Genomic DNA, 56,051 nt, shown 5'->3' on the forward strand with positions numbered 1-56,051 from the left:
TCCCGCGCATGGCCTCCGCCGCGATCGACGAGCGCGCGAGCCCGAACGAGAGCGAGGCGGAGCCGCCGCTTGCGGAAAAGCCGAAGCCGAAGCCGGTGCGCTGCGCGAGGGAGGATTGGGCCGAGCCCTCGTTGCCGGGGAGGAGGAGGAGATCGCGCCCCGCCGAGAGGGTCGCGAGCCCGCCCGCGCCGACGACCGAGCCCGCGAGGGTGAGGTCGCCCGGCGCGAGCACGGTGACGTCGCCGCCGGCGATCAGGGTGGAGGGGGCGTTGGTGCGGGTCGCCGTCTCGTCGCGGTTCAGCGACGAGCGGTAGAAATCGAGGCGCCCGCCGCCGAGGAAGAGGCCGAAGCCCGAGGAGCGGCGCTCGGAGAGGCTCGCGCTCGTGTCGGTGCCCGCGAGGATGGTGACGGAGGCGTCCGCGCGGCCGCCCGCGCCGGCACCCGCGGCGAGCAGGAGATCGCGCCCGGCCGCGACGTCGCTCGCCACGACGAGCACGTCCCCGCCCGAGAGCAGAGTCACGTCCCCACCCGCGCCGATCGCGGCGCCGCGATGGGTCGCGGCGGCGAACATGTCGAGGCTCGAGGAGGAGCGCAGGAAGCCGCGCGAGCTGCGCGTGAAGGTGCTCTCGATCGTGTCGACGACCGAGGAGAGGGTGATCCCGTCGCGCGCGGTGACGGCGACGTCGCCCTCGGCCGTGAGGCTCGAGCCGACGAGCGCGAAGGCGCCGCCCGCGACGATGGTGAGATCCCCGCCCGAGCCGACGCGGGTGGCGCTGTGCTCGAGGGTCACCGTCCGCTGGCTCCAGCGCCGCTCGCGGATCAGGATGTCGTTGAAGGCGGCCTGCGCCTCGAGGCGCACGTCCCCGCCGGCGATCAGGGTGACGCCGGTCTCGCCGAAGAGGACGCCGCCGCGCGAGACGAGGTCTCCTTGCGTGCGCACGAGGAGATCGCCGGCGAGCACGTTGCCGCCCGCCTGCGCGGCCGAGATCGTGTGGGGGCCGAAACGGGCGGTCGCGAGACGCTGCTCGTTGAGGAAGGAGCCGGCGTCGATGACGAGGCTTTCGCGCGCGACGAGGCTGCCCGCGTTGCGGACGCGATCGCCCGTGATCATCAGGTCTGTCGCGGAGAGGACGGAGCCCGCCGGATCGTAGGCGTAGCGGGCGAGATCGGCCGGCGGCAGGATGAGCTGGGGGACGAGGACGCGCTGCCCGTCGAGCGTGCGCTCGACGTACCAGAGCATCGGCGCCTCGACGCGCGCACGCTCGGCGGCGGTGAGCTCGCGGCCGAGGCTGATCTCCGGATTGGCGCGCAGGAAGGCGACGGTGCCCTCGTAGAGCGCCTCCTGCTGGGTGATCGGATCGCGCCATTCGGGGTTCAGGAGGACGCGGCCGGTCTGCTCGGCGAGCGCGCGGGCGATGAGGCGGCGCTCGGAGATCGGATCGGCGAGGAAGACGAGATCGCTCTCGACCGCGCCCACCTGGCGCAGGATCCAGGTCGGCTCGCGGGTGGGCAGCGGCAGGCCGCTCGCGTCGAAGCGCGGCGCCTCGGGCACGGGCGAGGTGACGAGGTAGCGCGCGCCGCCGGGCACGAGGGCGACGGGCGCGGCATTCACGACGAAGCCGGGGGTCGCGACCGCGAAACGCGAGAGGTCGATCACCGGATCGGGAAGCGCGGGCGGGGCGGTGTAGACGTTGGGATCGACGATGCCGACGCTCACCGACGGCGCGGAGAGGCCGACGGAGAAGCCCGCCATCGTGCCTTCGTTCGAGAGGCTCTCGCTCGCGGCGATTACGAGCGCGCCGCCGGCCTGGATGGTGGCGGGGGTGACGGACCAGGTGCCGGCGGGCTCCGTTCCGCGAAAGCCCGTGTCGGCGCCGGTGAGCTTGTAGAGGTTGTACTGGCTCTGGAGGTTGCGGACGCGATTCGTCAGCACGCCGACGGAAATCGCCATGTCTCCTGCGGCGAAGATCGTGGAGACGTGGTTGTCGAGGCTCCAGGCCGTGATCGTGAGATCGCTGCCGGCATGGATCAGGCTCGCCGGGGAGGTCTCGACCTGGTTGAAATAGTCGAGCTGCCAGAGATTGCCGCCTTGCACGAATTCCGTGCGCGAGAATTGGAGCACCACGCCGCCGGTGCGGCCGAGCGCGACCGCGCCGCCCGCCGCGATGTCGATGCGCCCGAGCGCCTCGATCGCGGAGGAGGCGAGGCGGAGGTCGCCGGCGGCCTCGATCCGCGCGTCCGAGAGGGTGAAGAGGAGGGCGCCGCCGACGGTGCCGCCGAGGTCGATCGAGCCGCCGGTCGAGGCGAGCGCGAGATCGCCGCCCGCCGCGATCGTGCCGAGGACGGAGATCTCGCCGCCGAAGGCGAGGGTGAGATCGCCCGCCGCCATGATCCGCTGGCCGGCGGAGACGACGAGGCCCTGCTCGCGCAGAGCGAGTGCGAGGCTGCCTCCGAAGGCGAAGCGGCCTTCCGCGACGCCGTGCTCGCCGAACAGGTCGAGATTGCTCGCGCGCGCGCGGATGCGGGTGGCATCGCGCGCCTGCATCACCGAGAAGGCGCCGGCGTCGACCCGGTCCTGCGCCGCGATGTCGAGGATGCGGCCGCTCAGATGCGCGTGGGCGGCGGACGATCCGGCATTGAGGACCGCGCCGGCGCCGATCGAGAGCTCGCCGGTCGCGAGGATCGTGCCGGAATTGACGAGGGAGCCCCCGAGGGAGAGGCCGACGTCGCCGCCGGAGAGGAGGCCGCCCGCATTCGTCAGCGCAGAGGCCGCGAGAACGACGCGCCCCGGCGCGGAGAGCGTCCCCAACAGCGTCACGGGTCCGCTCGCGAGCAGGCCGATGTCGCCCGTCTGCGCGGCGACGCGCAGGCTGCCGGCGATCGCGAGCGCCCCGCCGATCTCGCCGAGCACGAGATCGCGCGCCTCGAGCGCTCCGGCGATCGTCGCGTCGCCGCGGGTCGCGAGGTCGACGAACGCGCCCGAGGCGCGCGCGCCCGCATGGAGCACGAGGCTGCCCGCGGCGATCGCGAGGCCGGCCTCGCCGACGACGCGGCCATGCGTGGCGAAGGCGCCCGCGACGGCGATGTCGGCGGAGGCGCCGGACAATTCCGCCGCCGCGCTCGTGCCGGAATAGCTCGCGCCGGCGAGGACGAGATCGCCGCCCGCGCGGATCGCGCCCGCCGATTGGATCGCGCCCGCGGCGTTCAGGTGCAGATCGGTGCGGGCGAGAAGGCTGCCGGCGACCTGCGCATTCCCGCGCAGAGCGAGGTCGACGCGCTCGCCGAAGAGGATGCCATCCGCGCCGATGACGAGGGCGCGCGCGTCGATCTCCGCACGCCCCTGCGCGGCGAGGAGGCCGCCGACGACGAGGTCGGCGCCCACGACGAGGTCGAGATCGCCGATCGCGGCGAAGCTCCCGCCGACGGAGAGGCCGCCATCGATCCGGGCCGCGAGCCCGCCCCCGGCGACGAGCGCGCCGGCGCCGCTCAGATCGCCGCCGACTCGCAGCGCGACGTCGTCGCCCGCATCGATCGCGCCGTCGTTGACGAGGTTGCCGGCGAGCGTCAGATCGAGATCGCCGAGCGTGCGCAGGACCGCGCCCGCGCGGTTGCGCGCCGATGCGGCGAGGATCGCGAGCGCGTCCTCCGCGAGGATCGCGCCCGCATTGTCGAGGCCGCCGCCGAGGAGCATCTCGACGGAGGCGCCGGCGAGGCGCGCGGCCGGCGAGCCGGCGGCGTAGGAGGCGCCGGTCAGCGTCAGCGCTCCGCCGCTCGCGAGGGTGCCGTCGTTGCCGACGAGGCCTCCCGCGACGATCGCGAGCGTCTCGGGGGCGAGGATCGCGCCGAGATTGGTGAGGCCGCCGTCGACGCGCACCGTGATCGCGTCGCCGAGGATGCGGCCTGGCGCGGCGTTGAGGAGCGCGTCCGCGGATAGCGCGAGGCGCGCGCGCCCCTGCAGGACGCCGGCATTGGCGGCCTGTCCCGACAGCGCGATCTCGAGATCGGGCGCATCGATCGCCCCGTCCTCCGAGACCACGAGATCGCGCGCGGCGATGCGCGCGAGGAGGCGGGCCTGGATCAGGCCGGCATTGACGAGATCGCCCGAGAGGGAGAGCGCGATCGTGTCGTCGAGATATGCGCCGGTGACGCCGTTCAGGAAGGAGCGGCCGATCGCGAGCGAGAGGCGCGGGTGCTCGAGCACGGTCTCGTTGAGAAAATCGCGCCGCGCGCCGATGTCGAGCCGCCCCGGAGCGCCGAATGCGGTGCCCAAACCCAAGGCGACGTCGCGCCCGGAGATCGAGACGTCGCTCTGCGCGGCGAGGCGCGTGCGGTCGAGGCGCACGTCGCCGCGGGCGGCGATGCCGATCCGCGTCGCGCCCGCCGTGAGGCTGCGCGACTCGACGTCTCCGCCCTCGATCCCGAGCGCGCCGCCCGCCCGGATCTCGCCCGACACGCGCGCGGCCTGCCCGCCGAGGAGGCCGATCGCGCCGCCCGAGGCGATGCCGGCGGCGCTGTCGAGCGTGCCGCGCGCCTCGACCGCGATCGCCTGGCCCGCGGCGACGCGGCCGTCGAGCGTCACGTCGGTGCCCTGGACGGCGAGGAGGCGGCCGGCTTCGTGGGTGCCGGCGAGGACGACGTCGCCGCGCGCGTCGACGAGGGTGTCGAGATCCGCGCGCGTGCCGCCGAGCGCGACGTCGCCGAAGGAGGAGACGACGATCGAGTCCGCCTGCGCGGCGAGATCGCCCGCGAGCACGATGCCGAGATCGACGTCGCGCGACAGGATCGAGATCGAGCCCGCGCGGATGGTGCCCGAGGCGGTGCCGGCGATCGCGAGCCCCGCGAGCGCGTCCGCGCCGACGAGCGGGGTGGCGCGATCGCTGCCCGGATCGTAGGTGATCGCGCCCGCGCGCAGCCGCACCCGGTCGCTCGCGACGATCCCGCCGTCGAGCCCGATGCGGCGGCCGACGAGATCGACGTCGGCGATGGGCTGCATTCCGGCAGGCGCCGAGAGGCCGGTCCCCGAGATCTCGATCGTGCCGCGCCGCACCTCGAAATCGACGGTGCCGCGCACGTAATCCGGCACGGGCGTGCCGGTCGAGAGGGTGACCCGCCCCGCATTGACGAAGGTGCAGCCCACGCAGCCGACGCCGTTCGGATTGGCGACGATCACGTCCGCGCGCGTGCCGAACACCTCGGTCGGGCCGCCGAGCCGGCTCGGATCGGTGCCGGTGACCTCGTTGAGGATGGTGCGCGCCGGCTGGCGGCCGACGAGGTTGGGATTGGCGCCGATGCGTCCGCCGAGGATCGAGTCGCCGCCGAGCCCCGAATTGTTGAGGATGACGCCGCTCGTGTCGACGTCGAAGCGCTCGAACTTGTTGTGCGAGAGCCCGCCGAAGGAGGGGGCGGTAATGTCGACGACGGGAGCGCCGCGCGGCGAGATCCCGATCCCCGGCCTGAACTCGATCGGCGCCGTCGGATCGACGATCACCTGCGCGCGCGCGACCCCCACGAGGAGCGGCTGCAGAGCGAGCGTCAGCGCCGCCGCGAGGGCGGTCGTGCTCGCGAGCCGGGAGCGGGAGAGGCCCGAGAGGGTGCTCGTCTGCGGGCGATCGGCGCGGGGGGTCGACATCGGCGCTCTCTCTCTTTCGTCAATCGCGGGCGACGAAGTCGCGGGCGAGCGCCTGCGCGCGGGCCAGCTCCGTCCGGTCGAGCTGCGCGGTGACGCGCGCCAACGCCTCGGGTGCGGCGGGATGGCGGCGAACGGAGGCGAGGTTGTAGTGGACATGGGCCTGGACGAGGTCGCGATCGCGCCCCTCGCCGGCTTCGTAGGCGGCGCCGAGCTCGAAGAGCGCGATCGGGTTGCCGCGGGCGGCGGCGCGCTCGAAATGAGCGAGCGCTTCTTCCACGCCGCCGCCCTCGATCTCGCCCGCGCGATAGGCGAAGGCGAGCGCGTTGAGCGCGCCGATATGCTCCGCCTGCGCCGCCTCGCGGTAGAGCGCGAGCGCGCCCTCCCGATCGGTCTCGCCGCCGACGCCCTCGGCGAGGAGGCCCGCGCAATTGAACTGCGCGTCGGCCTCGCCCGCTTCCGCCGCGCGGCAGATCAGATCGCGCGCGGCGGCATGGTCCTGCAGCACGCCCTCGCCGCGGAAATGCATCAGGCCGAGCCGGTTGAGCGCGCGCGCGCTGCCGCGATCGGCGGCGGCGAGATAAAGAACCCGCGCCGCCTCGAAATCTGCCGCGACGCCGATGCCGAGCTCGGCCATGCGCCCGAGATAGAAGCCGCCGTCCGGCTCGGTCCCGGAGAAGGCCTCCTCGAAATGGCCGATCGCCTCCTCGAAGCGATCGGCCTCGAGCGCCTCGAGGCCCCGGGCGAGGGGGCTCGCGAGGCCAGGGGATGCGGCGGAGAGGAGGGTCGCGAGGGCGAAGGCGGCGGCGAGGGGAAAACGCATCGGAGCACCGTGTTCAGAAGATCTTGAAGGAGGCGGTGAGGGAGAGCTCGCCCCGCGCGCGGCGCGGCGCGGGATGGCCGTGCAGGGGATGGGCGACGACGACGTCGAAGCGGGCTCGTCCGTGCGCGAAGCGCAGGCCGTAGCCGGCGGAGACGCGATCGACGCCGCGTCCCGCCGCGAGATCGCGGCCCGAGCCGATGTCGGCGAAGAGGTAGGGCTCGAGGCCGCCGAGCATGTCGGCGAGGAAGGCGAGGCGCTCCCGGCTCTCGCCGAGGAGCGCGTCGACGGGCAGGCTCGCGGAGAGCTCGTTGCGCAGGACCGCGCCGCGATCGACCCGCGCCGGAAGGTCCGAGAAGCCGCGCACCGTCGAGGCGGAGGAGAGCGAGAGCTGGTCGTCGGCGTAGAGCGGCGTCCCGGCCCATTGCGCGGAGAGGTCGGTGCGCAGCCGGACATGGTCGGAGAGCCGCACGAACAGCCCCGCGTTCGCGTCGAGCTTGAAGAATTGCGCCCGCGGCAGCGTCGGCCCCGGCCGCGGCGGATCGCGGGTCGCCGAGAGCCAGGTCAGGCCCCGGCTCGCGCCGATGCCGAAGGAGGCGCGCGCGGCGGGACCGAGCGCCTGCACGTGGCTCAGGCCGAGCCGCGCCACGGTGAAACGCTGGGGCGTCAGGGCGACGTCGTTGACGAAGCGGTCGTTCGCCCGCCAGGCGAGGCTGCCCTCGGCGCGCGTCTGGAAGCCGTCTCCGCGCAGCACGAGCGCGCTCGCGCGGCCGGTGACGGTGCCGCTTTGCGTGAACAGGCCGGCGAAGGGGGTGATCGCCTGGAAGCTCTCGGAATAGGCGCCGTCGACGGAGACGGACAGGCGTCGATAGGGCAGGGTGAGGCCCGCCGAGACCTCGTTCGAGTTCACGCCGCTCGCGAGCGCCGCGCGCCAGGAATCGCCGATGCCGACGAGGTCGTCCTTGGCGAGATCGAAGCGCACCCGCTCCGCGACGGTCCGCGCGCCGCCGGTGAGGGCCGCGGCGTTGCGCTCGTAGCCGACGAACAGGCGGAACGTGTCGACGGGCGCGTTCTCGATGCGCACGATCGACGTTGCCGGTTCCGCGCCCGGCTCGAGGCGCGCTGCGGCGCGGGCGGAGGGCGTCGCGTTGAGCGCGTCGAGACCCTCCTGGATGCGGGCGATGTCGAGGACGTCGCCCGGGCCCGTCTCGAAGGCGAGGCCGGGCTTCAGACCGGGAAAGGCGCTCGCGGGAAGGAGGCTGGACCGATCGGCCGGCGCATCGATCGCGTCGAGGAGGCCGAGGAGATTCTGCAGGAAGGACCACGGACCGTCCGACGCCCCGATCCGCTCGCCGACCGCCGCCAGTCGCTCCGACAGAGGCAGCGCCGCCTCGCCGCGATCCTCCGCGTAGACGATCGCGTCGATGCGCCCGGCGACCACCGCGACGACGAGAGTCCGGGTCGCGACGATGTCCTGCTCGGGCAGATAGCCCTGCGTCGTGACGAGTCCGATCTCGGCATGCGCCTCGTTTACCTCCCCGACGATGGCGCGCGCGAGCGGCGTTCCGAGGCAAGCGCCGGCGATCGGCTCGAGGCGGGCGAGGAGCGCCTCGCGCGGGGCGAGGATCTCGCCCTCGATGCGGATCGTGTCGACCGGAAAGCAGGGCTCGCTCTGCGCGCCCTCGACGGGACGCGCGTCGGCGCGGGTCGCGATCACGATCGGCTCCGAGGCCGTCTGCGCGAGGGCGCTCCCGGAGCCCGCGAGGCCGGCGAGGGAGGCGGCGAGGAGGAGGGGAGGGAGCCGCGCGCTCATGGCAGCCAGCTCTCGAAGATCCCGATGCGGACCGCGCTCGCGCCGCCGAGCGGAACGGCGGGGCGCAAGGTGCGGATGCCGCCGGGCGCGCGGGTCTCGACGTCGGCCGAGAGGGATCCGCCGTCGACGATCGCCGGCGCGGCGCTCGTCAGGACGAGGCTCCCACCCGAGGCGAGCGCGGTGCCGCCGAAGGGCTCGAGCCCGGCGATCGTGCGCGGGCCGGAGAAGAGCGTCCTCAGCCCGCCGGGCTGCACCGCGAAGCGCGGCAGGAAGTGCGCGCGCGCGACGAGCTCGGCCGCCGCGATCTCCAGATTGCCGAGCGCGAGGAGCGCTCCGCCGTCGACGAGGACGCTCCGCGCCGAGAGAGCGAGACCGCGCGAGGAATTGATCGTGCCGCCGAGCGTGCCGACGCCCGACCACCCGCGGCTCCAGCAGACGATCCGGCAGCGCTCGACGAGCTGCGCCGTCCCGATCGGCGTCGCGCGGCTCTCGATCCGGTCGGCCGCGATCAGGAGGGCGCCGTCGAGCGCGTTGATCTCGCCCGTGTTGACGAGCCGGCCGGCGCGGATCTCCACCGCCGCCCCGGTGACGAAGGCCTGCTCCCCGGGAAACAGCGGGCTCGCGAAGCTCCAGCTCGTTATCGTCGTGCGGCTGCGTCCGAACAGGAAGGACCACCAATGGCGCCGCCCCGGCACGTGCACGATCGCGGGCGCTCCGCCTCCGGGCGCGGGCGTGAAGAAGGTCTCGTTCGCGACGGTGCCGCCGGCCATGAGGTCGACCGTCGCGTTCGACAGGAGGCGGCCGTTGCCGTTGCGGATGTCGCCGCCGGCACGCGCCACGAGATCGCCCTCCGAGGCGAAGACGATCGCGAGGCGATCGGCCGCCTCGCTCAGGAGCTCGATCGAGCCCGCGGCGTCGAGCGTCACGCCGCCGCGCGACGCCGGGTCGGCGCTCGTGCGTCGCACGCCGGTGATCCGGCCTTCGATGGCGATGTCGCCGCCCTGCGCGATCAGTGTCACGCCGCCCGACAGGCTCTCGACCACGCCCTGCCGCTGCGGCGCGTTGAGGATCGCGATCGAGCGGGCGGCGATGGCCGCGCCGGCCTCGCCCCGCAGCGTGCCGCCCGGAACGGCGACGCGCCCGCTCGCATCGATCCGGATCTCGCCGATCGAGGCGCGCCCGTCGCCGGCGAAGGAGACGCCCGCGCCCGCCGCCGAGACCGCGACCGAGACGCGGCTCGCGGTCAGCGATCCGCGCGGCGTGACGTCGACGAGCACCGCGTCGGACGCCCCGCCGAGATCGGTGCGCGTCGCGTACTGCCCCGTCGTGGATCCGGGGATCACGCTCGAATCGAGACGCAATTCGGAGGCGCCGGCGAGAAGCGCGATCGAGGCGAAGGGGCTCGCATTCTCGTTGACGACGGCGCCGTCGACGCGCAGCCGCCCCGCGGCGAGCTGGAGGGTCGTCATCGTGCCCGCGAGCCCGCCGGGGCCGATCTCGATCGCCCCCGTCCCGGTCCCGACGACGACGTCGGTGCGCCCGCCGACGTCCTCGAGCCGCGCCGTCCCTGCCGAGAGGACGACGGCGCCCGTATTCACGAAACGCCCGCCGTCGACGGTGATGCCGTTGGGGTTGGCGAGGATCACGTGGGCGCGGGGGCCGAGCACCTCGAGCGTGCCGAGAATGGTCGAATGCGCGGTCGAGGTCACCTCGTTGAGGATCGTGAGCGCGCCGACGCCCGTATTGTTCAGCCCCACCCCGCTCTCGGGCACCCCGAACGCCTGAAACGTGTTGCGGCTGATCCCGCTCGCTCCGACGGGCGCGATGTCGACGCGGATGCGCCCGTCCGCCTCGACCGCAGCGCTCGTCGCCGTGCCGCCGTCCGGCACGACGTCCGCCGCCGCAGGGGCGGAGGCAAGGGCGAGGAGCGCGGCGATCGCGGCCGCCTTCGTCGCGTGCGCCATCACGAGCGCTCCCGCAGGGCGTCGAGAGCGCGCGTGAAGCCGCGCAGCGAGACGGTCACGTCCACCGGCCGTTCCTGCGCCGTCCAGACGCGGAAGCGTGCGTCGAGACCGCGGCGGAAGGCCGTGAGCACCTCGCCCTCGATGGGGAAGCCGGCATGGCAGCCTGAGGGGTCGCAGGTCTCGTAGAGGATCTGGAACGGGCGCCCGCCGTCCACCCGCAGCTCGATGCCCGGCGCGAGATAGCCGCGCAGCGGAACCGAGACGATGCCGACGAGCGGGCCGCCCTCCCGCGCGGGAAGCGCCGTGATCGCGAAGAGGGTGTCGCCGGTCTCCGGCGCCGCAAGGCGCTGGCCGATGCGACAGACGTCTTCGGACGGACAGATCAATTCCCAGTCGGTGAAACGTTCGAGGACGATATCGGTGCGCTCGTTCGCTTCGCTGCTCGAACCCAGCGCTGCGCATACAATCGAGCCAGCGATGACGCTACGAAGTATACCCCTAAAAGTTGAAGCAAACGTCATCGAATCATTCTGGGTTCGCTTTTTCCCTAACCCCGCTCTACCAGAGGAGGGAAGCGATAACAAGCGACAATCGCACTTGGTTGTAATGCGCCTCGGCGGGGACGCTCATCGCCAGTCGGCGGCCTTCGTCGCGAGAACGACGACGGCGCAGGCCATAAGCGCCGCCGCAGCAGGCGCTGCGTTCCCCGGCGCCATCGCCAGCGCCATCCCGGCGACGGCACCGCCGCCCGCTTGCGAACAGCCGGCGAGAGCGGCGACGCCCATCGTCCGCCCCGGACTGCCGGAGATCGTGAAGGCGACGGAGAAGGGGATCCAGGCCCCTCGATTCCCGGGTGTTCTCACGATGTCCGCAGGCCGGCCGCGGCCGCGCCGGGAGCGGTGGCGGAAAAGCGGTCTTTTCGGCTGATCTGCTGCGAACCGATCAATAGCGAAAACCACGGTTGACAAAACGAACATCCTCGCAAATCCTAGAAAAAACACGAATGGGATGGAACGTCGTGCGGAGCGAGGATCGCGAGACCGAAGGTCGCGTCGTCGACCTCTTCGTCGTCGGAGGCGGCGTGAACGGCTGCGGCATCGCCCGCGACGCCGCGGGCCGCGGGCTCCGCGTCGCCCTCGCGGAGATGGGCGATCTGGGCGCGGCGACGTCGTCGGCCTCCACGAAGCTCTTCCACGGCGGCCTGCGCTATCTCGAATATTTCGAGTTCAGGCTCGTGCGCGAGGCGCTGATCGAGCGCGAGACGCTGCTCTCCGCGATGCCGCACATCGCCTGGCCGCTGCGCTTCGTCCTGCCGCATCATTCCGGCTTGCGCCCGGCCTGGCTCCTGCGGCTCGGCCTGTTCCTCTACGATCATCTGGGCGGGCGCGAGATCCTGCCCGGCACACGCAGCCTCGACCTGCGGCGCGACCCCGCCGGCGCGCCGCTCGCCCCCGCCTTCGTCCGCGCCTTCGAATATTCCGATTGCTGGGTCGAGGATTCCCGCCTCGTCGTGCTCAACGCGCTCGACGCGCAGACCCGCGGCGCCCGCATCCTGGTGCGCACCCGCGTCGAGCGCGCCGAGCGCGAGGGCGGGCTGTGGACGATCCGGCTCGTCGCGGAGGGCGGATCGCGCACCACGATGCGCGCCCGCGCCCTCGTGAATGCCGGCGGGCCTTATGTCGGCGAGATCATCGAGAGCGTCGTCGCGACGCCGACCCGCGAGCGCGTGCGCCTGGTGCGCGGCTCGCACATCGTCACGAAGAAGCTCTTCGACCACGATCGCGCCTACATCTTCCAGGGCGCGGACGGGCGGATCGTCTTCGCGATCCCCTACGAGGGCGACTTCACCCTCGTCGGCACGACCGACGTCGATCACGAGGGCGGGCCGGGCGCGGTCTCCTGCACGCCGGAGGAGGTGGATTATCTCTGCCGCTTCGTCTCGGATTATCTCGCCGCGCCGGTGAGCCCGGCCGACGTCGTCTGGACCTTCTCGGGCGTGCGGCCGCTCTACGACGACGGCGCGAAATCGGCGACGGCGGCGACGCGCGACTACGTGCTCTCGCTCGAGGCGAGCGAGGGCGTGCCGCTCCTCAACGTCTTCGGCGGCAAGATCACCACCTATCGTCGGCTCGCCGAGGCGGCGCTGGCGAAGCTCGCGCCCTTCTTCCCCGCCGCGACAGGCCCCTGGACGGCGGGCGTGGCGCTGCCGGGAGGCGATTTCCCGGTCGACGGCTTCGAGAGCCTCGTCGCCGATCTCGCGCGCGCCTACCCCTTCCTCGACGCGCGTCAGGCACGACGCCTCGCGCGCGCCTATGGGACGCGGGCGCGAGACCTGCTCGGCGAGGCGCGCGGCCCGGCCGATCTCGGCCGCGATTTCGGCGCGGGTCTCACCGCGCGGGAGATCGACTGGCTCGTCGAGACCGAATTCGCGCGCACCGGCGCCGACGTCCTGTGGCGGCGCGGCAAGCTCGGCCTGCGGCTGACGCGCGAGGCGGCCGAGGCGGTCGAAGCGGAAGTCGCCGCCTGCCTGGCGCGGCGCCGCGACGGCGAGGCCGCGCAGGGCGCGGCCGCGGAATGATACGGAGACAGACGCGCATGACACTCGTCCTCGACCACGTGATCAAGACAGTCGGCGCCGACGCCCACGTCCACGAGACGAGCCTGACGCTGGAGCGGGGCACGATGAACGTGCTTCTCGGGCCGACCCTCTCCGGCAAGACGACCCTCATGCGCCTGATGGCCGGTCTCGACCGGCCCACCTCCGGGCGCGTGCTCTGGAACGGGCAGGACGTGACCGGCACGCGCGTCCAGGACCGCGACGTCGCCATGGTCTACCAGCAATTCGTCAATTACCCGACGCTCAGCGTCTACGAGAACATCGCCTCGCCCTTGAAGGTGAAGGGCCGCCCGCGCGCGGAGATCGAGGCGGCGGTGGCGCGGGCGGCGCGGCTGATGAAGCTCGAGACCCTGCTCGATCGCCGCCCGCTCGAGCTCTCGGGAGGCCAGCAGCAGCGCTGCGCGCTGGCCCGCGCGCTCGTCAAGGGCGCGGGGCTCGTGCTCCTCGACGAGCCGCTCGCCAATCTCGACTACAAGCTGCGCGAGGAGCTGCGCGCGGAGATCCCGCGCATCTTCGAGGAATCGGGCGCGATCTTCGTCTACGCGACGACCGAGCCCGAGGAGGCGCTGCTTCTCGGCGGCAACACCGCGACCCTCTGGGAGGGCCGCATCACCCAGTTCGGCCGCACGCCCGACGTCTATCGCCGGCCCGCCGACGCGATCACGGCGCGGGTCTTCTCCGATCCGCCGATGAACTTCATCGCGATCGCCAAGGCGGGCGACCGGCTGATGTTCGGGGAGGGCCAGTCCTGCGCGGCGCTCGGGGCGCTCGCTCGGCTCGCGGACGGGCGCTATCTCGCGGGCTTTCGCGCGAACCACCTCGCGCTGGAGCCCAAGGGCGAGAAGGGGCTCGTCTTCTCCGCGACGCTCGCAGAGACCGAGATCACGGGCTCGGAGACCTTCGTCCACATCGATCACGGCGGCGAACGCTGGGTCGGGCTCGTCCACGGCGTGCGCGACTTGCCGCCCGGCCGCCCGGTGAGCGTCCACGTCGATCCCGCCCATGTCTACGTGTTCGGCGAGGACGGCGCGCTCGCCGCGCCGGCGCCCTACGCGCTCGCTGCCTGAGGAGAACGAGGATGGCCCGCATCACCCTCTCCGGTCTCGCCCATGCCTACGGCGCCCGCCCGCGCAGCGAGGCCGATTACGCGCTCAAGCGCCTCGACCACGTCTGGCAGGACGGCGCCGCCTACGCGCTGCTCGGCCCCTCCGGCTGCGGGAAGACGACGCTCCTCAACATCATCTCGGGGCTGATCCGCCCCTCCGAGGGGCGGATCCTGTTCGACGACCGCGACGTCACCGACGCGCCCACCGCCGCGCGCAACATCGCGCAGGTGTTCCAGTTTCCCGTCGTCTACGACACGATGAGCGTGCGCGAGAACCTCGCCTTCCCCCTCGTCAATCGCGGCGCCGACCCCGCTTACGTGCGCGCCCGCGTCGAGGAGATCGCCGCCATGATCGGCATGGCCGACGTGCTCGATCGCCCGGCGCGGCGGCTCACGGCGGACGCCAAGCAGAAGATCTCGCTCGGGCGCGGCATGGTGCGCGAGGACGTCGCCGCGATCCTGTTCGACGAGCCGCTGACCGTCATCGATCCTCACATAAAATGGCAGCTGCGCACGCAATTGCGGGCGCTGCACCGCAAGTTCGGCCACACGATGATCTACGTGACGCACGATCAGACCGAGGCGCTCACCTTCGCCGACCGGGTCGTCGTCATGTACGAGGGCCGCGTCGTGCAGATCGGCACGCCCGCCGAATTGTTCGAGCGGCCGGCGCACACCTTCGTCGGCTATTTCATCGGCTCGCCCGGCATGAACGTGCTGCCCGCCCGCGTCGAGGGCGACCGCGCCTATGTCGAGGGCGTCGAGATCCGCCTGCGCGAGGGCTATCGCCCGCTGTCCGGCAAGGTCGAGCTCGGCGTGCGGCCGGAATTCGTGCGCCTCGCGCGCGGCGAGGCGGGGCTGCCGGTGAAGGTGCGCCGGGTCGAGGACGTCGGGCGCCACAAGATCGTGCGCGCCGAGTTCTTCGGCCGCCCGATCAACGCAGTCCTGCCCGAAGGCACCCCCGTCTCCGAGGACATGAGCCGTGTCGTCCTCGATCCGGCACGGGTCGGAATCTACGAGAACGATCAACTCGTACAGGGGGAGGCCGCGTGATGGACAAGACCTACGACAACAGGGCCTGGTTCCTCGTCCTCCCCGTCCTGATCCTGGTCGCGTTCTCGGCCGTGATCCCGCTGATGACGGTGGTGAACTACTCGGTCCAGGACACGTTCGGCAACAACGTCTTCTTCTGGGTCGGGCTCGAATGGTTCGAGGAGGTGCTGGCCTCCCAGCGCGTCCACGCGGCCTTCTACCGGCAGATCCTGTTCTCGACGATCATCCTCGCGATTCAGATCCCGCTCGGCGTCTTCATCGCGCTCAACATGCCGCGGCGCGGCATCTGGGTGTCGGTCTGCCTCGTGCTGATGGCGCTGCCGCTCCTGATCCCGTGGAACGTGGTCGGCACGATCTGGCAGGTCTTCGCGCGCGTCGACATCGGCCTCCTCGGCCGCACCGTCACCGCCATGGGGATCGACTACAACTACACGCAGAACCCGCTGCACGCCTGGATCACCATCGTCGCGATGGACGTCTGGCACTGGACCTCGCTCGTCGCGCTCCTCGCCTATGCGGGTCTGCGCTCGATCCCGCAGGCCTATTACCAGGCCGCCGCGATCGACCAGGCGAGCCGCTGGAAGGTGTTCCGCTATATCGAGCTGCCGAAGATGAAGGGCGTGCTCCTGATCGCGATCCTGCTGCGCTTCATGGACAGCTTCATGATCTACACCGAGCCCTTCGTGCTCACCGGCGGCGGACCGGGCAACGCGACGACGTTCCTGTCGATCGACCTCGTGAAGACGGCCATCGGCCAGTTCGACCTCGGTCCGGCGGCGGCTTTCTCGCTGATCTACTTCCTCGTGATCCTGCTGATCTCGTGGGTCTTCTATACGGTCATGACCAGCCTCGACAAGAAGGAGGGCGTGTGATGGCGCAGACCGCAGCCCCCGCTCCGGCGATCGGGCAGGACGCCCGCAGCCGTCCCGCCCTCCTGCCGTGGGTCGACACCTCGGCCGTGGTGATGACGCTGTATCTCGTCTTCCTCCTCCTGCCGATCTACTGGCTCGTCAACATGAGCCTCAAGACGAATGCCGAGATCCTCTCGTCGTTCTCGCTCTGGCCGCAGAACCCGACCTTGCGGAACTACCGGGTCATCCTCACCGACGCGTCCTGGTACATGGGCTACGTCAATTCGATGATCTACGTCGTGATGAACACCGTGATCTCGCTCGCGGTGGCGCTGCCGGCGGCCTACGCCTTCAGCCGCTACCGCTTCCTGGGCGACAAGCACCTGTTCTTCTGGCTCCTGACGAACCGGATGGCGCCCCCGGCGGTGTTCGCGCTGCCCTTCTTCCAGCTTTATTCGGCGGTGGGGCTGTTCGACACGCATATCGCGGTCGCGCTCGCGCATTGCCTCTTCAACGTGCCCCTCGCGGTCTGGATTCTCGAGGGCTTCATGCGCGGGGTGCCGAAGGAGATCGACGAGACGGCCTATATCGACGGCTATTCCTTCCCGCATTTCTTCGTGAAGATCTTCATGCCCTTGATCGCGAGCGGCATCGGGGTGGCGGCGTTCTTCTGCTTCATGTTCTCGTGGGTGGAGCTGCTCTTGTCGCGCACGCTCACCTCCGTCGACGCCAAGCCCATCGCATCCACGATGACCCGCACGGTCTCCGCCTCGGGGCTCGATTGGGGGGTGCTCGCGGCGGCGGGCGTGCTGACGATCATCCCGGGCATCTTGGTCATCTGGTTCGTACGCAACTACATCGCCAAGGGCTTCGCCCTCGGGCGGGTTTGAGGGAGGGCGCCATGACCTGGATGGCCTGGACCGCACCCACCGCGATCTTCTTTTCCGTGATCGCGCTCCTCCTCGTCGCGATGACGGCGCTCGCGATCCTGCGCCCGGAGACGCCGCGCGTCGGCGTCCTGCGCATCGAGACGACGCGCGGCGACCGCCTGTTCATCAGCTTGCTCGGCTCGGCCTTCATCAACCTGGCCTGGCTCGGCATCCTCGGCCCGCCTCTCTGGGGCGCGCTGATCGTCAGCCTGATCTATGCGGGGCTCGTCTTCCGCTACGTCTGATCGGGCAAGCGCGGGCGGCGGCGCCGACCGTCCACGCGCGTTCGAGGGAAACTCGGCGCTTCGACCTCGAGGGAGGACACCCGATGAAGAGACGCATCTACACGACGACGACAGCCTTGGCGCTGGCGCTCGCGCTCGCGAGCCCGGCCGCCGCCGACATGGAGGCCGCCCGCGCCTTCCTCGACGCGGAGATCGGCGATCTGTCGAGCCTCACGCGCGAGGAGCAGGAAGCGGAGATGCAATGGTTCATCGACGCGGCAGCGCCCTTCCGCGGCATGGACATCCGCGTCGTGTCCGAGACGATCACCACGCACGAATACGAATCGCGCGTGCTCGCCCCGGCCTTCACCGCCATCACCGGCATCCGCGTCACGCACGATCTCATCGGCGAGGGCGACGTGATCGAGCGCCTGCAGACGCAGATGCAGACCGGCGAGAACATCTACGACATGTACGTCAACGATTCCGACCTGATCGGAACGCATTGGCGCTATCAGCAGGTGCGCAACCTCACCGATTGGATGGCCGGCGAGGGCGCTTCCGTCACGAACCCGAACCTCGACCTCGACGACTTCATCGGCATCAGCTTCACGACCGGACCGGACGGCAAGGTCTACCAGCTGCCGATCCAGCAATTCGCGAACCTCTACTGGTTCCGCTACGACTGGTTCACCGATCCGGAGATCATGGCGGCCTTCGAGGCGGAATACGGCTACCCGCTCGGCGTGCCGGTCAATTGGTCGGCCTACGAGGACATCGCGCGATTCTTCACCGGCCGCGAGATCGACGGGCGGCGCGTCTTCGGCCACATGGATTACGGCCGCCGCGATCCCTCGCTCGGCTGGCGCTTCACCGACGCCTGGCTCTCGATGGCGGGCGCCGGCGACAAGGGCCTGCCGAACGGCCTGCCGGTCGACGAATGGGGCATCCGCGTAGACGAGAATTCGCGGCCCGTCGGCTCCTGCGTCGCCCGCGGCGGCGCCACGAACGGGCCGGCGGCGGTCTATTCCGTCGAGCGCTACGTCGACTGGCTGCGCAATTACGCGCCCCCGGCGGCTGCGGGCATGACCTTCTCCGAGGCGGGCCCCGTCCCGGCGCAGGGCGAGATCGCGCAGCAGATCTTCTGGTACACCGCCTTCACCGCCGACATGGTGGCCGAGGGCCTGCCCGTCGTGAACGAGGACGGCACGCCGAAATGGCGCATGGCGCCCTCGCCGCGCGGCGCCTATTGGGAGGAGGGGATGAAGCTCGGCTATCAGGACGCCGGCTCCGTCACCCTGATGCAGTCGACCCCCGTCGACCGCGCCCAGGCCGCCTGGCTCTACGGGCAGTTCATCTCCTCGAAGACGGTCGACGTGAAGAAGTCCCATGTCGGGCTCACCTTCGTGCGGGAATCGACCATCCAGCACGAGAGCTTCACCGAGCGGGCGCCGATGCTCGGCGGCCTGATCGAGTTCTATCGCTCGCCCGCGCGCGTGCAATGGACCCCGACGGGCACCAACGTGCCGGATTATCCGCGCCTCGCGCAGCTCTGGTGGCAGGCGATCGGCGACGCCTCGGCCGGCGCGGTCAGCGCCCAGCAGGCGATGGACAATCTCTGCCGCGAGCAGGAGCAGGTCCTCGCCCGGCTCGAGCGCGCCGGCATCCTCGGCGATCTCGGCCCGCGCCTCAACGAGGAGCGCGATCCGGAATATTGGCTCTCCCAGCCCGGCGCGCCCAAGCCCGCTCTCGAGAACGAGAAGCCGCAGCCGATCACGATCGGCTACGACGAGCTGATCGCGAGCTGGCAGTCGAACTGACGTCGCTCCCCCACGGCGCGCCCCGTTCCCTCCGGCGGGGCGCGCCTCCTCTCCCCACCTTCCCGGGCCGATGTCCGCGCGGCCCGGGCCTTTTTTCCGGAGCATCCGCCTTGTCCCACGTCCTCGCCATCGATCAGGGCACGACGTCGACGCGCTCGATCGTGTTCGACGCGCGGCTGCGCAGCGTCGGGACCGCGCAGGAGGAGTTCCCGCAGCATTTCCCCGGCTCGGGCCTCGTCGAGCACGATCCGGACGATCTCTGGTCGACCGCCGCCGGCACCGCCCGCGAGGCGATCGAGCGCGCAGGCATCCGCCCCTCCGCGATCGCGGCGATCGGCATCACCAACCAGCGCGAGACGATGCTCGTCTGGGACCGGCAGACCGGTCGGCCGATCCACAACGCCATCGTCTGGCAGGACCGACGCACGGCGCCGATCTGCGCGCGCCTTTCGGCGGAAGGCCACGAGGATCTGGTGCGCGCCCGCACCGGCCTCCTGATCGACCCCTATTTCTCCGCGACGAAGCTCGCCTGGCTCCTCGACCATGTCGAGGGCGCCCGCGCGGCCGCGCGCGACGGTCGGCTCGCTTTCGGCACGGTCGACAGCTACCTGATCTACAAGCTCACCGGCGGGCGCGTGCATGCGACCGACGCGACGAACGCCGCGCGCACCATGCTCTACGACATCCGCCGCGGCGCCTGGGACGAGGATCTGTGCGCGCTCCTCGACGTGCCCATGGCGATGCTGCCGCAGGTGCGCGACTGCGCCGCCGATTTCGGCACGACCCGCCCCGATCTGTTCGGCCGCGAGATCCCGATCCTCGGCGTCGCGGGCGATCAGCACGCGGCCATGGTCGGGCAGGCCTGCTTCCGGCCGGGCATGGTCAAGGCGACCTACGGGACGGGCTGCTTCGCCCTCCTGAATACCGGGGACGCGCCGGTCGAGAGCCGCAACCGGCTCCTCGCCACCATCGCCTACCAGCTCGACGGGCGCCCAACCTACGCGCTCGAGGGCTCGATCTTCGTCGCGGGCGCCGTCGTGCAATGGCTGCGCGACGGGCTGCGCATGATCCGCTCGGCCCGCGAGACGCAGCCGCTCGCCGAGGCGGCGGACCCCGCGCAGAACGTCTATCTCGTCCCCGCCTTCACCGGGCTCGGCGCCCCCCATTGGGACCCCGACGCGCGCGGCGCGCTGTTCGGCCTCACGCGCGCGACCGGCCCGGAGGAACTCGCCCGCGCGGCGCTCGAGAGCGTCGGCTACCAGACCCGCGATCTCGTCGAGGCGATGGCGGCCGATCTCGGGCAGGCGAGCGAGGCGGTTCTGCGCGTCGACGGCGGCATGGTCGAGAGCGATTTCGCCATGCAGTTCCTCGCCGACATCCTCGGCGCGCCGGTCGATCGGGCGGCGATCCGCGAGACGACGGCGCTCGGCGCCGCCTTCCTCGCCGGCATGAAGGCGGGGCTCTATCCCGATCCCGAGACTTTCGCCGAGACCTGGTCGGCCGAGCGGCGCTTCGAGCCGCTGATGGGCGAGAACGCGCGCGAGGCCCGCTATGCCGGCTGGCGCGACGCCGTGCGACGGACGCAGACCCGATGAGCGCGCCCGCCGAGGTCCTCGCGCCCTTCGAGTTCGGCCCCTCGGGTCGCATCCTGTTCGGCCGCGGGCGGGCGCGGGAGGCGGCCGGGCTCGCGACCGGCCTCGGCCGGCGCATCGTCCTCGTCCACGGCGCGCGAGGCGAGCGCGCGGCCTGGCTCACCGCCGATCTCGAGGCCGCCGGCGCCGCGCTCCTCGCGATCGCGTGCCCGAGCGAGCCGACGCTCGCGATGCTCGAAGAGGCGCTCGCCGCCGCGCGGGCGCATCGCGTGGAGGTCGTGGTGGCGCTCGGGGGCGGGGCGGCGATCGATCTCGCCAAGGCGCTCGCGGCGCTCGCGCCGGGGGAGGGGGCCCCGCTCGACCATCTGGAGGTCGTCGGGCGCGGCCTGCCGCTCGGTGCCGCGCCTCTCCCGATGCTCGCTCTTCCCACCACCGCCGGCACCGGCGCTGAAGTGACCCGCAACGCGGTGATCGGCGTGCCGCAAGAGGGCCGCAAGGTCTCGCTGCGCGATCCGCGCATGGTGCCCGCGATCGCGATCGTCGATCCGGCGCTGACCGACGGCGCCCCGCGCGCGGTGACCCTCGCCTCGGGGCTCGACGCCCTGAGCCAGCTCGTCGAGCCCTTCCTGAGCCTGCGCGCGAGCCCCGTCACCGACGCGCTCGTCCGCTCCGCGCTGCCGGGCGGGCTCGCCGCCCTCGTGCGGCTGACCGGCGAGGACGGTGCGACGGAGGATCCGGGCGCGCGCGACGCGATGGCCTATGCGAGCCTGTGCGGCGGCTTGGCCCTCGCTCATGCGGGGCTCGGCGGCGTGCATGCTTTGGCCGGCGTGATCGGCGGCATGACGCGCGCGCCGCACGGCGCCGTCTGCGGCGCGCTCCTCGTCCCCGTGCTCGAGCGGTTGCGCGCGGCGGCAACCGCCGGCTCGGCGCTCGAGGCCCGCCTGGGCGAGATCGACGCGATGGCCGCGCGAGCGCTCGGCGTCGCGCCGGACGCGGCGCTCGGCGCGCTCGAGGCCTTCGTCGCCCGCGCCGGCCTGCCGCGCCTCGCCGCGCTCGGCGTCGCCCCGGCCCTCCACGAGGAGATCGCCCGTCTCGCCACGAGCTCCTCCTCCGCCCGCACCAGCCCTGTCGCCTTCGAGGCGCGGGATTATGGGGAGATCCTGCGGCGCGGGGGGTGAGGGTCACCTCATCCGCGCGCCACCGGCACGCACGCGATCGCCGCCCTCCGGTCTCCCGCCCTTGCCACGGCCCTGCTCGCATCCGACATTGGGCGGCGACCGGAGCCGCCGATGGACGCCTTTCTCCCGCAAGCGATCGCCTTCCTCGTCGCCGCGATCGTGGCGCCGCCTCTGTTCAAGCGCCTCGGCTTCGGCACGGCGGTGGGCTATCTCGCCGCCGGCCTCGCGATCGGGCCCTCGGGGCTCGGCGTCTTCGACGATGCCGAGGCGGTCATGGGGCTCTCGCAGCTCGGCATCGTGCTCCTCCTGTTCGTGATCGGGCTCGACACGCGGCTCTCGCGGCTCGTGGCGCTGCGCCGGGACATCCTGGGCCTCGGGCTCGGGCAGATGCTCGCCGCGGGCGCCGCGATCGGGCTCCTCGCCCATCTCGCGCTCGGCCTCGCGCCGGTCGCCGCGGGCCTCGTCGGCTTCGCCTTCGCCCTGTCGGGGACGGCGGTGGCGCTGCAGCTCCTCGAGGAGCGCGGCGAGCGCGCCTGCCCCTACGGCCAGCGCAGCTTCGCGGCGCTCCTCACCCAGGACGTGGCGACGGTGCCCGTGCTCGCGCTCGCCCCGATCCTGATCGGCGGGGCGGCGGCGAGCGCAGGCGCGACCGGCTCGCCGGGGCTCGACGCGCTCCTCGCCATCGGCGTCGTCGCCGGCATCGTCCTCGTCGGGCGCTACGGGCTCGACCCGCTGTTCCGGATCGTCGCGGCGACCGGCGCGCGCGAGGTGATGAGCGCGGCCGCCCTCCTCGTCGTCATCGGCGCCGCGCTCGCCGCGCGCGCGGCCGGCCTGTCGATGGCGCTCGGCGCGTTCCTCGCGGGCATGATGCTCGCCGGGTCCTCCTATCGCCACCAGATCGAGGCCGATGTCGAGCCCTTCCGCGGGCTCCTCCTGGCGCTCTTCTTCATGAGCGTCGGCATGCTCGTCGACGTGTCGGCGGTCCTGCGGGAGGCGGGCTTCGTCGCCGGTCTCCTCGGCGCCTACCTCCTCGTGAAGGCCCTCGCGACCGCCCTCGTCGCCCGGCTCGCGGGCTCCTCGCCGCGCGAATCGGTCCGCATCGCGCTCGTTCTCCTCGCGGCGGGCGAGTTCGCCTTCGTGCTCGCGCCCCTGATGGGCGAGCTCGGCCTCGTCTCGCAGGGCGAGGTCTCGCTGATGGTGGCGATCGCGGCGCTGTCCATGATCGCCGCGCCGCCGCTCGCGGCTCTCGGCGAGCGGCTCGTCGCGCGCCGCGGCAGTCCGGAGGCGCTCGAGGAGGATTTCGAGGGCGCGCGCGGCTCGGTCCTCCTCGTCGGCTTCGGCCGCTTCGGTCAGATCGCGGCGCAGATGCTGCTCGCCGAGGGCGTCGAGACCACGCTGATCGACAAGGCGCCCGAGCGCGTGAAGACCGCCGCGCGCTTCGGCTTCAAGGTCTATTACGGCGACGGCACCCGTCTCGACGTGATGCGCGCGGCCGGCATCGCGGAGGCGCGCGTCGTGTTCGTGTGCATCCGCGATCCGGACGTGTCGCTCGCGATCTGCCGCATGCTGCGCCAGACGCATCCGCTCCTGACGATCTACGCCCGCGCCTACGACCGCACCCACGCCATCGCGCTCGACGAGATCGGCGTCACGCTGATGGTGCGCGACACCTTCGAGAGCGCGATCCGCGCCGGTCGCGAGGTGCTCGAGACGCTCGGCATCGACCCCGCCCGCGCGGCCTCCGTCGAGGACGACGTGCGCCGCCGCGACGCCGTGCGCCTCGCGCTCCAGAAGCTCGAGGGCATCGAGGCCGGCCTCGACATCCTCCACCAGAAGACCATGCAGCCGGAGCCGCTGATGCCGCCGCGCCGCGAGGGGCGCGTGTTGAACGAGGGCGGCGGCGACTAGGCCGCGCTGCGCGCCTGCGCCGCGGCGCGCACGAGGATGCGCTGCGTCTGCGCCGGCAGCCCGGCTGCATGCTTGCGGCCGACGAGAACGCCCCAGAGGCGCGCGAGCGGGCCGGTGATCGCGATCTCGACGACGAGCCGCGTGCCGCCCTCCGGGCGCGGGGCCAGACGGTGGGTCGTCTCCATGCGGGCGAGCGGCATTCGGCAGATGTCGGAATAGGTGTGCGGCGCGTCGAAGGCGCCGATGGTGAAGGCGAGGCGCGGCCCGCCCTTCGGCTTCAGCACGAAGGCGACCCCAGGCCCCGGCGTGCCCGAAATCTCCAGGGCCTTGATGTTGTGGTCGACCTCCGGCCAACGCGCCACGTCGGCGATCACCGGCCAGATGGCGTCGACGGAAAGATCCGTATCGTGGGTGAAGCGGTGTTGCCACATGGCGGGGACGCTCCTATCATCTCGACGATCGAATATCTCGATGATCGAGATATAAGCGGAGCCGTCGGGGCGGGACATGCGACAGGACGACACGGCCGAGCTCGAAGCGCTCCTCGGCGCCGTGCGCGCGCTCTACGGCGCGATCGAGCGGTTCGACGGGCGCGTCGCCGCCGCGCTCGGCATCGATCGCACGGCCCTGCGCGCGGTGAATGCGATGGAGGCGGGCGCGGTGAGCCCGACGCGGCTCGGCGGCGAGCTCGGCCTCGCGAGCGGCTCGGTGACCGCGTTGCTCGATCGGCTGGAGCGGGCCGGCCATGTCGAGCGCGTGGCCGCGGCCGACGATCGCCGCCGCCGCGATGCGCGCCTGACCGCCTCCGCCAGGAGAGCCGCCGACGCCGCCTACGGGCGCCTCGGCGCCGCCATCGGACAGGCCTTCGCCGACGCCCCGCCCGAGGAGATCGCCGCCGCCCGCGATGCCGTGGCCCGGCTCGCGCACGCCTTCGACGCCGCGGCTCGGTGAGCGTGCGTCAGCGCGCGGGCGCGCGACGCCGCAACGGTGGCGCGCTCCGCGCGGACGCCTCCAGCGTCGCGCAGGCATCGCCGCCGAGCGTGTTCGGCATCGCGGGCTTCGGCCCCGTGCCGCCTTTCGCGATCCAGGCCTCGATCGCGGCGAGATAGGCGTCCAGCGCCTCGATCTCGGCGCGCTTCTCGGCGAGTTCGCGCCGCTTCTGCGCGACGATCCCGGCGCTCGTCGCGAGCGTGACCGCGCCGCGATCGTAGAGGGCCAGAAAGCCGGCGATCTCGCGCAGCGAGAAGCCGAGCGACTGGGCGAGGCGGATGAGCCGCACGCGCTCGACATGCTCCTCGCCGAAGAGGCGATAGCCGTTGCCGGAGGGGTGCTCTTCCGCCCGCAGCAGCCCCTTGCGCTCGTAGAAACGGATCGCGGTGCGCGGGACGCCCGTCGCCTGCTCGAAATCGCGGATCGTCATCGCCATCGCGGAAAAAGCCTCTTGACCGTGCACCTTGGTGCACAGTCTAGCGTGCGCGCCTCCATCGCGACAAGGAGGTTCGCATCGTGACGACATCGAAGCAGAACAAGGGTCTCATCCTCGTGACGGGATGCTCGACCGGCATCGGGCGCGCGACCGCTCTGCGTCTCGCGCACGAGGGCTACCGCGTGTTCGCGGGCGTGCGGCGGCAGGCGGACGGGCGGGGGCTCGAGGAGGAGGTGCTGTCGACGGACGCCTCCGGAACGCTCGCGCCGATCCTGCTCGACGTGACGCGCGACGCCGACGTCGAGGCCGCCGTCGCGCGCGTGCGCGAGGTCTCGGCCGGGGAGGGGCTCGTCGCCCTCGTCAACAATGCCGGGCGAAACCTCGTCGCGCCCTTCGAGCACACGGACCCGGCCGACGCGGCCCATCTGATGGCGGTCAATCTGATGGGCCCGCTCGCGCTCGCACGCGCGCTCCTGCCCGATCTCGCGCGCGCGGCATCGCGTCGGCGCACGGCGAAGATCGTCAATGTGGGCTCGGTCGGCAGCCATTTCGGCCTGCCCTGGGAGGCCTGGTACCACGCCTCCAAATTCGCGCTCCTCGGCATCGGCGAGGGCTTGCGCGCGGAGCTCTACGCGCAGAACGTGCGCGTCACCACGATCTGCCCCGGCGGCATCCGCACGCCCTTCATCGGCGCGACGGGCGCCCAGGCGCAGGCCGCGATCGCCGCGCTCCCGCCCGAGCGGCGCGAGACCTATGCCGCCGGCCTCGCCGCCTTCGCGCGCACCGCGGGCGCGGTCGACCGCCTCGGCAGCCCGCCCGAGCGCGTGGCGACGGCGATCCTGCGCGTCGTCGAGCGGCGAGACCCGCCCGCGCGGGTGCTCGTCGGCCCCGACGCGCATCTCCTCCACGGCCTCAAGCGCTGGCTGCCGGAGGCCGTCCACGGCGCGCTCGTGCGCGCGCTTCTCGCGCCCCGCGCGCGGCCCGCCGACGTGGCAGGCGGCGTGCCGAATGATGCGCGACCCCTCACTCCTCCCTGACGAGCCGCCCCGTATAGACGACGTCCCCCGTCGGCGTGCCCGTCGGCGAGCCGCCCTCGGGCTCGACGCTCACCGCGAGCAGCGCGCCGGGGGAGAGCGCGAAGGGGAGGGGGCGCGCGCCGTCCGCGACGAGGCCGAGCGAGCGCGGCGCGGCGCCCTCGGCGACGTACCAGAGTTCCAGCGTGCGCTCTGGCGGGGCCTCGGCCGCGAGGTCGATGATGCGCACGAGGCCTGCCGCGAGGTCGATGCGCACGACGAGCGCCGGCAGCGCCTCCCCGCGATCGACGATCGCGAGATAGCTCTCGCCGGCAGGCGTCGACGGCGGCGCCACCGGCTCCCGGGGAGCGGCGACGAAGACGACGAGCAGCGCCGCGAGCGCGCTCGCGAGGATCGCGTTCGCGCGCCAGCGCCCACGCGAGCGACGCATGGCGAGAAGCGCCGCGGCGGGAACGAGGTCCGCGCGGGCGGCTCCCTCTCCCGATCGGCCCGCGGCATCGGCGCCGATCGCGGCGGCGATGCGCGACCACACGCGAGCCGGCGGCGCCTGCGGGGGGATCGCGTCGGCGAGCGGGCGAAGGCGCTCCTCCCAGGCGCGGACCGCACGCCGCGCGTCGGCGTCCTCGTCGAGGCGTCGGGCGAAGGCGCGCCGCTCGTCCTCCGGCAAGGTGCCGAGCACGTATTCGCCCGCCAGGGCTTCGAGGTCGTCCGGCTCGTCGCTCATCGGGCATCACCGAGGCAGGAGCGCAGGCTCTGGAGCCCGCGATGGAGCTGCACCTTCACGGTGCCCACCTTGCGATCGTAACGCCGTGCGAGGTCCTCGCGCGAGAAGCCCCCGCAATAGGCCGCGACGATCATCGCGCGCAGGTCGGCGGGAAGGAGGCCGAGGCAGCGCGCGAGCGCGGCGCGGTCGGCGAGCCTCTCGGCTGCGTCGGTGGGGTCGGGGATCGCGGCGAAGGGGTCGCCGCCCTCCTCGTCGGGCGCGAGCGTGACCTCGCGCCGGCGCCGCGCGACGTCGATCGCGCGGTTGCGGGCGAGCGTGACGAGCCACGTCATCGGCCGCCCGAGATCGGGATCGAAGCGCTCCGCACGGCGCCAGACGAGGACGAAGACGTCCTGCAGGACCTCCTCGGCGAGCGCGTGGTCGCGCAGGATCGCGCGCACGATCCCGAACAGGCGATCGGCGGTGCGCTCGTAGAGGCGTGCGCAGGCGCTCGAATCCTCGCGCGCGATCGCGGCGAGGAGATCGGCGAGATCCTCCTCATCCCCCTCCGGCCCCACGCGCGGCGCGGCGCGTTCGATCGACACCTGGAGCCCTCCCGTTCCGACTTGCGCGAGGGAAGCTAGGGCGTGGCCGGAAAAAACCACCCGCTGCCGCCGTGGAAAAAAATCGCCTCCGTCGTAACCCGCCGGCCCCCCCGCACGTACCTCGCCTTCGCCGGCCGCGATCGATCCGCTCGCCGAGGCCGGCGACGCCACGAACAGGAGATCTCGAGATGACCCGCATGATCCTTCCCGCGACGCTTCTCGCCGCCACCGCCCTCGGCACGCCCGCGAGCGCGCTGACGCTCGCGGCCCTCGTCGACGACGCGACGATCGCCATCGTCGACATCGAGCGCCTCGCAACCGTGCGCGAGGTCGCGGTGAGCGGGCTCGACGGGGCCCTTCTCGGCATCGACGTCCGCTCGAGCGACGGTCTGCTCTACGGCGTCGTCGCCGACGGGACGATCGTGACGATCGACCCCGAGACCGGGGCCGCCTCGGAGGTTTCCCGGCTGGACACGATGCTGCCCGAGGGCGTCGCGGCGATCGTCGACTTCAACCCTGCCGCCGACCGCCTGCGCCTGATGGGCTCGGACGGCACGAGCCTGCGCGTGAACGTCGACACCGGCGAGGTGGTGGTGGACGGAAGCCACGCCTTCGCCGCGGGCGACGCGTTCGCCGAGGCGACGCCGCGGATCGTCACGGGCGCCTATACGAACGCGATCGGCCGTCCGTCCTCGACGATGCTCTTCAACATCGACGAAGGGGCCGGGGCCCTCGTCCTGCAGGACCCGCCCAACGACGGCGTCCTCAACACGGTCGGCGCGCTCGGCCTCGACGCGACGGGCTTCGCGATGGACATCCACACGCCGCAGGAGGGCGAGAACGTCGCCTATCTCATGGCGGACGCGCGTCTCGCGACGGTCGATCTGGGGACCGGCGAGGCGACCGAGATCGGCCGGGTCGAGGGTCTCGACGGGGATGTGCGCGACATCGCGATCCTGCCGGCGATGTGAGGCGACGCCGGAAGCCACGGAATCAGGCAATACGCCCCTTGGTTGTCATCCCGGACGCCGAAGGCGATCCGGGACCCATGAACACGACGGCGGTTTCGCAGCCTGTAGGCTGCGTTGCGCCACATGATCGACGCTGCCCGGTCGCGCAACGAGCGCGCATGCGCGCTCGACCAATCGTCGAGTCTCTGGGTCCCGGGTCCGCTTCGCGGCCCGGGATGACAGCCCCTGGTTCGCCCGCGCATTGCTCACCGCGCGCGCAGGCCCTCGATCAGCGTATCCGCCACGCTTCCCGTGAGCGCGGCGAGCGCGGGCGCGTCGGAGGGGCCGGTGCGGCCGTCGATCGCCAGCGTCGCGAGGCCGTGGACGAGCGCCCAGGCGGCGAGCGCGTGGGTGCCGGCGGGGTCGGCGCGCAGGCGGCGGGCCGCGACGCCCTCGGCGATCGTCGCGCGCAGGATATCGAAGGCGGCCGCGCTCGCGTCGCGCAGGGCAGCGTCCGGATGGTTCGCGAGCTCGGCGCCGAACATCAGCCGCGAGCGGGCGGGCGCGTGCCCGGCGAAGGCGACGTAGCCTTGCGCGATCGCGCGCAGGCGCGCGACCGGGTCGGCGCCGGCCTCGTCGCGCGCGGCTTCGAGCGCGGCGCGCAAATCCTCAAAGGCACGCGTCGCGACGGCGGCGAGAAGCGCGCGGCGATCGGCGAAATGGTTGTAGGGCGCGTTGTGGCTCACCCCCGCCGCACGCGCGACCTCGCGCAGGCCGAAGGACGCGCTGCCGGTCTCCGCCATCAGCCGCTCGGCGGCGGCGAGGAGGGCGGCGCGCAGATCGCCGTGGTGATAGGGGCGGCTCTTCGGGGCGTGCGTGGTCATGCGCGATGGATCGCACGAACATGTTGACAGCGTCAACACATGATGCAATGTTGACATCGTCAACTTCTCAGGAGGCCCTCATGTCCCCCACGACGCTCCGCACCGCGATCCGCTGGACCCACATCGTCGTCGGCTCCTTCCTCGCCGCTTACGTCTGCTCGCCGCTCCACCTCGACCCGACGGCGACGCTGATCGCGCGCGCCTCGCTGGTGCCGCTCGTCGCGCTGTCGGGTCTCGCGCTGTGGCAGCAGGGCCGCCTGCAGCGCCTGTTCCGCCGCCCGCGCCTCGCCCGCGCCTGACCGGAGGCCGCCATGTATCACGCCATCGTCCGCCGCCGCGTCGCCGCGACCTTCGCGAGCCTCGACCGGGGCGATTACGAGCCCGCGCTCGCCGGCATGGCCGAGCGCTTCGAGCATCGCTTTCTGGGCGAGCATCCGCTCGGCGGCACGCGGCATACGAAGGAGGGCATGCGTCGCTGGTTCGAGCGCCTGTTCCGATTGAACCGCACGCTACGCTTCGAGGTGCACCGCATCGCCGTCGCCGGCTGGCCGGGCGATACCACGGCGACGGTCGAGTGGACCGATCGCGCCACGCTCGCGGACGGCTCCGACTACGTGAACAGCGGCGTGCACGTCGTGCGCATGCGCTGGTTCTCGGTCGTCTCGATCCACGCCTATCTCGATACCGCGATCTGGCAGGACGCCTGCGCCAGGCTCGCGGCGGGCGGCATCGCCGAGGCCGCGGCCGCGCCGATCGAGGATTGAACACGGACTGACCCGTCACTCGATCGAGGCGGGAGCCTTCGCGGTGGCGCCGACCTTCGAGGCGGCGATCACGGCCTGGGTGCGGCTCTCGACGCCGAGCTTCTGCAGGATGGCCGAGACGTGGGCCTTCACGGTGGCCTCCGACACGCTCAGCTCGTAGGCGATCTGCTTGTTGAGGAGCCCCTCGGAGAGCATCATCAGCACGCGCACCTGCTGGGGGGTGAGCGTCGCGAGGCGGCGCGAGATCTCGACCGCCTCGTCGTCCTCGCGGGCATGCAGGTCGACGTCCGGCGGCGTCCAGGCGTCGCCGGCGAGCACCGCGCGGATCGCCTCGCCGATGGCGCCGATGTCGAGGGATTTCGGCACGAAGCCCGAGGCGCCGAAGCCGATCGCGCGGCGGATCACCACCGGATCCTCGTTGGCCGAGACGATGACGACCGGGATGTCGGGATGTTGCGCGCGCAGGTAGATGAGGCCGGAATAGCCCTGGACGCCCGGCATCGTCAGGTCGAGGAGGACGAGGTCGACGCTCGGCTCCCGGGCGAGGACGGCGACGAGCTCGTCGAGGCCGCCGGCCTCCACCACGGTCGCATCCTCCAGGAACCCGCCGAGCGCCTGTCGCAGCGCGCCCCGGAACAGGGGGTGATCGTCGGCGATGACGATCGTGGTTCGAGGGTCCTTGTTCACGCTGTCCTCCCCAGGCTTTGACAGCCATATTGCGGGGATGCGCGCGGCAGCGCAACATCCATGCGCGTATTGCGATGGATGTCCCCACGCGAGACGCGTTTCTCGCGCGGGGAAGTGGGCACTCAACCGGCGAGACGGGCCTCGAGCCGCACGCGGAGGCTCCGGCGCCCGGCGCGGCCGACCACAAGCGCCTCGATCGGGAGCCCCGCCGCGAGGAGGGGCGCGATGAGCCGCGCGTCGCGCCCGGCCAAATACCCGAGGGTGCGGCCCTCGCCGTCGCGCGCGGCGAGGCTGTCGCGCGAGAAGCGGCGCTCGGGGGCGGGGGCGAGCGCGAGGCGCGTGCCGGAGGGCGGCGGGCTCGGTACGATCTCGCCACCGGAAATCGTGCTCTCGGCGAGCGCGACGAGGCGCGCGTCCCCTCCCGCGTCCCGCCCGAGCGCGCCGGCCCGCGCCGCCCCGGCGCCCGCGGCGAGCGCGAACCCGGAGCCGAGCGCCGCGAGCGCGGCGCGCCTGTCGATCGCCGTCTTCATGGCCGACCTCACATCTGCTCTTCCTGGGCGCCGGAGCCCGGCGGCGGCGGGGCGAGCTCGGGCTCCTCGCCGAGCGGCTCCATGTGGCGGGCGGAGAACTCGCCCCGGCCGTCCATCGTCGGCCCCTGCGACCAGCGCCCTTCGGGCGGCGCGCTGCCGTCGGCCTGGAAGCCGAGGAGGACGTGGCTGAAGTCCTGGTTCTCCTGGTCGAGCGGGAAGGAATTGGGGATCGGCATTGCCGCCTGCAGCCCGCCCATGTCCTCGATCGCGGCGAGCCATTGCTGCTGGTGCATGTTGTCGCGCGCGATCAGGAAGGCGAGCATCTCGCGCATGCCGGGATCCTGCGTCATGCCGTAGAGGCGCGTCGCGAGCGCGCGTCCGGTCGCTTCCGCCGTGACGTTGGCGAGCATGTCGGCGGCGAGGTTGCCGCTCGCATAGACGTGCGAGGCGTCGAAGGGCACGCCCTCCGCATCCGCCGGCAGCGCCGCGAGCCCGGTCGAGAGGATGTGGCGCAGGTTCATGCCGTTCATCACGTGGCCGGCGACGGGGTCCTGCGCGGCCTCCTCCTGCATCGAGAGCGGCGCGCCCTCGAGATTGAGCGCAACCGCGGTCGCGAGCATCTCGATATGGCCGAGCTCCTCGGCGGCGGTGTTCATGAGGAGATCGCGATGGCGACCGTCGCCGCCGCGCGCGCCGAAGGCTTGGAACATGTATTGGAGCGCGACGCGCACCTCGCCTTCGACGCCGCCGATGGCCTGCTGCAGCGCGCGGGCGAAAACGGGATTGGGACTTTCGACCCGGACGGGGAATTGAAGGCGGTTGTCCACATAGAACATCGAGGCTCTCCCATGAGCTTATGCCAGCGTTCGCGATCGACGCGCAGCCTCGCAAAGCGCGGACGGGACAATCGTTCCGACAGCCGAGATTCGTGAAGAAAACCGGTTCCGCAGCTTGACCGAGAACCGGAAACGCGCTCAAACTGCAAAAAAATGGTCCAAAGAGGGGACCTGATGACCGACGCCGTTATCCTGGAGACGCAGGACCTGACGAAAGAGTTCAAGGGATTTACGGCGGTTTCCGCCGTCAATCTCAAGGTTCGTCGTGGTTCGATACACGCCTTGATCGGCCCGAACGGGGCCGGAAAGACGACGTGCTTCAATCTCATCACGAAGTTTCTCGACCCGACGCGCGGCAAGATCATCTACAACGGTCAGGACATCACTCGCACCAAGCCTGCGGACATCGCACGCATGGGCATGGTGCGCAGCTTCCAGATCTCCGCGACCTTTCCTCATCTGACGCTGCTCGAGAACGTGCGCGTCGGCCTCCAGCGCGCGCTGGGGACCTCGTTCCACTTCTGGCGCTCGGAGGAGAGCCTGTCGTCGCTCAATGCCCGCGCGATGGAGCTGCTCGAGGACGTCGGTCTCGCGCCCTATGCCCGTCTGACGGCGGGCGAGCTGCCCTACGGCCGCAAGCGCGCGCTCGAGATCGCCACCACCCTCGCGCTCGACCCGGAGCTCCTCCTCCTCGACGAGCCGACCTCCGGCATGGGCCGCGAGGACATCGGCCGAGTCGCGGCGCTCATCCGCCGCGTGGCGCAGAACCGGACGGTGCTGATGGTCGAGCACAATCTCTCCGTCGTCTCCGATCTGTCGGACCGGATCACCGTGCTCGCGCGCGGCGAGATCCTGGCCGAGGGGCCCTATTCGGAGGTGTCGGAGAACCCGGCCGTGGTCGAGGCCTATATGGGCAGCGGCCTGGGCAAGGACGCGGGGGCGCATCATGGCTGAGCCGCTCCTGAAGGTCGACGATCTCCACGCCTGGTACGGCGAGAGCCACATCCTGCACGGGATGTCGTTCGAGATCGGGGAGGGCGAGGTCGTCACGCTGCTCGGCCGCAACGGCGCCGGCAAGACGACGACCATGCGCGCGCTCATGGGCATCGTGAAGAGCCGCTCGGGCTCGATCCGCTACGACGGCGTCGAGACGATCGGCATGCGCTCCGACAAGATCGCCCGGCTCGGCATCGGCTACGTGCCGGAGGAGCGCGGCATCTTCGCGAGCCTCAACGTGCGCGAGAATCTCGAATTGCCGCCCGTCGTGCGCCCCGGCGGCATGAGCGTGGAGGAGGTCTACGGCCTCTTCCCGCGGCTCCTCGAGCGCAAGAGCAGCCAGGGCACCAAGCTCTCGGGCGGCGAGCAGCAGATGCTCGCGATCGCCCGCATCCTGCGCACGGGCGCCAAGCTCCTGCTCCTCGACGAGCCGACGGAGGGGCTCGCACCGGTGATCGTCCAGCAGATCGGCGAGATCATCCGCAGCCTCAAGCAGAAGGGCTTCACCATCCTGCTCGTCGAGCAGAACTTCCACTTCGCCGCCACCGTCGCCGACAGGCACTACATCGTCGAGCACGGCCATGTCGCGGAGATGATCAGAAACGAGGACGTCGGCTCGAGCCTCGACAAGCTGCAAGAATATCTCGGCGTCTGAGCCGCGCCGCAACGGAGGAGGAGAACCATGTCGACGAAAACGCTGTTCATGGGATTGGCGGCCGCGGCTTTCATGGCGAGCTCGAGCGTGAGCGCGCAGACGCTCGTGCGGATCGGCGTCCTGAACGACCAGTCCGGCCTCTATTCGGATCTCACCGGCCAGGGCTCCGTCTGGGCCGCGCGCAAGGCGGTGGAGGATTTCGACGCGGCCGCCCACGGGCTCACCGTCGAGATCGTCTCGGCCGACCACCAGAACCGCCCCGACGTCGGCTCGACCGTCGCGCGTCAATGGTACGACCGCGACGGCGTGCACATGATCGTCGACGTGCCGACCTCGTCGGTGGCGCTCGCCGTCAACGAGCTCACGCGCGAGCGCAACAAGGTGTTCATCTCGTCCGGCGCGGCGACGTCGGACCTGACCGGCGCGGCCTGCTCGCCGAACACCGTCCACTGGACCTACGACACCTGGTCGCTCGCCAACGGCACCGGCCGCGCGATCGTGGAGACGGGCGGCGAGAGCTGGTTCTTCATCACGGCGGACTATGCCTTCGGCCACGCGCTCGAGCGCGACACGATGGCGGTCGTCCAGGAATCGGGCGGCGACGTGCGCGGCTCCGTGCGCCATCCCTTCCCGGGCTCGGACTTCTCCTCCTTCCTCCTGCAGGCGCAGGCGTCGGGCGCCCAGATCATCGGGCTCGCCAATGCCGGCGGCGACACCGTCAACTCGGTCAAGCAGGCGGCGGAATTCGGCATCGTCCAGGGCGGCCAGAACCTCGCCGCGCTCCTGATGTTCATCACCGACGTCCACGCGCTCGGCCTGAACGACGCCCAGGGCCTCCTGTTCACGGAAGCCTGGTACTGGGACATGACGGACGAGAACCGCGCCTTCGCGGAGGAATTCGCCGCCGCCAACCGCGGCAACAAGCCGACCATGGTCCAGGCGGGCGTCTATTCGGGCGTCCTCCATTATCTCAAGGCGGTCGCCGAGGTCGGCTCGCCGGAGGACGGCGCGGCGGTCGTCGAGAAGATGAAGGAGATGCCCACCGAGGATCCGCTCTTCGGCGAGGGCGAGATCCGCGCGGACGGGCGCAAGATCCACGACATGTATCTCTTCGAGGTCAAGGCGCCGGGCGACTCGACCGGTCCGTGGGACTATTACAACCTGCGCGCCACGATCCCCGCCGATCAGGCCTTCCGTCCCCTCGAGGAGGGCGGCTGCGCGCTCGTGAACTGAGCCTACCGGCCGAACCAGCGTCCCCGCGGGCCGGCCTCCGGCCCGCGGGGATCCGCCCGCCGAAATCCCCGAGCCCGGCAAGTCGCCGGGCCCGGCAAATCCCCAAGCCCGGCTAGTCCCCAAGCCCGACAGGACGAGAGACCGTGTTCGAGCTCCTCGGCATACCGCCCCAACTCTTCTTCGCGCAGCTGATGCTCGGGCTGATCAACGGCGCCTTCTACGCCGTGCTCAGTCTGGGCCTGGCGGTCATCTTCGGGCTCCTGAACGTGATCAACTTCACGCACGGGGCGCAGTACATGATGGGCGCCTTCGTCGCCTACATCCTGCTCACCGTGGCGGGCGTTCCCTACTGGGGCGCGCTCGTGATCGCGCCGATCCTGGTGGGCGCGCTCGGCATCGCCATCGAGCGCACCATGCTGCGGCGGCTCTACCATCTCGACCACCTCTACGGGCTCCTCCTCACCTTCGGCCTCGCGCTGATCATCGAGGGCCTGTTCCGCACCCAATACGGCGTCTCCGGGCAGCCCTATCCGAACCCGCTGCCGGGCGGGCAGAATCTCGGCTTCATGTTCCTGCCGAACTACCGCGCCTGGGTCGTCGTCGCCTCGCTCGTCGTCTGCTTCGGCACCTGGTACATGATCGAGCGCACCAAGCTCGGCTCGTACTTGCGCGCGGCGACGGAGCGGCCGGATCTCGTCCAGGCCTTCGGCATCAACGTGCCCCTGATGATCACGCTGACCTATGGCTTCGGCGTCGCGCTCGCCGCCTTCGCGGGCGTGCTGGCCGCGCCCATCTACCAGGTCTCGCCGATGATGGGCGCCAACCTGATCATCGTCGTCTTCGCGGTCGTGGTGATCGGCGGCATGGGCTCGATCATGGGCGCGATCGTGACGGGCTACACGCTCGGGATCATCGAGGGCCTCACGCGCGTGTTCTACCCGGAGGCCTCCAACACCGTGATCTTCGTCATCATGGCGATCGTCCTTCTCATCAAACCCGCCGGCCTCTTCGGCACCGCGAAGTGACAGGGAAGCGCGCCATGGCCACCGAGACGATCACCAAATCCGCCGTCGAGCGCGAGAAGCGCGCCGTTCTCGCCGCGCCGGTCGCCGAGCCGCTCTCGCCCGCGACGAAGGCGCTGATCGCGGGGCTCCTCGTCTTCGCGCTCGTCGCGCCCTTCGTGCTCTACCCGATCTACCTGATCAAGGTGCTCTGCTTCGCGCTGTTCGCCTGCGCGTTCAACCTCCTGATCGGCTATGTCGGGCTCCTCTCCTTCGGCCACGCGATGTTCTTCGGCGGGGCCTCCTATTTCACCGGCCACATCGTCAAGGTGTGGGGCTGGTCGACGGAATTGTCGATCCTCGCCGGCACGCTCGCGGCGGGGCTGATGGGGCTCGTCGCCGGCTCGATCGCGATCCGTCGACAAGGCATCTATTTCGCGATGGTGACGCTCGCGCTCGCGCAGATGTTCTACTTCTTCTGCCTGCAGGCGCCCTTCACCGGCGGCGAGGACGGTATCCAGGCGATCCCGCGCCGGCCGCTCTTCGGCATCATCGACCTGCGCAACGACGTGAACCTCTATTACGTCGTCCTGGCGATCTTCCTGTTCGGCTTTCTCGTGGTCTACCGCGCGATCCACTCCCCCTTCGGTCAGGTGCTGAAATCGATCCGCGAGAACGAGCCCCGCGCCGTCTCGCTCGGCTACAAGACCGACCAGTACAAGCTCCTCGCCTTCACCCTCTCGGCCACGCTCGCCGGGCTCGCCGGCGCGACGAAGGCGATCGCCTTCCAGATCGCCTCGCTCACCGACGTCGCCTGGCAGATGTCGGGCGAGGTCGTGCTGATGACGCTCGTCGGCGGCATAGGCACCGTGTTCGGCCCCGTCGTCGGCGCCGCCGTGATCGTGACGATGCAGAACTACCTCGCCGGCTTCGGCGAATGGGTGCTCGTCATCCAGGGCGCGATCTTCGTCGTGGTCGTGCTGCTCTTCCGGCGCGGCATCGTCGGCGAGGCGATGGCCTATGCCGAACGCCGCCGCCGCCGCGAGGAGGAGAAGAAGGCGGGGGATTGAGGCGAGGCTTCGACATCCCCGTAAGGACCATCGGTTCTCTCCGTGTCATCCCCGGCCGGAGCACGCGCAGCGTGCGCAGGGAAAGGGGACCCAGCACAGGAAGAGGCTTGCGGAGCAAGCGCTCGCGCCGCCGACCAGGCGGCTGGTCGCCGCAAGCAAGTGCTTGCTTCGCAAGCGATTTTCGTGCTGGGTCCCCTTCCCCTCCGGTCGCAAGCGACCTCCGGCCGGGGATGACACCGGTGAAGCCGCCCCGCGGGAAGACGCGACGCGGCACCAGCGGGGATCTTTGTCGCGATCGGCAAGACCGATTCGGTGACGGCCCGAGGGACGCTCACGCCCCGTTGGCGCTCGGCGACGGGACCAGGACCGGCACGAAGCGCGCGCCGCGGCGGGTCTGGCGGACCATCAGCGGCCGGTGGAGCTGCTTGACGGCCTCGACCACGTGCACCCCCGCGAAGGGCAGCGAGAGCCGCGTGCCGATCCGCTCGAGCGCGCCGGCCGCGGAGAGCGTCGCCCGCTTCGGCACCGGCGGTACGTAGAGCGTCTCGGTCCAGGTCTCGGGCGTGAACAGCGTGCGCCGCATCAGCGCCTTCAGCTGCCCCCGCGAATAGGGCTGGCCGTGGCCGAAGGGCGTCGTGTCCATGCGCGCCCAGAGCCCCGAGCGGTTCGGCACCACGACCGCGAGCCGCCCGCCCGGCGCCAGCACCCGCCACGTCTCGTAGAAGAGCTCGGCCGGGTCCTCGCTCGTCTCGAGCGCGTGCGCGATGAGCACGCGGTCGAGGCAGGCGTCGGGCAGCGGCAGCATCAGCGAGTCGGCGAGCGAGGAGCACACGCGCGCGTCCTCCGGCCAGGCGACGACGCCCTGCCGCGCCGGCATGAAGGCGATGACGCGCTCGGCCGTGAAGCGGGCCGCCTCGAGATAGGGCGTCGCGTAGCCGAGCCCCATCACCCGCGCGCCCGCCGGCGGCGCGAGGAAGCCCGCGAGCGCGCGGCTCACGTAACGTTGCGCGATTTCACCGAGAGGGCTCGCATAGAAGGCCCGCAAGGCGACGACGTCGAGCGACATGGACTTTGGTCGTCCTCCCCGCGCGTAGCATTGGCCAAACCCGCGCCTCGGCGCAAGACCGGGACCGCACGCGCAGATGTGCCGCCCTGTCGCCCTCCGCCCATCGCGCGATCCGCCGATCGTGCGAGCGGACATCGCCGCCGTCGGGGAAAGCCACGCGCAAGGTCGCGCTGGTGAACTGCCCGCGACGAACCACTCAGGAGACGTGGCCATGAGCCTCTACGGCGTGATGCGCACGGGCGTGTCGGGAATGTCGGCCCAGTCGAGCAAGCTCGCGACGGTCGCCGACAACATCGCGAATGCCAACACCAACGGCTACAAGCGCTCCTTCACGGAGTTCTCGTCGCTGATCCTCGGCAACAATTCCGGGCAGTACACGTCCGGCGGCGTGGTCACCAACGTGCGGCACGCGATCTCGCAGCAGGGCGCCCTGACCTTCACCCAATCGGCCACCGATCTCGCGGTGCAGGGCAACGGCTTCTTCGTGGTCTCGGACGCCGGCGGCACCCCCTTCCTGACCCGTGCGGGCGCCTTCGTGCCGAACGGCGCGGGCGATCTCGTCAACGCCGCGGGCTTCCGGCTGATGGGCGTGCCGATCGACGGCGGCTCGGGCATCGTGGTCAACTCGCTGCAGGGGCTCCAGCCCATCAACGTCGCCCAGACGGCGCTCGAGGCGACGCCCTCGCGCACCGGCGTCTTCGCGGCGAACGTGAACTCGAACGCGGACGTGATCGCCCCGGGCGCGCTGCCCGCCGACAACGTCGCGGGCTCGACCTACACCTCCACGTCCTCCCTCGTCGCCTTCGACAATCTCGGCAACACCGTCATCCTCGACGTCTATTTCGCCAAGACCGGGCCGAACACCTGGCAGGCGAGCGTCTTCAACCGCGCCGACGCGGCCCCGGGCGGCGGCTTCCCCTATGCCGGCGGCCCGCTCGACACGGTCACGCTCGGCTTCGACCCGACGACCGGCGCCGCGACCGGCGCGCCCGGCTTCAACATCGCCATCCCGAACGGCCAGCCCCTCGCGCTCGACCTCTCGCGCATGACGCAGGTCGCGGCGGATTACACGGTGATGGCGGCGGCGGTCGACGGCAACGCCCCTTCGGCGATCCGCGACGTCGAGATCGGCGGGGACGGCATCGTCTGGGCGATCTTCGAGAACGGCGAGCGCCGCGCCACCTGGCGGGTGCCGCTCGCGAACGTGGCGAGCCCGGACAATCTGCGTCCGGAGGCCGGCAACGTCTTCTCGATCGGCCTCGAATCCGGCGAGGTCCGCCTCGGCATGCCCGGCGAGGGCGGCCTCGGCGGGATCGTCTCCGGGGCGCTCGAGCAGTCGAACGTCGACCTCGCCTCGGAGCTGACCTCCATGATCGAGTCCCAGCGCAGCTACACGGCGAATTCCAAGGTCTTCCAGACCGGCGCCGAGCTGCTCGACGTGCTCGTCAACCTGAAGCGCTGAGCGCGTAGGACGCGCCCGAGCCGGCGCGCTCCGGCCAACGAGGACAACAGAAGATGTCGCTCTCCCTCGCCCTCAACTCCGCCACGTCCGGGCTCGCGACCAACGCGCAGCAGACCGCGATCGTCGCGCGCAACATCACCGGCGCGAGCGAGGCCGGCTTCAACCGCAAGACCGCGCTCGTGGCGACGTCGGGGCTCGGGACGAGCTTCGTCGCCTCGATCGGGCGCGCGGCGGACCGGGCCCTGTTCACCCGCATGATCGAGGCGACGTCCGACGCCGCCGCGCGCACCGCCTATCTCGACGGGCTCCAGCGGCTCGCCGCGACGATCGGCGATCCGCAGGACGATTATTCCGTCGCCGGCGCGCTCGGCGCCTTCTCGAACGCGCTCCAGATGCAGGCCGAGACGCCGAGCGACCCGATTCTCGCCGCTGCCAGCCTCTCGCGCGCCAAGGATCTGGCCGAGCGCATCGGCAATGCCGCGCAGACCGTGCAGGGCGCCCGCGCCATCGCGGATGCCGAGATGGCGACCTCGGTCGACACGATCAACGACCTCCTCGCCCGCTTCGAGACGGTCAACCGCGCGATCGTGGTCGGCACGACCACGGGCGCGGACATCACCGACCACCTCGACACCCGCGAGCGCATCCTCACCGCTCTGTCGCGCGAGATCGGCATCACCACGCTGACGCGCGGCGACAACGACATGGTGATCTATACCGACAGCGGCGTGACGCTCTTCGAGCGCAGCGCCCGCGCCGTCACCTTCGAGCGCACCTTCGCCTACCAGGCGGGGCTGCCCGGCAAGAACGTCTTCGCCGACGGCGTGCCGATCGTCGGGCCGGACGCGACGATGCGCGTCAAGAGCGGCGCGCTCGCGGGGCATGCGGCCCTGCGCGACGTCGCCGCGCCGACCTATCAGCGCCAGATCGACGAGATCGCGCGCGGCCTGATCATGGCATTCGCCGAGAGCGACGTCTCCGGCGGCGGCGGCCCCGATCTCGCCGGCCTGTTCGGCTGGCCGGGCGGGCCGGCGCTTCCCGGGGCGCTGCCGATCGACGGGCTCGCGAGCACGATCCGCGTCAACCCGCTCGCCGATCCGGAGACCGGCGGCGCGCTCGCGCTCATCCGCGACGGCGGCTTCAACGGGGCCGCCTACGTGGCCAACGGCACGGGCGCCGCCTCCTTCTCCGACCGGCTGCGCGGCATGCTCGCCGCGCTCGAAGCGCCCCAGGCATTCGATCCGGGGGCTGGCGTCAACCCGTCGGCGAGCCTCTCGCGCTTCGCGGCGAGCTCCGTCTCCTGGCTCGAGGCCGCCCGCCAGCACGCGGATCGCGAGGCGACCTACCACACGACCTTCCTCGAGCGCACCGCCGAGGCCTTGTCGAACAAGACGGGCGTCAATCTCGACGAAGAGCTCGCCCTGATGCTCGAACTCGAGCGCAGTTACGGCGCGTCCGCGCGCATCATCAAGGCGGTCGACACGATGCTCGCCGCCCTTCTCGACGCGGTGAGGTGACCCCCATGAAGACGACCGCCGTCTCCACCCAGGCGATCGCGAACGCCACGAGGCTCTCGCTCGTCAAGCTGCAATCCGAGCTCGCGCGCGGATCGCAGGAATTGTCCTCCGGCCGCCATGCGGACGTGGGGCTCGCCATCGGCGCGCGCACGGGGCGCAGCGTCGAATTGCGCGGCGATCTCTCCCGCATCGCCACCATGCTGGACACGAACGGCCTCGTCGCGAGCCGGCTCGACACCGTCCAGGCCGCGCTGACCAGCGCGCGCGGCACCGCCGAGGAGTTCTTCGGCATGCTGATCGCGCTGCGCGACAATCCGAACGCGCTCGAGATCGCCGGCCAGCAGGCGGAGGTCAATCTGCGCGGGCTGATCGGCACGCTGAATTCCAACCTCGCCGGCCAATACCTGTTCGCCGGCATCAACACCGACGAGCCGCCGCTCGCCAATTATTTCGGCACGCCCTCTCCGGCGCGGGACGCGGTGCGCAACTCCTTCGAGACGCATTTCGGCTTCCCGCCGAACGATCCCGCCGCCGCCGCGCTGAGCCGCGCCGACATCGACGACTTCGTCGCCACGACCTTCGGCGCGCTCTTCGACGATCCCTCCTGGGGCACGCTGTTCTCGCAGGCCTCCGACCAGACGATCGTCAGCCGGATCTCGACGAACGAGACCATCTCCTCCTCGGTGAGCGCCAACGAGCGCGGCGTCCGCGATCTGTTCATGGCCTACACGCTCCTCGCCGATATCGGCCAGGGCAGCGCGCTCACCGGCGGGGCCATGCAGGCCGTGCTCGAGCGCGCGCTCGACGGGGTCGGGAGCGCGATCCCGCAATTCACCACCATCCAGGCCCGCTTGGGCGTGGTGCAGAACCGCGTCGCGGACGCCTCCGAGCGGATGGCGATCCAGCGCGACATCCTCACGAAGCAGGTGACCGGCCTCGAGAACGTCGATCCGTTCGAGACCGCGACGCGCGTCAACGCGCTGATGAGCCAGATCGAGATCTCCTACAGCGTCACGGCACGGGTCCGGTCTCTGAGCCTGATCCGCTACCTCTGACAAGACGAGGCGAGCATGTACCAATTCTCCTATGCCGAAGTCGTCCAGGACACCTTCAGCGACACGCGTGCGCGCGAGCGCGAGGCGGTCGAGCACGGGATCTCGCTCCTGCGCCGTGCGCAGGCGGCGGGCGTCGCCTCCCGCGAGACGATCGAGGCGCTGCACTACGTGCGCCAGCTCTGGGCGATCCTGATCGAGGATCTCGCCCAGGGCGAGAACGACCTGCCCGTCAAGCTGCGCGCGGACCTCATCTCGATCGGGCTGTGGGTCCTGCGCGAGGCCGAGGCGCTGCGGCTGCGCCGCACCGAGGATTTCCAGGACATCATCGACATCAACGTCATGATCGCGGAGGGCCTGCGATGAGCCGCTCGACCCTTCGCCTGACGCTGCGCGCCGGCGAGCGCATCTTCGTCAACGGCGCCGTGCTGCGCGCCGAGCGCAAGACCACGCTCGAACTCCTCAACGACGCGACCTTCCTCCTCGAGCACCACGTGATGCAGCCCGAGGAGACGACGAGCCCGCTGCGGCAGCTCTACTTCGTCATCCAGACGATGTTCGTCGATCCCGCCGCCGCGGGCCAGGCCGCGCTCCTCTACGAGCGCTATCTGGCGGGGGCGCGGCGCGCCTTCACCAGCGCGGCGATCCTCGAGGGCCTCGCCGCCCTCGAGAGCCAGATGCAGGCCGATCGGCGCCTCGACGCGCTCAAGACCCTGCGCGCCCTCTTTCCCGCCGAGGACGCGATCCTCGGAGCGACCCCCGTTCCAGCGATCCGCGCGGCCTGACCGCGCGGAGAGCCTCAGGAGATATCGAGCATGGACGTCGCCGCCGCCTCCCCCAACACCGCGCCAGGCGCCCCGCGCGAGAGCGCGCGCGCGAGCCAGGGCAGCATGGACTACGATTCGTTCCTGCGCCTCCTCATCGCCCAGATGAAGAACCAGGACCCGTTGAACCCGATGGACCCGAGCGACCACGTCGCCCAGCTCGCGACCTTCTCGATGGTCGAGCAGGCGATGATCACCAATCGCAAGCTCGACGGGCTCCTCTCGGCGACCTCGCTCGCCAACGCCTCCGACCTCATCGGCCGCACCGCGACATCGGCCGACGGGCTCGCGTCGGGCAAGATCACCGGCGTGCGCCTCACCGACCAGGGCCCGGTCGCGACGCTCGAGGGCGGCGCGAGCCTGCCCATCGGCCCCGGCGTGAGGCTCTCCTGATGAACGCGGTCGACGCGCTGGACATGGTCCAGGAGGCGATCTGGACGGTGATGATCGCCTCCGGCCCCTCGATCGGCATCGCGATGATCGTCGGCGTCGCGATCGCCCTCTTCCAGGCCCTGACCCAGGTCCAGGAGATGACGCTCACCTTCATCCCGAAGATCGTCGCGATCCTCGTGATGATCCTCGTCACCGCCCCCTTCATCGGCGCGCAGCTCTTCACCTTCACCGAGCAGGTCTACGGGCGCATCGAGCGGGGGTTCTGAGCGCCACCGCGTCTCGTCGGGGCGAGACGCGCTCCGGCGTCAGGACGCGCGGCCGCCGACGAGGCGCGGCGCGCTCGCGAGGATCGGCGTCGCGTCGTCGTTCGGATCGACGGCGATCGACGCGATCACCGCCTTCGCCGCGGCGGCGGCATGGCGCGCGTTGATCTCGAGCGCGCTCGTGAAGAAGTTGGCGCCCGCGGTCAGCTCTCCGAGGATCGACAGGTTGCGCACGACCGATCCGTCGGCGGCGATCGCCGCACCCGAGCCCGTCGCCACGTCGAGACCGCCATGGCGGTGCGGACGCACCAGGCCGCGGGCGATGAGGCTCTGCACCAGCCACGAGGCGAGGCGCCGGGGGTCGCGCGAGGAGCCGTAGGCGCAGACGACCGCGTCGAACCGCTCCACCCGCGCGTCCGGCCCCTCGCCGATCGCCACGTCGAAGCCGCCGTCGTCGCGCGCGGCGACGTGGCTGGCGCCCGAGCGGAAGCCGAGGCGTCCCTCGCGTCCCGCATCGAGCATGCGACGCGCGTTCTCCACGGGGATCGAGACGCGATAGGCCATCCAGGCAGCCTGGAAGCGATCGAGGAACAGGAGCCTCTCCGCCTCGGGAAGCGCGCGCCAGAGGAGATCGACGATCCCGTTCGTCGCATAGAGCACCGCCTGCCACGGCCGCGGCGCCTGCGCCTGCGCGATTTCGGATTCGAGGAAGGCGAGGGGATCGGACGGGGGACGCGGCGGGATGGGCGTGCCCGCCTGCAGGCGTCCGCCTCCGGCGCGGGCGATCTCCTCCTCGACCCAGCCGACCAGGGTCGCGAGCGAGAGTCCGCCATGGCGCAGGACGTGCGCCTCGACGTGAGCGCGCGTGAGGAGCGTCGGCGCGTAGCGCCCCTGGGTGCCGCGGACGCTCGGCAGATAGCCCGAGCGCGAGACCATCGCGATCGGCCCGCGATGCCCGGCGGCGAACAGCCCCATGATCGCGTCGATCGCGCTCAGCCGCGCGCCGATCACGGCGACCCGCGCGTCCCTCGCGATCTCGTGGACCATGCGGCGGATCGGATAGGGCGATGCGTGGAAGCCGGGGCGCTTCGCGAGGGCCTCGTGCTCGTCGACCTGCAGATTCCCGCAGGAGAGGACCACGTGGTCCGCGCGGATCGTCAGAGCGGTGTCCGTGCCGACGACGAACCGACCATCCGCGGTGCGCTCGATGTCGATCGCCTCGGCGCCGACGGAGACGAGAGATCCCCCGATCCGCAAGAGCTCCCCGCCGAGCGCGCTGAGCATGCATTCGAGATAGAGGCCGAACAGCGGCCGCGGGACGAAGGTCTCCGGCTCGACGACGAGATCGGGGAATTCGTGGCGCCAGACGGCGCCGTTCTCCCGCAGCCAGGTGAAGAAATGGCCGGGGCGGTCGGGGAACGGCGTGATGAATCCGGCCCGCGTGTTGAGGAGGTTGGAGGCCACGTCGTCGTCGTAGGCGAGCCCGCGACCACGTAAACGCCGATTATCGATCGTGTAGACGACCAGTCGCGGGCAGCCCGGAGCCGTTTTCGCCTCGCGAACGAGAGAGTCGATCAGAGATACCGCCGTAGCGCCTCCGCCGACGACCGCAATGACTGTCTCTTTCATGGTGTTCCTCCTTTGTGTGGAGGAGTTTTATCCTTGCGACAAAAGATGCACAACCATTTAATGTTTATAGATGCTATTAGAGATCGGCAAGAGAGCAATTCGGTGCATGGACGAAAAGGCCGACCGGCGAGCCGGTCGGCCGTCGAGCCCGCCCTGCGGGGCCGTGCGCTCGCAACGCTCAGGCGAAGAGGTCCGGGTCCATCGGAGCGATGTCGTCGCCGATGACGATCGCCGCGTCGAGATGGGCGACGACGTCGCGGCGGAGGTCTATGCCGGGCGCGATCTCGACGAGCCGCAGGCAGCCGCCCACGAGCTCGAGCACCGCGCGCTCGGTGACGAAGGTGACCCGCCGACCGTCGCGCATGGCGAGGGGGCCGTTGAAGCTGATCGTGTCGAGCCGCTTGAGGAACTTGCGCGTCGCGCCCTCGCGGCGGATGACGAGCCGACCGCCGCCGGCCTCGATCTCCAGCCCCTCGGCGGTGAAGGTCCCGCAGAAGACGACGCGCTTGGCGGCCCCCGAGATGTTGGCGAACCCGCCGATCCCCGGCGTCCGTCCCCGAAAGCGCGAGACGTTGACGTTGCCATGGCTGTCGGCTTCCGCGAAGCCGAGGAAGGCCACGTCGATCCCTCCGCCGTCGTAGAGATCGAACAGCGCGGCCTGATCGATCTTGGCGAGCGGATGGGCGGAGGCGCCGAACGAGAGACCCGTCGCCGGGACGCCGCCGAACTGGCCGGATTCGACGGTCAGCGTGAAATCGGCGATGCCGAGTTCGGCGGCGGCGCGCCCGACCTCGGCGGGAATCCCGATCCCCAGATTGACGATCGCCCCCGGATGACGGGCGAGTTCGCGCGCGGCGCGGCGGGCGATGATGCGCCGCGCGGGCGCCGAGGGCGGCTCGTCGTCGAAGGCCGACGGCTCTCCGGATTCGACGTAGGCCGCATTGTAGGCCTCTGCCCAGGTCTGCCAATGATCCTCCGGCTCGGCAACGACGACGTAGTCGACGAGGCATCCCGGGACCGAAACGCCGTGCGGGGGGATGGGATCGTCGACGATCTCGGCCACCTGCGCGATGACGATGCCGCCGCTGTTGTGGGCGGCCTGCGCCTGGGCGAGGCCGTCCTGGAAGGAGACCTCCCGGTCCATGGCGATGTTGCCCGCCCGATCGCAGCGCGAGCCGCGGATGATCGCCACCTCCACCTTGCGGGTGGGAAAGAAGAGATGCTGGCGTCCGGCGACGGGAAACTTCTGGACGAGACCGGGGCGTGCCCGGGCGTTCATGCGCCCGCCTGCCTGATCGGGATCGACGAAGGTGTCGATGCCGACCCGAGAGAGGATGCCGGGAAGGCCCGCGGCCGTCGCGCGGAAGAGGTGGCTCATCACGCCTTGGGGCCAATTGTGGGCCTCGATCGCCTCCTCCTGCGCCATGCGGCCGAGCTTGGGGGCGAACCCCCAGAAGCCGCCGATGGCGCAGGAGACGAGGCCGTCCTGGGCCAGATGGTTGAGGCCGCGCTCCCCGCGATCCCCGGGCCCGGCGGCGAAGAACAGGGTGAGCCCTCGCGGGTGCCCCGTCTCGCGATAGCGCCGGCCGATCGCGGAGAGGATTGCTTCGGGATTGCCGCAGCAGCCGAAGCCGCCGGGGACGACGGTCGATCCGTCCGGAACGAGCGCCGCTGCTTCTCGAGCGGTGACGATGTGCATGGACGGATCTCCCCTCGTCGGTGCGTCAGTGGCTCGTCGCCTGCCCGAGGGCGGCTGCCGCGGCGGCCGCGCGCGCGAGCTGCACGGGCTGCTCCCAGACGACGAGGAAGATGCACCCGGTCTCGGACGACAGGGCATGGCTGGAGCCCGGCTCGCAGACCTCCAGCGTGCCCGCGGGATGGCGCCCGGCATCGTTGATCAGCTCGCCCTGGAGGACGAAGATGAGCTCGTAGCCGGGATGGATGTGCCGCTCGACCTTGGCGCCGGGCCGGTAGCGCACGAGGGCCGCGGAGGGGCCGACCGGGCCGGTGTCGGTCGTGTCGTAGAGACGGAAGATCTCGACGCCTTCGCGACCGGGCTGCCGATAGCTCTCGAAGGGGAGGGCGTCGAGATTGCCGAGGCCGTCGAGGAGGCCGGTGAGGATCTGGGGACCACGCATGGGATGTCTCCTGTTCGAACGATTGGCTGTGGATGGTCGGGATCTGTCGCGCGCGGGAGAAGGATGGAGCGCCGCGCTCGCTCCCTCGAGGCCGCCCGGGCGGGCGGCCTCTCGCGGATGCCCTCACTTCGCCGGCTTCACCGAGAGCCAGACGCCGCCTGCCGCCAGGACGAAGCCGGCGAGCGCGAGGGTGGTGGGGATCTCGCCGAGCGTCGCCGAGGCCATGACCTGGGTGACCGGTGGGATCAGGAAGAACAGGCTCGCGACCTTGGTCGCCTCGCCGCGGCGGATCATGGCGTAGAGCACGAGGAGCGCGCCGATCGAGTTGACGAGGGCGAGCCAGATCACCGAGCCGACGAAGGCGGGCGTCCAGTCGATCGCCATCGTCTCGGTCGCGTAGGCCGCGCCGAGCATGACGGTCGCGCCCACCACCATCTGGACGAAGCCGGTGGTGCGCAGATCGAAGCCGCCGCAGAAGCGCTTCTGGTAGAGCGTGCCTGCGCTGATGCCGACGAGCGCGGCCGCCGTGAAGCCGTAGCCGAGCAGCGCGCCGTAGCCTTCGCCGAGCCGCTCCGAGAGGACGAGCACGACGCCGCCGAGCCCCAGACCGAGGCCGATCCATTGGCGCCAGGTCACCTTCTCACCCAGGAGCGGCCCTGCGAGAAGCCCGACCACGACCGGCATGAGGCCGACGATCAGCGCCGATTGCCCGGCGGGAACGCCGTGGCGCATGCCGGCATAAAGCCCGCCGAATTGCAGCGCCTGCATGAAGATGCCGACGATCGCCATGTGGACGACCTGCATGACGCTTCCCGGCATCGGGGTGCGGGTCACGACGAGCACGCCCAGCATGATCAGGGCCGCCAGCGCGAAGCGCAGGAAGGTCATCGTGAAGGGCTCGGCATAGAGGATGCCGATCGCGCCGCCGATATAGCCGGAGCTCCACAAGACGATGAAGATCATCGGCAAGGGTGCGCCCTGCATCGTGAGCGGCGGTGACAGGGTACGAGCTTTCATTGGGTGTCTCCTTGAAATGTCGTGAGCGGAGACTGTCCCAACCGAGCCGACGATCAAAGAATATTAGCTGAATGGCTCGCTTGCATGGCGCTTATCGAAGCGCCGATGAAGTATCGCGCGGCATTCGCCTTGACGCCGGGATGGCAGCGATTTACCATTGCATCACTTGCGCGAGGCCGCGCGCAAGGCGTCATGGAGGACGACGCATGCGCCGGGTCAACATCGACACGCAGCTCCTGAGGAGCCTCGTCGCCATCGCCGACAGCGGCACCTTCGGCAAGGCCGCCGACAGCCTCGCCATGACGCAGCCGGCGATGAGCCAGCAGATGCGCCGTCTGGAGGATCTGGTCGGCCGTCCGTTGTTCCAGCGCGACGGCCGCAAGCTGCTCTTCACGGCCCATGGCGACATGCTGCTCGGCTATGCCCGGAGGATCCTCGAGCTCAACGACGACGTGCATCGCCGGCTCGCGGGCGACGACGATCGCGAGGTCGTGCATCTCGGCATGCCCGAGCACTTCTCCGAATCGCTCCTGCCGCTCGTGATCGCCGCCGTCCACGAGCGCTTCCCCGCGATCCAGCTCGTCGTCAAGGTCGGGCGCAGCCGCACCCTGTCGGAGATGATCGCGGACGGGCGGCTCGACCTCGCCGTCACCATCGCCGCCCACGAGCCCGGCTCGGGCCCGCCGCCGCTCTACGTGGCGCCGCTCGCGTGGTTCGGGGCGGAGGCGGCCGTCGCGGGGCGCGCCGCGTCCGAGATCCCCCTCGTCCTGTTCCGGCCGCCCTGCGGCATGCGCAGCCTCGCCATCGCGGCGCTGGAGCGCGCCGAGCGGCCCTGGCGCTGCGTGCACGAGAGCGAGGAGCTCGCCGCCCTGCGCGCCGCCGTCCAAGCCGGGCTCGGGGTGACGGCCCTGCCGATGCTCCAATCCTATGGCGGCATCCGCCCGGTCGCGTCCGACATCGTGCTGCCGGCTTTGCCGGAGGTCGCCGTCGCCGTCGAGCGCCGCCCCGGCTGGGCCCCCCGCACCGCACCGGGTCTCGAGGATCTCGTCGTCGATTTGTGGAACGCGTTTCGATCGGGCACGGTCGACGCGGAAGCCCCGTCCGCACCCCCGCCGCCCTCCCTTACGCAGAGCGCGGCGCTGCCGGCGCCGGCGTGAGGGCGATCGCGCGCGTCGCCGACCCGCATCCGAGCGGCGTCGCCCGGTCTCGACGGCATGCGCGCACGGTCAAGCGCTGAAACGCGCCTTCAGAGCCTCGAGATCGGCGACGAGCTGATCGCGCATCCGCATCGTGTAGATTCGCGCGATTTTGCCGTCGTTCTGACGCTCGACGATCTTCCTCAGATCGGACAAGCGCGCCTTCCAGGTCATGCCGTCGGTCACGAACAGCAGCATCTGATCGTGCCGCTTGGCCTCGATGATCGCGTCGAGATCGCCGATGATGTCGCTCATCTTCGAGCCGGTAGCGCCATACCCCTTGGTCTCGATGATGATGTGCGGGCGGATTCGGTCCGGGACGGCGAAGTCGCATTTCGCTCTTCGACCGCGAACGCCGTCGAAGGCACAGCGGACTTCGAATCCGTCCGGCCCGAAGACTTCGACGAGAATGGCCTCGACGAAATCTTCCAACCCGCGGCCGCGCCGCTGCCCTTGGATCGCCGAACCGCGGCCGGAACGGAGTCTCTCGACGAGGATGTCGCTCCAGATCGGCTGGTATCCGACCGCCTCGGTCATCGCGACATCGAGCGCCAGCCGCTGGAGAGCATCGAGAAAGGCGTCGCGTTCGCGTTCGAAGCGCTTAACGCCGACGCCTCCACCACCGAGCTCGCGCCGAAGCTCCGCCTCCATCGCGTCTTTGGAGAGGCCGAGAAAAAGGCGGGCGCAGAGAATCCCCTCGTCGAAGCCATCTTCCAGCAGATCGGCGATGTCGCTGCGACCGTAGCTCGCTTTCTTCGGTAGCGCGGTCAGCCGCGCGATGACTGCAGCGGCGACGTCGTCCATCCAATCGACGGCCAGCGGGCTGAGACTCTCTACGATCGCATCGAGACTCTGATCTTCGTTCTTCATCCCCGCCCGACCAGCAGATATTCCGTCACGGCTGCGCGACTCACGGATGCGTGCGTGCCGAAATGATATCTGTGCGAACGCTCGTAGATGTCAACGCGCTTTTTGTATCGGGCGAGGAGGGCGCCCAGCGTTTCGAGGTCGGGGTATCCATTCGAGGAATAGGAGAGAACGATGGTGCTATTCGAGAAGCGGGCGAACATTCTGTCGAACGCATCGACCGCGGTGCGCCTGTAGCTAAAAGGTGTGAAACGCTTGGCGATCTTCTTGACCTTTGTGTCCTCCATGAGTTCGAGACCGCGCCAGTAGCAAGCGAGCCCTTCTAGGAAGTGATAGCGCTTGATGTAGCAATTGTCGTCGGACCGAGGAACGTATGGGGGGTCGAGGTAGACGAGATCGAATCCATCCGCCTCCACTTCGAATACGTCGGAACGAAAGGCGCGGTTCTCACGGCCATTGTCGAAGACGGTCTCGTTGAAGACCTGGACCTGCTCGCCGAAATGCTCCTCCAGCGACAGCCTGAGATCCCGCCGGCCGTCGTCGTAGCGCGACAGATCGCCCGACACGGTGAACACACCCCGCGGCTGGCGTTTCAAGCAGGCGCGGAAAAGCGCAGCATAGCCGATCGCCTGCGCGCCGGGATCGGCGACGCGGGTGAGGCCGGCGGAGGCGCGGTCGAGAAACGCTCGGTCCTCCGCCGTGAAGAAGATGCCGTCGAAGGTCCGCGCAACGAAGTCCGGATCGTCCCGACGCGGCCGGGTTATCTCGGAGAGGGTCCGTCGGTCGAGGCGGCTCTGCGCGTTTTCCACCGTGGCGCGCGCGATCAGACTCGTGAAGGCGAGGAAATCCGTCGCCGTGACCCGCCGGCCCATCGCCTTCATGAGGTAGGCGACGCAGCCCGTCCCGGAGAAGGGATCGAGCGCGCTCTCGAAATCGAGCTTCTGCAAGACTTCGTGGATCCAGGGAAGCAGCCTGCGCTTCGAACCCATGTAACGCAGCTCGGGATAGGCGAGGGCATGAGGCGGCGCGGCGCTGCTCGCGACCGCTTCTCCCACCGACCACTCTTCGTCCGAGACGCGCATCCCGCCCCCTCCGCTCCGCCGCCCCTTCATAGCGGCCACCGCCGCGAATGTGAACAAATCAGGAATTCTTTTCCCCGGGTTTTTCTCGCAGGCTGCGGTTGCCCCCCCTCGCCACCGCCCCACCACCCTCGCGCAAGGTCCCGCCCCCATCCTGCGTGATGGATGAAACCTCACGGGGGGCGGGGACACATGGCGAAGGCGGTCGCGCAGGGGACGGGGGGCGTCGTGCAGGGCGGGGCGGGAGCGATCCCGGCGAGCCGCGGGCTGCGCGACATCGGGTTCGCGGGCGGCATCGTCCTCATCCTGACGATCCTGTTCCTGCCCATCCCCGCCTTCATGATCGACATGGGGCTCGCGCTCTCGATCGCTCTCTCCATCCTGATCCTGATGGTGGCGCTCTGGATCAAGAAGCCGCTCGAATTCTCGTCCTTCCCGACCATCCTCCTCATCGCCACCATGCTGCGGCTCGCGCTCAACATCGCGACGACGCGCATGATCCTGTCCGAGGGCAACCAGGGCGGGGCGGCGGCGGGCTACATCATCGACGGCTTCTCGCGCCTCGTGATGTCGGGCGACTTCGTCATCGGCCTGATCATCTTCATCATCCTCGTCACGGTGAACTTCGTCGTGATCACCAAGGGCGCGACCCGCATCGCGGAAGTCGGCGCGCGCTTCACGCTCGACGCCATCCCCGGCAAGCAGATGGCGATCGACGCCGATCTCTCCGCGGGCCTGATCGACGAGAAGGAGGCGCAACGCCGCCGCCGCGAGCTCGAGGAGGAGAGCTCCTTCTTCGGCGCCATGGACGGCGCCTCGAAATTCGTGCGCGGCGACGCGATCGCGGGCATCATCATCACGGCGGTGAACCTCGTCGGCGGCATCATCATCGGCACGACGCGCCACGGCATGGCGCTCGCCGACGCCTCCGACGCCTTCGTGAAGCTGTCGGTCGGCGACGGGCTCGTGACGCAGATCCCCGCGCTGATCGTGTCGCTCGCCGCCGGCCTCCTCGTCTCGAAGGGCGGCACGCGCGGCTCGGCGGAAGAGACCGTCTCGAGCCAGCTCGCGCTCTATCCGCGCGCGCTCCTCGTCGCCGGCGGCGTCATGATGCTGCTCGCGGTGACGCCCGGCCTGCCCTTCCTGCCGCTCGTGATGCTCGCCGCGGTGCTCGCCTTCGGCTCCTGGGCGATCCCGCGCAAGCTCGCCCGCGAGCGCGCCCGGGTCGAGGCGATCGCGGAAGCGGAGAAGCAGCGCGAGGAGGAGGAGGCCAAGGACAACGTCAAGGAGCACCTCAAGACCGCGGAGATCGAGCTCGTGCTCGGCAAGCAGATCGCCGCCGAGCTCCTGACCGCCCACGGCGAGCTCGCTCACCGCGTCTCCAAGATGCGCCGCAAGTTCGCCAAGCAGTTCGGCTTCGTCGTGCCCGAGATCCGGCTCACCGACAGCCTGACGCTGCCGCGCAAGGGCTACGAGATCAAGATCCACGGCACCACGATCGCGGCCTCGGAGCTGCGCATCGGCGAGGTGATGGTCATCCTCGGCGGCGGCCGCAAGCCGGACGTCCCCGGCGACGAGGTCCGCGAGCCCGCCTTCGGCATGCCCGCCATGTGGATCGCCGAGAGCTACGCGGCGGAGGCGCGCCGCGAGGGCTTCGCGCCGATCGACACCCTCTCGGTGCTCCTCACGCACCTCTCGGAGGTGATCCGCAACAACCTGCCGCAGCTCCTCTCCTACAAGGACATGCGCTCGCTGATCGACCGGCTCGATCCGGAATACAAGCGGCTCATCGACGACATCGTGCCCGCCCAGATCTCCTATTCGGGCCTGCAGGGCGTGCTCAAGCTGCTGCTCGCCGAGCGCGTCTCGATCCGCAACCTCAACCTCATCCTGGAAGCCATCGCCGAGATCGCGCCGCACGTGCGCCGCTCCGAGCAGGTCGTCGAGCACGTGCGCATGCGCATGGCCCAGCAGATCTGCGGGGATCTCACCGAGGGCGGCGCGCTGCGCGTGCTGCGGCTCGGCAATCGCTGGGACCTCGTCTTCCACCAATCCGTCAAGCGCGACGCCAAGGGCGAGGTGGCCGAGTTCGACATCGATCCGCGCCTCGTCGAGGAATTCGGCCAGGCCGCCTCCGCCGCGATCAAGGAGCGGATGGCCAAGGGCAAGCCCTTCGCGATCGTCACCGCGCCGGACGCGCGGCCTTACGTCCGCCTCGTCGTCGAGCGCCTGTTCCCGACGCTGCCGGTGCTCTCGCATGTCGAGATCCCCCGCGGCATCGAGATCGAGTCGCTCGGTTCGATCTCCTGAGAGGGCGGGGCATGAGCGTCGTCCCGGTGAGCGCCCGCGACTCAAGGAAGGTTCGGTCGCGCGAAGCCTCGGCATGGGAACGAGACGACGAGGCGCCGCCGCTCTCCTTCCCCTCGAAGTTTGGAAATCTTTCGTTGCGGTGTCATCCCGGACGCCGAAGGCGATCCGGGACCCATATCCACGACGTCTCAGTCGCAGCCTGCAGGCTGCGTTTCTCGAACGAAAGCTGCGCAAAGGTCGCGGAACGAGCGCGGCATGCGCGCTCGAACGATCCTCGTGGGTATGGGTCCCGGGTCCGCTTCGCGGCCCGGGATGACAACCTGCGAGAGATGCAAGCCCAGAGGGGACGCAACGCCCCTCGGGCGGAGAGGTGAGCCGTGCTCCTGCTCTCGCCGGATCTGATCCTCGCCGTCTTCCTCGTCTTCTGCCGCATCGGCGCCTGCCTCATGCTGATGCCGGGCTTCGGCTCGCTGCGGGTGCCGATGCAGGTGCGGCTGTTCATCGTGATCGGGGTGAGCCTCGCGCTCGCGCCGCTCCTCGTGCCGACGCTAGAGCCCTTGATCGCCAGCGCCTCGCCGTTGTCGGTGCTCGGCCTCGTCGTCACCGAGAGCCTGATCGGCGCCAAGATCGGCGTCATCGGGCGCATGTTCTATCTCGCGCTCCAGACCATGGTGCATGCGAGCGCGATGATGATCGGCTTCGGCCAGATGGCGGGCGTGCCCGTCGACGAGAGCGAGCCGATCCCCTCGCTCGCCGCCCTCGTGACGATGGCGGCGGTGGCGCTCCTGTTCATCGCCGACCTGCATTGGGAGATCCTGCGCGGGCTCGTCGTCTCCTACGAGACGATCCCGCCGATCGCCGGCTTCGACGCGCGCCTCTCCCTCGTCCAGCTCTCGGACCGCGTCGGCGACGCGTTCATGCTGGCGCTTCGCATCGCGAGCCCGTTCGTGATCTTCGCGCTCCTGGCCAATTTCGCGCTCGGCGTGATGAACAAGCTCGCCCAGCAGATCCCGATCTACTTCGTCGCGATGCCCTTCGTGCTCGCGGCGGGGCTGATGCTTTTCTACTTCCTCTCGCGCGAGTTCCTCGCCCTCTTCGTGGCGGGCTTCGCCGATTGGCTGCGGACGGGGTGAGCCGATGAGCGCCGCACGAGACCGCGCCCGCACGCTCGCCCGCCTCCTGCGCGTGCAGGAGCAGCGCCATAAGCTCGCTGAATGGAAGCGCATCGATCTGCGGCGCCGCCTGCGCGAGACGCAGGAGGCGGAAGCCGCGACCCTCGCCGCGCTCGATTCCGATTCGAGCCCCCTCGCCGGGCTCTTCGTCGAGCAGACGGCCAAGCGTCTCGGGCTCCTCGCGCGGCGGCGGCGCGAGCTCGAGCGCGCCTGCGACGCGCAAGGAGAGGCCGTGCGCGCGGAGGCCGTGCGCGCCAAGACGGCGGCGGCGCTCCACCGCGACGCCGCCCGCCTGTACGAGGACGAGGCGCGCCGCATCGCCGATCTCGACATGCTCGAGGCCTTCCTCGCCCGCGAGAGCGCCGCGGCGGAGGAGGACGGTGCCGGCGCAAGCCCCGCGTAAGCGGCGCGCGCGAGAGTGCCGCCATGCCAAACCGAGGTGGAGAGGCCGCATGACGATCAGCCCGCCGTCCGACATCATCCTCGAGGTCGCCCGTGCGGCCGAGCCCACGCGGCTCGCGGAGGCGACGACCCGTCTCCAGGAGATCGCGCGGGCCCGCGGCCGCGACGGGGACGGGGAGGGGGCGCCGTTCGGCACGCTCTTCGCCGGCCTCGAGCGTCGTGCCCCGGCAGCCGCCCGGCCCTTCGACGCCGACCGCGCCCGCGTCGAGATCTCAAATCGCGACGTCCTCGGCGCGCCCGCGAGCCTCGGCCGCGGCCCCGATCTGCCGGCGCCGCGCCGCGTGGCCGCTTCGGCGGAGACGCCGGCGCGCGCCTTCGAGGCCATGGTGCTCGGACAGATGGTCGAATCGATCCTGCCGGACGCCGAATCCGTGTTCGGCGGCGGCTCGGCCGGCTCGATCTGGAAAGGCTTCCTCGCCCAGGAGATCGGCGCCGAGCTGGCGCGCGCCGGCGGCGTCGGCATCGCCGACATGGTCGCGCGGACCCATCCCGAGCTCGACCGGGTGAGCGCCGCCAAGGCCGCCTTGTGGCCCGAGCACGAGGGCGCCGCCGCGGCCGATCCGGGCCGGACCTCCGGCTTCTTCACCGCGCTCTACCGCGCCTGACCCCGCCACTCACCGATCGGACCCGCCGATGACCGAATCCGAGATGCCGGCCCTCGCTTCGCTGGAGGACGCCGCCCGAGACGCGACCGACGATGCGCTCCAGGAAGCGCCTCGCGAGGACGCCC

At 70.9% G+C, this 56,051-nt stretch carries 53 protein-coding genes (1 of these 53 running past the window's edge); 33 read left to right on the forward strand and 20 right to left on the reverse strand.

Annotation, left to right across the window (positions count from 1 at the left end):
* The 5 genes from ACK4UM_RS09360 to ACK4UM_RS09380 all read right to left on the reverse strand — a co-directional run.
* On the reverse strand, positions 1–5,629 hold a 5,629-nt coding region (locus ACK4UM_RS09360), incomplete at its 3' end, for a filamentous hemagglutinin N-terminal domain-containing protein (protein WP_409798089.1).
* Between the two features lie 19 nt (positions 5,630–5,648).
* Positions 5,649–6,449, reverse strand: a complete 801-nt coding sequence (locus tag ACK4UM_RS09365; RefSeq protein ID WP_409798091.1) for a tetratricopeptide repeat protein — start codon at positions 6,447–6,449, stop codon at positions 5,649–5,651.
* Between the two features lie 13 nt (positions 6,450–6,462).
* Positions 6,463–8,259, reverse strand: coding sequence for a ShlB/FhaC/HecB family hemolysin secretion/activation protein (locus tag ACK4UM_RS09370; RefSeq protein WP_409798093.1), 1,797 nt, complete (start codon positions 8,257–8,259; stop codon positions 6,463–6,465).
* Positions 8,256–10,223 (reverse strand): filamentous hemagglutinin N-terminal domain-containing protein, encoded by a 1,968-nt coding sequence (locus ACK4UM_RS09375; protein ID WP_409798095.1) that lies wholly within the window; start codon positions 10,221–10,223, stop codon positions 8,256–8,258. Before ACK4UM_RS09375 ends, ACK4UM_RS09370 begins: the two co-directional genes overlap by 4 nt.
* On the reverse strand, positions 10,223–10,609 hold the full coding sequence (locus tag ACK4UM_RS09380; protein ID WP_409798097.1) for an invasion associated locus B family protein: 387 nt from the start codon (positions 10,607–10,609) through the stop codon (positions 10,223–10,225). Before ACK4UM_RS09380 ends, ACK4UM_RS09375 begins: the two co-directional genes overlap by 1 nt.
* A 632-nt stretch (positions 10,610–11,241) precedes the next feature.
* Between ACK4UM_RS09380 and glpD the strand changes: the two genes are divergently transcribed.
* The 10 genes from glpD (at position 11,242) to ACK4UM_RS09430 (ending at position 23,500) form a co-directional block, all read left to right on the forward strand.
* Positions 11,242–12,801, forward strand: a complete 1,560-nt coding sequence (glpD, locus tag ACK4UM_RS09385; RefSeq protein WP_409798099.1) for a glycerol-3-phosphate dehydrogenase — start codon at positions 11,242–11,244, stop codon at positions 12,799–12,801.
* A gap of 17 nt (positions 12,802–12,818) precedes the next feature.
* Positions 12,819–13,907 carry an ABC transporter ATP-binding protein gene (locus ACK4UM_RS09390; protein ID WP_409798101.1) on the forward strand — a complete coding sequence of 363 codons (1,089 nt, stop codon included), beginning with the start codon at positions 12,819–12,821 and terminating at the stop codon, positions 13,905–13,907.
* An 11-nt stretch (positions 13,908–13,918) separates the two neighbouring features.
* Positions 13,919–14,998 (forward strand): ABC transporter ATP-binding protein, encoded by a 1,080-nt coding sequence (locus tag ACK4UM_RS09395; protein WP_409798103.1) that lies wholly within the window; start codon positions 13,919–13,921, stop codon positions 14,996–14,998.
* Positions 14,998–15,870 carry a carbohydrate ABC transporter permease gene (locus ACK4UM_RS09400; protein ID WP_409798105.1) on the forward strand — a complete coding sequence of 291 codons (873 nt, stop codon included), beginning with the start codon at positions 14,998–15,000 and terminating at the stop codon, positions 15,868–15,870. Before ACK4UM_RS09395 ends, ACK4UM_RS09400 begins: the two co-directional genes overlap by 1 nt.
* 92 nt (positions 15,871–15,962) lie before the next feature.
* The gene (locus ACK4UM_RS09405) at positions 15,963–16,739 is read left to right on the forward strand and encodes a carbohydrate ABC transporter permease (RefSeq protein WP_409798246.1); all 777 of its coding nucleotides are present in this window, start codon (positions 15,963–15,965) and stop codon (positions 16,737–16,739) included.
* 11 nt (positions 16,740–16,750) lie between these two features.
* Positions 16,751–17,023 (forward strand): DUF2160 domain-containing protein, encoded by a 273-nt coding sequence (locus ACK4UM_RS09410; protein WP_409798107.1) that lies wholly within the window; start codon positions 16,751–16,753, stop codon positions 17,021–17,023.
* Positions 17,024–17,106: 83 nt separating this feature from the next.
* Positions 17,107–18,822, forward strand: a complete 1,716-nt coding sequence (locus ACK4UM_RS09415; protein WP_409798109.1) for an ABC transporter substrate-binding protein — start codon at positions 17,107–17,109, stop codon at positions 18,820–18,822.
* 110 nt (positions 18,823–18,932) lie between these two features.
* Complete coding sequence (gene glpK, locus ACK4UM_RS09420; RefSeq protein WP_409798111.1) at positions 18,933–20,417, forward strand: glycerol kinase GlpK; 1,485 nt, start codon at positions 18,933–18,935, stop codon at positions 20,415–20,417.
* Positions 20,414–21,592, forward strand: coding sequence for an iron-containing alcohol dehydrogenase (locus tag ACK4UM_RS09425; protein WP_409798113.1), 1,179 nt, complete (start codon positions 20,414–20,416; stop codon positions 21,590–21,592). The genes glpK and ACK4UM_RS09425 overlap by 4 nt, the downstream gene beginning before the upstream one ends.
* 111 nt (positions 21,593–21,703) lie before the next feature.
* The gene (locus ACK4UM_RS09430) at positions 21,704–23,500 is read left to right on the forward strand and encodes a cation:proton antiporter (RefSeq protein ID WP_409798115.1); all 1,797 of its coding nucleotides are present in this window, start codon (positions 21,704–21,706) and stop codon (positions 23,498–23,500) included.
* Here the strand turns inward: ACK4UM_RS09430 and ACK4UM_RS09435 are convergent.
* Positions 23,497–23,931, reverse strand: a complete 435-nt coding sequence (locus ACK4UM_RS09435; RefSeq protein WP_409798117.1) for an SRPBCC family protein — start codon at positions 23,929–23,931, stop codon at positions 23,497–23,499. The two genes, ACK4UM_RS09430 and ACK4UM_RS09435, sit on opposite strands and share 4 nt — an antisense overlap.
* 76 nt (positions 23,932–24,007) lie before the next feature.
* On the opposite strand from ACK4UM_RS09435, the gene ACK4UM_RS09440 reads away from it, so the two are divergent.
* A complete protein-coding gene (locus ACK4UM_RS09440; protein WP_409798119.1) occupies positions 24,008–24,451 on the forward strand; it encodes a MarR family winged helix-turn-helix transcriptional regulator in 444 nt (147 codons plus the stop codon).
* Between the two features lie 7 nt (positions 24,452–24,458).
* Here ACK4UM_RS09440 and ACK4UM_RS09445 read toward each other — a convergent pair whose 3' ends face one another.
* Entirely contained in the window at positions 24,459–24,926 is a 468-nt protein-coding gene (locus ACK4UM_RS09445; protein ID WP_409798120.1) for a MerR family transcriptional regulator, read from the reverse strand.
* A gap of 80 nt (positions 24,927–25,006) precedes the next feature.
* Here ACK4UM_RS09445 and ACK4UM_RS09450 point away from each other — a divergent pair, with 80 nt between their 5' ends.
* Positions 25,007–25,963 (forward strand): SDR family NAD(P)-dependent oxidoreductase, encoded by a 957-nt coding sequence (locus tag ACK4UM_RS09450; RefSeq protein WP_409798122.1) that lies wholly within the window; start codon positions 25,007–25,009, stop codon positions 25,961–25,963.
* On the opposite strand, the gene ACK4UM_RS09455 is transcribed toward ACK4UM_RS09450, so the two are convergent.
* Positions 25,950–26,684: an anti-sigma factor domain-containing protein gene (locus tag ACK4UM_RS09455; RefSeq protein WP_409798124.1), complete on the reverse strand. Its 735-nt coding sequence runs from the start codon at positions 26,682–26,684 to the stop codon at positions 25,950–25,952. The two genes, ACK4UM_RS09450 and ACK4UM_RS09455, sit on opposite strands and share 14 nt — an antisense overlap.
* The gene (locus tag ACK4UM_RS09460) at positions 26,681–27,268 is read right to left on the reverse strand and encodes an RNA polymerase sigma factor (RefSeq protein WP_409798125.1); all 588 of its coding nucleotides are present in this window, start codon (positions 27,266–27,268) and stop codon (positions 26,681–26,683) included. Before ACK4UM_RS09460 ends, ACK4UM_RS09455 begins: the two co-directional genes overlap by 4 nt.
* A gap of 188 nt (positions 27,269–27,456) precedes the next feature.
* Between ACK4UM_RS09460 and ACK4UM_RS09465 the strand changes: the two genes are divergently transcribed.
* Complete coding sequence (locus ACK4UM_RS09465) at positions 27,457–28,239, forward strand: DUF4394 domain-containing protein (protein ID WP_409798127.1); 783 nt, start codon at positions 27,457–27,459, stop codon at positions 28,237–28,239.
* A gap of 245 nt (positions 28,240–28,484) precedes the next feature.
* Here the strand turns inward: ACK4UM_RS09465 and ACK4UM_RS09470 are convergent, their stop codons facing one another.
* Positions 28,485–29,102: a TetR/AcrR family transcriptional regulator gene (locus ACK4UM_RS09470; RefSeq protein ID WP_409798129.1), complete on the reverse strand. Its 618-nt coding sequence runs from the start codon at positions 29,100–29,102 to the stop codon at positions 28,485–28,487.
* An 80-nt stretch (positions 29,103–29,182) separates the two neighbouring features.
* Between ACK4UM_RS09470 and ACK4UM_RS09475 the strand changes: the two genes are divergently transcribed.
* Positions 29,183–29,401, forward strand: a complete 219-nt coding sequence (locus ACK4UM_RS09475; protein ID WP_409798131.1) for a hypothetical protein — start codon at positions 29,183–29,185, stop codon at positions 29,399–29,401.
* Positions 29,402–29,413: 12 nt separating this feature from the next.
* Positions 29,414–29,866, forward strand: coding sequence for a nuclear transport factor 2 family protein (locus ACK4UM_RS09480; RefSeq protein ID WP_409798133.1), 453 nt, complete (start codon positions 29,414–29,416; stop codon positions 29,864–29,866).
* Positions 29,867–29,881: 15 nt separating this feature from the next.
* Here the strand turns inward: ACK4UM_RS09480 and ACK4UM_RS09485 are convergent, their stop codons facing one another.
* From ACK4UM_RS09485 to ACK4UM_RS09495, 3 genes are all read right to left on the reverse strand, one after another.
* The gene (locus ACK4UM_RS09485) at positions 29,882–30,553 is read right to left on the reverse strand and encodes a response regulator (RefSeq protein ID WP_409798135.1); all 672 of its coding nucleotides are present in this window, start codon (positions 30,551–30,553) and stop codon (positions 29,882–29,884) included.
* A 122-nt stretch (positions 30,554–30,675) separates the two neighbouring features.
* Positions 30,676–31,083: a hypothetical protein gene (locus ACK4UM_RS09490; RefSeq protein WP_409798137.1), complete on the reverse strand. Its 408-nt coding sequence runs from the start codon at positions 31,081–31,083 to the stop codon at positions 30,676–30,678.
* An 8-nt stretch (positions 31,084–31,091) separates the two neighbouring features.
* Positions 31,092–31,919, reverse strand: coding sequence for a manganese catalase family protein (locus tag ACK4UM_RS09495; RefSeq protein WP_409798139.1), 828 nt, complete (start codon positions 31,917–31,919; stop codon positions 31,092–31,094).
* Positions 31,920–32,093: 174 nt separating this feature from the next.
* On the opposite strand from ACK4UM_RS09495, the gene ACK4UM_RS09500 reads away from it, so the two are divergent.
* From ACK4UM_RS09500 to ACK4UM_RS09520, 5 genes are all read left to right on the forward strand, one after another.
* On the forward strand, positions 32,094–32,873 hold the full coding sequence (locus ACK4UM_RS09500; protein WP_409798140.1) for an ABC transporter ATP-binding protein: 780 nt from the start codon (positions 32,094–32,096) through the stop codon (positions 32,871–32,873).
* Positions 32,866–33,570 carry an ABC transporter ATP-binding protein gene (locus tag ACK4UM_RS09505; RefSeq protein WP_409798142.1) on the forward strand — a complete coding sequence of 235 codons (705 nt, stop codon included), beginning with the start codon at positions 32,866–32,868 and terminating at the stop codon, positions 33,568–33,570. Before ACK4UM_RS09500 ends, ACK4UM_RS09505 begins: the two co-directional genes overlap by 8 nt.
* Positions 33,571–33,597: 27 nt before the next feature.
* Positions 33,598–34,803 carry an ABC transporter substrate-binding protein gene (locus ACK4UM_RS09510; protein ID WP_409798144.1) on the forward strand — a complete coding sequence of 402 codons (1,206 nt, stop codon included), beginning with the start codon at positions 33,598–33,600 and terminating at the stop codon, positions 34,801–34,803.
* A 191-nt stretch (positions 34,804–34,994) separates the two neighbouring features.
* On the forward strand, positions 34,995–35,828 hold the full coding sequence (locus tag ACK4UM_RS09515; RefSeq protein WP_409798248.1) for a branched-chain amino acid ABC transporter permease: 834 nt from the start codon (positions 34,995–34,997) through the stop codon (positions 35,826–35,828).
* Between the two features lie 14 nt (positions 35,829–35,842).
* Positions 35,843–36,874 (forward strand): branched-chain amino acid ABC transporter permease, encoded by a 1,032-nt coding sequence (locus ACK4UM_RS09520; RefSeq protein ID WP_409798146.1) that lies wholly within the window; start codon positions 35,843–35,845, stop codon positions 36,872–36,874.
* Between the two features lie 331 nt (positions 36,875–37,205).
* On the opposite strand, the gene ACK4UM_RS09525 is transcribed toward ACK4UM_RS09520, so the two are convergent.
* Complete coding sequence (locus ACK4UM_RS09525) at positions 37,206–37,940, reverse strand: class I SAM-dependent methyltransferase (protein ID WP_409798147.1); 735 nt, start codon at positions 37,938–37,940, stop codon at positions 37,206–37,208.
* Positions 37,941–38,151: 211 nt separating this feature from the next.
* Between ACK4UM_RS09525 and ACK4UM_RS09530 the strand changes: the two genes are divergently transcribed.
* The 7 genes from ACK4UM_RS09530 to fliQ are packed head-to-tail and all read left to right on the forward strand — an operon-like array spanning position 38,152 to position 43,454.
* Positions 38,152–39,402: a flagellar hook protein FlgE gene (locus ACK4UM_RS09530; protein WP_409798149.1), complete on the forward strand. Its 1,251-nt coding sequence runs from the start codon at positions 38,152–38,154 to the stop codon at positions 39,400–39,402.
* A gap of 53 nt (positions 39,403–39,455) precedes the next feature.
* Entirely contained in the window at positions 39,456–40,919 is a 1,464-nt protein-coding gene (flgK, locus tag ACK4UM_RS09535; protein ID WP_409798151.1) for a flagellar hook-associated protein FlgK, read from the forward strand.
* 5 nt (positions 40,920–40,924) lie between these two features.
* Positions 40,925–41,974 (forward strand): flagellar hook-associated family protein, encoded by a 1,050-nt coding sequence (locus tag ACK4UM_RS09540; protein WP_409798153.1) that lies wholly within the window; start codon positions 40,925–40,927, stop codon positions 41,972–41,974.
* Positions 41,975–41,989: 15 nt separating this feature from the next.
* Entirely contained in the window at positions 41,990–42,337 is a 348-nt protein-coding gene (flaF, locus tag ACK4UM_RS09545; RefSeq protein ID WP_409798155.1) for a flagellar biosynthesis regulator FlaF, read from the forward strand.
* Entirely contained in the window at positions 42,334–42,756 is a 423-nt protein-coding gene (flbT, locus tag ACK4UM_RS09550) for a flagellar biosynthesis repressor FlbT (protein WP_409798157.1), read from the forward strand. The genes flaF and flbT overlap by 4 nt, the downstream gene beginning before the upstream one ends.
* A 30-nt stretch (positions 42,757–42,786) precedes the next feature.
* Positions 42,787–43,188 carry a flagellar hook assembly protein FlgD gene (gene flgD, locus ACK4UM_RS09555; protein WP_409798158.1) on the forward strand — a complete coding sequence of 134 codons (402 nt, stop codon included), beginning with the start codon at positions 42,787–42,789 and terminating at the stop codon, positions 43,186–43,188.
* On the forward strand, positions 43,188–43,454 hold the full coding sequence (fliQ, locus tag ACK4UM_RS09560) for a flagellar biosynthesis protein FliQ (protein ID WP_409798160.1): 267 nt from the start codon (positions 43,188–43,190) through the stop codon (positions 43,452–43,454). Before flgD ends, fliQ begins: the two co-directional genes overlap by 1 nt.
* 39 nt (positions 43,455–43,493) lie before the next feature.
* Here fliQ and ACK4UM_RS09565 read toward each other — a convergent pair whose 3' ends face one another.
* The 4 genes from ACK4UM_RS09565 to ACK4UM_RS09580 all read right to left on the reverse strand — a co-directional run bounded on the left by ACK4UM_RS09565 (position 43,494) and on the right by ACK4UM_RS09580 (position 48,235).
* Entirely contained in the window at positions 43,494–45,080 is a 1,587-nt protein-coding gene (locus tag ACK4UM_RS09565; protein WP_409798162.1) for an FAD/NAD(P)-binding protein, read from the reverse strand.
* 178 nt (positions 45,081–45,258) lie between these two features.
* Positions 45,259–46,779 carry an acyl CoA:acetate/3-ketoacid CoA transferase gene (locus ACK4UM_RS09570; RefSeq protein WP_409798164.1) on the reverse strand — a complete coding sequence of 507 codons (1,521 nt, stop codon included), beginning with the start codon at positions 46,777–46,779 and terminating at the stop codon, positions 45,259–45,261.
* A 25-nt stretch (positions 46,780–46,804) separates the two neighbouring features.
* Positions 46,805–47,218, reverse strand: a complete 414-nt coding sequence (locus ACK4UM_RS09575; protein ID WP_409798166.1) for a cupin domain-containing protein — start codon at positions 47,216–47,218, stop codon at positions 46,805–46,807.
* 123 nt (positions 47,219–47,341) lie between these two features.
* Positions 47,342–48,235, reverse strand: coding sequence for a DMT family transporter (locus ACK4UM_RS09580; protein WP_409798168.1), 894 nt, complete (start codon positions 48,233–48,235; stop codon positions 47,342–47,344).
* A 206-nt stretch (positions 48,236–48,441) separates the two neighbouring features.
* Between ACK4UM_RS09580 and ACK4UM_RS09585 the strand changes: the two genes are divergently transcribed.
* Positions 48,442–49,392, forward strand: coding sequence for a LysR substrate-binding domain-containing protein (locus ACK4UM_RS09585; RefSeq protein WP_409798170.1), 951 nt, complete (start codon positions 48,442–48,444; stop codon positions 49,390–49,392).
* 69 nt (positions 49,393–49,461) lie between these two features.
* Here the strand turns inward: ACK4UM_RS09585 and ACK4UM_RS09590 are convergent, their stop codons facing one another.
* Positions 49,462–50,301, reverse strand: a complete 840-nt coding sequence (locus ACK4UM_RS09590) for a DpnII family type II restriction endonuclease (RefSeq protein WP_409798172.1) — start codon at positions 50,299–50,301, stop codon at positions 49,462–49,464.
* On the reverse strand, positions 50,298–51,380 hold the full coding sequence (locus ACK4UM_RS09595) for a DNA adenine methylase (RefSeq protein ID WP_409798174.1): 1,083 nt from the start codon (positions 51,378–51,380) through the stop codon (positions 50,298–50,300). Before ACK4UM_RS09595 ends, ACK4UM_RS09590 begins: the two co-directional genes overlap by 4 nt.
* A 189-nt stretch (positions 51,381–51,569) precedes the next feature.
* Here ACK4UM_RS09595 and flhA point away from each other — a divergent pair, with 189 nt between their 5' ends.
* The 5 genes from flhA to ACK4UM_RS09620 form a co-directional block, all read left to right on the forward strand.
* Positions 51,570–53,687 (forward strand): flagellar biosynthesis protein FlhA, encoded by a 2,118-nt coding sequence (flhA, locus tag ACK4UM_RS09600; protein ID WP_409798176.1) that lies wholly within the window; start codon positions 51,570–51,572, stop codon positions 53,685–53,687.
* Between the two features lie 377 nt (positions 53,688–54,064).
* Positions 54,065–54,820: a flagellar biosynthesis protein FliR gene (fliR, locus tag ACK4UM_RS09605; protein WP_409798178.1), complete on the forward strand. Its 756-nt coding sequence runs from the start codon at positions 54,065–54,067 to the stop codon at positions 54,818–54,820.
* Between the two features lie 4 nt (positions 54,821–54,824).
* Complete coding sequence (locus ACK4UM_RS09610) at positions 54,825–55,262, forward strand: hypothetical protein (RefSeq protein ID WP_409798180.1); 438 nt, start codon at positions 54,825–54,827, stop codon at positions 55,260–55,262.
* A 49-nt stretch (positions 55,263–55,311) separates the two neighbouring features.
* Positions 55,312–55,926, forward strand: a complete 615-nt coding sequence (locus tag ACK4UM_RS09615; RefSeq protein WP_409798181.1) for a rod-binding protein — start codon at positions 55,312–55,314, stop codon at positions 55,924–55,926.
* A 28-nt stretch (positions 55,927–55,954) separates the two neighbouring features.
* Positions 55,955–56,051, forward strand: the beginning of a protein-coding gene (locus ACK4UM_RS09620; protein ID WP_409798183.1) for a hypothetical protein. 398 nt of this gene lie beyond the right edge of the window; the window shows 97 of its 495 coding nt (coding positions 1–97); it begins with the start codon at positions 55,955–55,957; its stop codon lies off the right edge, out of view.

Source organism: Salinarimonas sp. (genome assembly GCF_046292825.1).
In the GTDB taxonomy this organism is placed as follows: domain Bacteria; phylum Pseudomonadota; class Alphaproteobacteria; order Rhizobiales; family Beijerinckiaceae; genus Salinarimonas.

Coding starts and splice junctions, on each gene's coding strand:
- ACK4UM_RS09365 (WP_409798091.1), bottom strand. CDS start 6,449: ATGCGTTTTCCCCTCGCCGCCGCCTTCGCCCTCGCGACCCTCCTCTCC.
- ACK4UM_RS09370 (WP_409798093.1), bottom strand. CDS start 8,259: ATGAGCGCGCGGCTCCCTCCCCTCCTCCTCGCCGCCTCCCTCGCCGGC.
- ACK4UM_RS09375 (WP_409798095.1), bottom strand. CDS start 10,223: ATGGCGCACGCGACGAAGGCGGCCGCGATCGCCGCGCTCCTCGCCCTT.
- ACK4UM_RS09390 (WP_409798101.1), top strand. CDS start 12,819: ATGACACTCGTCCTCGACCACGTGATCAAGACAGTCGGCGCCGACGCC.
- ACK4UM_RS09395 (WP_409798103.1), top strand. CDS start 13,919: ATGGCCCGCATCACCCTCTCCGGTCTCGCCCATGCCTACGGCGCCCGC.
- ACK4UM_RS09400 (WP_409798105.1), top strand. CDS start 14,998: ATGGACAAGACCTACGACAACAGGGCCTGGTTCCTCGTCCTCCCCGTC.
- ACK4UM_RS09405 (WP_409798246.1), top strand. CDS start 15,963: ATGACGCTGTATCTCGTCTTCCTCCTCCTGCCGATCTACTGGCTCGTC.
- ACK4UM_RS09410 (WP_409798107.1), top strand. CDS start 16,751: ATGACCTGGATGGCCTGGACCGCACCCACCGCGATCTTCTTTTCCGTG.
- ACK4UM_RS09415 (WP_409798109.1), top strand. CDS start 17,107: ATGAAGAGACGCATCTACACGACGACGACAGCCTTGGCGCTGGCGCTC.
- ACK4UM_RS09425 (WP_409798113.1), top strand. CDS start 20,414: ATGAGCGCGCCCGCCGAGGTCCTCGCGCCCTTCGAGTTCGGCCCCTCG.
- ACK4UM_RS09430 (WP_409798115.1), top strand. CDS start 21,704: ATGGACGCCTTTCTCCCGCAAGCGATCGCCTTCCTCGTCGCCGCGATC.
- ACK4UM_RS09435 (WP_409798117.1), bottom strand. CDS start 23,931: ATGTGGCAACACCGCTTCACCCACGATACGGATCTTTCCGTCGACGCC.
- ACK4UM_RS09440 (WP_409798119.1), top strand. CDS start 24,008: ATGCGACAGGACGACACGGCCGAGCTCGAAGCGCTCCTCGGCGCCGTG.
- ACK4UM_RS09445 (WP_409798120.1), bottom strand. CDS start 24,926: ATGGCGATGACGATCCGCGATTTCGAGCAGGCGACGGGCGTCCCGCGC.
- ACK4UM_RS09455 (WP_409798124.1), bottom strand. CDS start 26,684: ATGAGCGACGAGCCGGACGACCTCGAAGCCCTGGCGGGCGAATACGTG.
- ACK4UM_RS09465 (WP_409798127.1), top strand. CDS start 27,457: ATGACCCGCATGATCCTTCCCGCGACGCTTCTCGCCGCCACCGCCCTC.
- ACK4UM_RS09470 (WP_409798129.1), bottom strand. CDS start 29,102: ATGACCACGCACGCCCCGAAGAGCCGCCCCTATCACCACGGCGATCTG.
- ACK4UM_RS09475 (WP_409798131.1), top strand. CDS start 29,183: ATGTCCCCCACGACGCTCCGCACCGCGATCCGCTGGACCCACATCGTC.
- ACK4UM_RS09480 (WP_409798133.1), top strand. CDS start 29,414: ATGTATCACGCCATCGTCCGCCGCCGCGTCGCCGCGACCTTCGCGAGC.
- ACK4UM_RS09490 (WP_409798137.1), bottom strand. CDS start 31,083: ATGAAGACGGCGATCGACAGGCGCGCCGCGCTCGCGGCGCTCGGCTCC.
- ACK4UM_RS09495 (WP_409798139.1), bottom strand. CDS start 31,919: ATGTTCTATGTGGACAACCGCCTTCAATTCCCCGTCCGGGTCGAAAGT.
- ACK4UM_RS09500 (WP_409798140.1), top strand. CDS start 32,094: ATGACCGACGCCGTTATCCTGGAGACGCAGGACCTGACGAAAGAGTTC.
- ACK4UM_RS09505 (WP_409798142.1), top strand. CDS start 32,866: ATGGCTGAGCCGCTCCTGAAGGTCGACGATCTCCACGCCTGGTACGGC.
- ACK4UM_RS09510 (WP_409798144.1), top strand. CDS start 33,598: ATGTCGACGAAAACGCTGTTCATGGGATTGGCGGCCGCGGCTTTCATG.
- ACK4UM_RS09515 (WP_409798248.1), top strand. CDS start 34,995: ATGCTCGGGCTGATCAACGGCGCCTTCTACGCCGTGCTCAGTCTGGGC.
- ACK4UM_RS09520 (WP_409798146.1), top strand. CDS start 35,843: ATGGCCACCGAGACGATCACCAAATCCGCCGTCGAGCGCGAGAAGCGC.
- ACK4UM_RS09525 (WP_409798147.1), bottom strand. CDS start 37,940: ATGTCGCTCGACGTCGTCGCCTTGCGGGCCTTCTATGCGAGCCCTCTC.
- ACK4UM_RS09530 (WP_409798149.1), top strand. CDS start 38,152: ATGAGCCTCTACGGCGTGATGCGCACGGGCGTGTCGGGAATGTCGGCC.
- flgK (WP_409798151.1), top strand. CDS start 39,456: ATGTCGCTCTCCCTCGCCCTCAACTCCGCCACGTCCGGGCTCGCGACC.
- ACK4UM_RS09540 (WP_409798153.1), top strand. CDS start 40,925: ATGAAGACGACCGCCGTCTCCACCCAGGCGATCGCGAACGCCACGAGG.
- flaF (WP_409798155.1), top strand. CDS start 41,990: ATGTACCAATTCTCCTATGCCGAAGTCGTCCAGGACACCTTCAGCGAC.
- flbT (WP_409798157.1), top strand. CDS start 42,334: ATGAGCCGCTCGACCCTTCGCCTGACGCTGCGCGCCGGCGAGCGCATC.
- flgD (WP_409798158.1), top strand. CDS start 42,787: ATGGACGTCGCCGCCGCCTCCCCCAACACCGCGCCAGGCGCCCCGCGC.
- fliQ (WP_409798160.1), top strand. CDS start 43,188: ATGAACGCGGTCGACGCGCTGGACATGGTCCAGGAGGCGATCTGGACG.
- ACK4UM_RS09565 (WP_409798162.1), bottom strand. CDS start 45,080: ATGAAAGAGACAGTCATTGCGGTCGTCGGCGGAGGCGCTACGGCGGTA.
- ACK4UM_RS09570 (WP_409798164.1), bottom strand. CDS start 46,779: ATGCACATCGTCACCGCTCGAGAAGCAGCGGCGCTCGTTCCGGACGGA.
- ACK4UM_RS09575 (WP_409798166.1), bottom strand. CDS start 47,218: ATGCGTGGTCCCCAGATCCTCACCGGCCTCCTCGACGGCCTCGGCAAT.
- ACK4UM_RS09580 (WP_409798168.1), bottom strand. CDS start 48,235: ATGAAAGCTCGTACCCTGTCACCGCCGCTCACGATGCAGGGCGCACCC.
- ACK4UM_RS09585 (WP_409798170.1), top strand. CDS start 48,442: ATGCGCCGGGTCAACATCGACACGCAGCTCCTGAGGAGCCTCGTCGCC.
- ACK4UM_RS09590 (WP_409798172.1), bottom strand. CDS start 50,301: ATGAAGAACGAAGATCAGAGTCTCGATGCGATCGTAGAGAGTCTCAGC.
- ACK4UM_RS09595 (WP_409798174.1), bottom strand. CDS start 51,380: ATGCGCGTCTCGGACGAAGAGTGGTCGGTGGGAGAAGCGGTCGCGAGC.
- flhA (WP_409798176.1), top strand. CDS start 51,570: ATGGCGAAGGCGGTCGCGCAGGGGACGGGGGGCGTCGTGCAGGGCGGG.
- ACK4UM_RS09610 (WP_409798180.1), top strand. CDS start 54,825: ATGAGCGCCGCACGAGACCGCGCCCGCACGCTCGCCCGCCTCCTGCGC.
- ACK4UM_RS09615 (WP_409798181.1), top strand. CDS start 55,312: ATGACGATCAGCCCGCCGTCCGACATCATCCTCGAGGTCGCCCGTGCG.